This is a genomic window from Streptomyces sp. NRRL F-5755, assembly GCF_001279365.1.
GTDB lineage: Bacteria > Actinomycetota > Actinomycetes > Streptomycetales > Streptomycetaceae > Streptomyces > Streptomyces rimosus.
The window spans coordinates 112,270-168,884 of record NZ_LGCW01000114.1; the positions used below are offsets into that span (position 1 = coordinate 112,270).

The window sequence follows — 56,615 nt, forward strand, 5'->3', positions numbered from 1 at the left end:
GCCCACCACGGCCGCTCCGGCAACCCCGACACCGCGTTCGTGCCGGACGAGATCGTGGACCGCTTCTGCCTGCTCGGGCCGCCCGCGGCCCAGCTGGAGAAGCTGCACCGGCTGCGGGAGCTGGGCGTCGACCAGTTCGCGCTGTACGCGATGCACGATGCGCGGGACGCCACCATCGACGCGTACGGCGAGCGGATCATCGCGGAGTTCGCGGGCTGAGAACCCGCGCGGGGGAGGGGAGACGGGCATGCGCGTAGCCGTGATCGGTGCGGGCATCGTGGGCGCGAGCACCGCCTGGCACGCGGCCGGGCTGGGCGCGGACGTCGTGCTGGCCGGCCGGGACCAGCCCGGCGAGGCGACCGCGGCCGGCGCGGGCATCGTCTGCCCCTGGGCCTCCGAGAACGACGACCCGGACTGGTTCCGCGCCGCCGCGGAAGGGGCGCGGTACTACCCCGACCTGGTCGCCGAACTGTCCGGGGCGGGCGAGCGCAACCTCGGTCACCGCACCGTCGGCGCGCTCGCCCTGGCCGCCGATGACGCGGACCTGCACCGCATCCGGCAGCGCGTGCTGGAACGGCGGCGCGGCGCCGCGGACACCGGCGAGGTGGATCTGCTCGACGCGTCCGCGGCCCGCTCGCTGTTCCCGCCGCTCGCGCCCGGCCTGCGCGCCGTACGGATAGCCGCCGGCGCCCGCGTCGACGGCGGCCGGCTGCGCGACGCGCTGCTGCGCCAGGCGCGGTGGCGGGGCGCGGACGTGCGCTCCGGGCGCGCGGCACTGGTCCGTACGGGCGATCGCGTCACCGGCGTCGAGGTGGACGGCGAGCGCATCACAGCGGACGCGGTCGTCGTCGCGGCCGGGGCCTGGGCGCCGGAGCTGCTGGCGCCGGTGGGGATCACCGTACGGATCGCGCCGCAGCGCGGGCAGATCGCGCACCTGTCGCTGCCCGGCGCCGACACCGGGCGCTGGCCCGTCGTCATACCCCGCGCCACCGGGCACTACCTCGTCCCGTTCGACGGCTCGCGGGTCGTGGCGGGCGCCACGCGCGAGTCCGGCACCGGCTTCGACCACCGGGTGACGGCCGGGGGACTGGCCGAGGTGCTGACCGAGGCCCTGGCGGTCGCGCCCGGCCTGGCGGACGCCACCCACCTGGAGACGCGCGTCGGCTTCCGCCCCGTCGGCCCGGACATCCGCCCGCTGCTCGGCCGGGTCCCCGGCCTGGACGGCCTGATCGTCGCCGACGGCCTCGGCCCGACCGGGCTGACCATCGGGCCCTGGGCGGGACGGGTGGCCGCGCTGCTGGCCACGGGCGCGAACCCGGGGCTCGATCTGGGGGCGTACGATCCGGTGCGCTGACCGGCGCACGGTTCCGGCGGGGGCGCACAGGACGCGCGAAGGCGCGCGGGGGCGCGCACCGACTCACCCGCCTCTCCCAACTCTTTGCCCACTCCTGATGCTCCCCATACGAGGCGGCCTTGGAGCCGGGTGGCCGATACGGGGACCATGGACGTATGAGGCGCCCACCCTTGGAGACCCATCCTGGTACCACCATCCGTACGGCGACCGCTGCGGCCGGCCGGCTCTCCCACGTGCGGTGGATCGCCGGCGGCACCGGAGCGGGCAAGAGCACCCTGGCGATAATCCTGGCGCGGCGCCACGGCGCCGTCATCTACCGCGGTGACCTGGCCCAGCACACCTGGCTGCCGCGCTGCACCCCACGCCGGCACCCGCACTTCCACGCGGCCCGCGACGAGCCGCCCGGCTCCCTGTGGGACAGCCGCGACCCCGACGAGGCGTGCGGGTTCGCGCAGCGCGTGGTTGCCGAAACCTTTGCCTTCGAGGTCGAGGACCTGCTCGCGATGCCCACCGACCGGCCCGTCCTGGTGGACTGGTTCGGCAACCTGCCGAGCCAGATCGCGCCCCTGCTCACCCGCCCCGACCAGGCAGTCTTCCTGCTCCCCACCCCGGAATTCCGCCTGGCCGCACTGCGCTCCCGGCGCAGCGTCCCGGTGCGCTCCCTGGTCAGCTGGGGCAGCCGGATCCCGGAAGCCACGCTGGCCCAGCGCCTGGCCCGGGACGAACTGTGGGACGCGGAGGTCCGCCGCCAGGCGGCCGCCCACGGGAACACGGTCATCACCATGGACGGCGGCCGACCGGCCACCGACCTCGCGGACGAGGTGGCGGAACGGTTCCGGCTGGGGACGGCGGCTTAGGGCGGCGCTGCGGCGGCTGCCTCAGTTCCGCTCGGCCGAAGGCGACCGTGCCGTCCAGCCCGCCAGCGCACTCAACAGGACCACCGCAGGCACCCACGCCAGCGCCGTCCGGCTCCCCTCGGCGGCGGCCAGGTGGGCGAAGACCGCCGCACCGATCGCGCCGCCCGCCATATCGAGACTGGTGAGCCAGGACATCGTCTTGGTGACCTCGCCCTCCTTCGCGAGGTCGCTGCCCACCGTACGCAGCGTGCCGAAAACCGAACCGAGGACCAGGCCGGCCACTGGGCTGAGGATGAGGACGGCGACCGGGGAGAGCCCGGCGCCCAGGGCGAGCGCGCCGCCTCCGGCCGCGAAGACGAGGAGCAGGACGGAGAGTTTGGGGCCGCGGGCCAAGAAGCGGGGCATGGTGCCCAGGACGAGGCTGCCCAGCACGCTGCCGATGGACAGGGCGCTCAGGTAGGCGCCGGTGAACACCGCCGCGTCGTGTTCCTTCGCGTAGATCGGCAGCAGTACGTCGGTGGCGGTCACCGCCAGGACGAAGAGGCCGTCCGCGATCAGCAGGCGCCGCAGGGGCGCGGAGGTGAGCGGCCCGAGCCAGTGCCGCCGCCCGGCCGGCCGCGCCGGGACCTCGGTGTCGAGCAGCAGGCACACGACGAAGGCGGTCAGCACCGCGATGACGACCAGGGGGACGACGGCGGAGAACGAGAGGCTGAGCCAACTGGCCAGTACCGGGCCGGTCACCAGGGCGGTGCCCATCATGGCCGAGTCGAGGGCCATGGCGGTGGTGAACATGCCCTGTGCGGCGGCGTTGTGCCAGACGGTGCGCATCAGGACGGCGATTGGCGGCGAGGTGGCCCCGAGGGCAGCCGACATCACCAGGACCGCGGTGGCCGACCCGGACCCGGACGCCGTCACGATCACCAGCACGGTCGCCGCCGTATAGCTCGCGAGACAGCCGAGCAGCACCGTACGGGGTGAGTGCCGGTCGATGAGCCGGCCCCGCAGCGGGGCGGTCACGCACTGGCCGACCGCAAGGCAGGCCACGGCCAGCCCCGCCGTCCCGTACGAATACGTCCGGCTCACCAGGAGCAGCAGGCTCAGCTCGACCATGCTGGACGGCAGCTTCGACGCCATGCCGACCGCGACGATCCGCCAGAACCCGGGCATCTGTCTCAGCTCCCGGTAACTGTGCAGCGGACCGCGCCGCGCGGCCTTCGGTAACGCTTCCGTCACCGCTGGGGATTCGGGGGACATCGTCGGGACTCCTCGCTTTGCTGTGCGGGCCGCAATGACCGGAAACTGTACGGTGGTTCGAGCGGGCGCCCGCATCCGGATCGGCGAAGACGGGGATGCACAGGGGCTGTTACGGCTTCCGCGCCTCGTGGAGCGGGCTGTTCGGCATCGGCGGCTTTCTGACGGTCCAGCGGGACGCCCGGGCCACCTGTAGAAGGAGTACGACGAGATCGCCGGCGTGGGGCTCCGACGGCCGGCATTGCTTGACGGGGGCACGGGGGCGAACCGCGTATTAGGGCAGCCGCCCCCTGCTACCTGCTACGGCACCCGCGCCGTCCACTCCGCCGAGCTGAACTTGCCGCCCGCCAGTTCCTGGGCGCGCTCCATCTCCTCCGGGGTGACCGCCCCGTCGCTGCCGCCGTACCGCGCGCGGAACGAACCGATCATCCGCTCGATGACCTCGGCGCGCGGCAGTCCGGTCTGGCGGCGCAGGGGGTCCACCCGCTTCTTCGCGCTGCGGGTGCCCTTGTCCGACAGCTTTTCCTTGCCGATGCGCAGGACCTCGACCATCTTGTCCGCGTCGATGTCGTACGACATGGTCACGTGGTGCAGCACGGCCCCGTCACCGGCCACCATGCGCTTCTGCGCGGCGCCGGCGATCTTTCCGGCGTCCGTCGCGATGTCGTTGAGGGGCTTGTACCAGGCGTTGATGCCCATGTCGCCGAGGGCGGTCAGCACCCAGTCGTCCAGGTAGGCGTAGCTCTCGGCGAAGGTCAGTCCCTGTACGAGGGAGGCGGGGACGCACAGGGAGTAGGTGATGGTGTTGCCGGGCTCGACGAACATCGCGCCCCCACCGCTGATCCGCCGCACCACCGTCACGTCGTGCCGCGCGGCGCCCTCCGGGTCGACCTCGTTGGCGAGGGACTGGAAGCTGCCGATGATGACCGCCGGGCGGTCCCACTCCCACACCCGCAGTGTCGGCGGACGCCGCCCGGCGGCCACCTCGGCGGTCAGCACCTCGTCCAACGCCATGTGCAGCGCGGGCGGTTGGGGGGCCTCGTGGATGATCTGCCAGTCGAAGTCCGTCCAGTCGGTGGCCTGCGCGACCGCGCGGCGCACCGCGATACCGACGGCCTCCGAGGTGAAGCCGAACAGCACCGCGCCGGGCGGCAGCGCCGCGTCGATCCGGGCCGCCAGTCCGCGCGCGTCGGTGTCCGCCGGCGCGCCCTCCAGCGCCGCGTCGATGGCGCCCAGCGCCTCGTCCGGCTCCAGGAAGAAGTCTCCCGCGACATGGACGTCGCGCAGCGCCCCGCCCGTCACGTCGAGATCGACGACCACCAGCTTGCCGCCCGGCACCTTGTACTCACCGTGGTGCTTGCCCTGCACGGCGCATCCTCCCGCTGTCTGTTCCCGGCGCGCGGCCCGGTGGCCGGCAGCCGGGTCAACCGTAGCGCCGCCGGTTTCATTTCCGGCAAAGGGGGCGGTTCGGGGGCGGGCCGGTCAGGGGGCCAGCGTGGCGAGCAGCTCCGGGAGGGCGGTGCCGATGGGGGTGCGGATCGTCTCGGCGGCGAGTGCGTCGTACGGGGTGGGCTCGGCGTTGACGATGATCAGCCGGGCGCCGTGCTCGGCGGCCAGCCCCGCGAGCGAGGCGGCGGGCTGCACCTGGAGGCTGGTGCCCACCGCGATGAAGACATCGGCGGCCTTGGCGACGCTCATGGCCGTACCGAGCACCTCCGGGTCGAGGCGTTCGCCGAACATGACGGTGGCCGACTTCAGGATGCCGCCGCAGCCGGTGCACGCCGGGTCGGGGTCGCCCGCGGCCACCCGCTCCAGGGCCTCGGACATCGGCGACCGGGCGTCGCAGCCGGTGCAGAGGACGGTGCGGGCCGTGCCGTGCAGTTCGAGCACCTTGCGGTCGGGCACGCCCGCGAGCTGGTGCAGCCCGTCGACGTTCTGCGTGATGACGCGGACCGGCACGCCCGAGCGCTCCAGCCGGGCGATCGCCTCATGGGCGGCGTTCGGCCGGGCGCGCAGGGCGGGACTGTCCTGCCGCATCCGCCAGGAACGGCGCCGGATCTCCGGATCGTTCATGTAGTACTCGTACGTCACCAGCTTCTCGGCCTCCGGGTCCTGCCGCCACAGCCCGTTCGGGCCGCGGTAGTCCGGGATGCCGGAGTCGGTGGAGATGCCGGCGCCGCTGAGGATCGCCACCAAGGGGCGTCGCGCGGCGTCGTGGGGCGCGGGGCTGGTGGGGGCCGTACCGGTCATGGTGCGAGCGTATGCGGAGGGTGGCCGGGGCGGCGAACGGATTTGCGACGGGCCGGCGGACCGGCCGATGCGACCAGGACGCGGCCCGCTCACCGGCATTGCCGGCGCTTCAACGGGGGAGAGGGCGGACAGAAGACCCCCGACCGCCCGTACGCACGTGAGGAGCCCCGTGTTCACCACCCGCCCCACCCTTCAGGGAACCTTCGGCATGGCCGCGACCACGCACTGGCTGGCCTCGCAGTCCGCGATGGGCGTGCTGGAGGACGGTGGCAATGCCTTCGACGCGGCGGTGGCCGCCGGGTTCGTGCTGCATGTCGTCGAGCCGCATCTGAACGGGCCGGCGGGTGAGGTGCCCGTGATCATCGCGCCCGCGGACGGGGCGGTGCGGGTGCTGTGCGGGCAGGGGCCGGCGCCCGCCGGGGCGAGCGTGGCGCACTACACCTCGCTGGGGCTCGGGCTGGTGCCCGGCACCGGGCCGCTCGCCGCCGCTGTCCCCGGTGCGTTCGACGCATGGATGCTGCTGCTCCGTGATTACGGCACCAGAACGCTGGGGGAGGTGCTGAAGTACGCCATCGGGTACGCGGAGCACGGGCACCCGGCGGTCGAGCGGGTGGGCCAAACGGTGGCGACGGTCCGGGAGCTGTTCGAAACGGAGTGGATATCGTCCGCCGAGATCTATCTGCCGGACGGGCGGCCGGTGGCGCCCGGCGGGCTGCTCGGGAACCGGCCGCTGGCGGCCACCTGGCGCCGTCTGATCAGCGAGTCCGAGGCCGCGGCGGCGGGCCGGGAGGCGCAGATCGACGCCGCCCGGCGGATCTGGCGCGAGGGTTTCATCGGTGAGGCGCTGGCCGCGTTCGCCGCCCGTCCCGCCATGGACACCTCCGGCGAGCGGCACGCGGGCACGCTGACGGGCGATGACCTGGCGGCCTTCTCCGCGACGTACGAGGACCCGGTGACATACGACTGGAACGGGTGGACGGTGGCGAAGGCGGGGCCCTGGTCGCAGGGGCCCGCCCTGCTCCAGCAGCTCGCTCTGCTGCCATCGGAACTGCCCGAGTACGGGAGTCCCGAGTATGTGCACCTGCTGGTCGAGGGGTGCAAGCTCGCCATGGCCGACCGTGAGGCGTGGTACGGCGACGCGGCCGAGGTGCCGGTCGCGGCGCTGCTGAGCGATGACTACAACGCGGCGCGGCGGGCGCTGATCGGCGAGCACGCCTCGTACGAGCTGCGGCCCGGCAGCCCGGACGGCCGTATGCCGCGGCTGAGCAAGCACGCCCTGGCTGTCGCGGCGGGCGAGGACGCCGCCGGGGCGCCGGGCGCCGCCGGTGCGGGCGAGCCGACGGTGGCGACGGCCGACAGTCCCGGCGCGGCCCCTGCCATCGCGCCCGAGGTCGACCGGAGCGGCGCCACGCGCGGCGACACCTGCCACATCGACATCGTGGACCGCTGGGGCAACATGGTCTCGGCGACGCCCTCCGGCGGCTGGCTCCAGTCCAACCCGGTGGTCCCGGCGCTCGGGTTCCCGCTCGGTACGCGCCTTCAGATGGCCTGGCTGGAGGAGGGACTGCCCAACTCGCTCACCCCGGGGCGCCGCCCGCGCACCACTCTCACGCCCTCGCTGGCTTTGCGCGACGGGGTCGCGGTGATGGCGTTCGGTACGCCCGGCGGCGACCAGCAGGACCAGTGGCAGCTGCACTTCCTGCTCGCCGCCGCCCTGCGCGCGCCGGTACGCGGCGGCCTCGACCTCCAGGGCGCCATCGACGCGCCGAACTGGCACAACGATTCCTTCCCCGGCTCGTTCTTCCCGCGCGCCATGGTGCCGGGCAGCGTCACGGTCGAGTCCCGTATCGGTACGGACGTGATCGGGGAGCTGCGGCGGCGCGGGCACCGGGTGACGGTGGGCGACGCCTGGTCGGAGGGGCGGCTGTCGGCGGTGGCGCGGGACCCGGAGACGGGGGTGCTGTCGGCGGCGGCGAACCCGCGCGGGATGCAGGGGTACGCGGTCGGGCGGTAGACGGGGCGCATCCCTCGGTGCCCGGGCGCCCGGCATCCGGAGTTCACCTCCTGTCCAGGCCGTGTGTCAGTGGGGCGTGGTTCGATGGAGTCATGATCGAAGCAATGCGTACGGATACGGGAGACGCAACGGAAGAGACGGGCGGCGCCTCCCTACACACGGCGGACGAGGTGCTGCGCGCGCTGGACGCAGCCGCCGTCGAGGACGCCGTCCGCAAGGCGGCGGCGGCCGAGATCATGCCGAGGTTCCGGCAGCTCGCCGCCCATGAGGTGCTGGAGAAGAACGGCCCGCACGACCTCGTCACGGTCGCCGACCGGCTCGCCGAGGAGCAGCTGACCGCCGCCCTGACGAGCCTGCTGCCCGGCTCGCTGGTCGTCGGCGAGGAGGCGGTGCACGCCGACCCGGCCGTGCTCGACGCGCTGCGCGGCGACGCGCCCGTGTGGATCGTCGACCCGGTCGACGGCACCCGCCAGTTCGTGCACGGCGACCCGGGCTTCGCCACACTCGTCACCCTGGCGCTGCGCGGCGAACTGCTCGCCTCCTGGACGTACGCCCCCGCCCTGGACCTGATGGCGGTCGCCCGCCGCGGCGCGGGCGCCGAGCTGAACGGCCAGCCGCTGCGCCCCGGCTCCCCGGCGCCCGGCGCGGTGCTGGAGGTGGCGATCTCGCACTACGACTTCACCGACGACGAGCAGAAGCGGGTCCTGGCCCTGCTGGAGACCGACGGCGTCGCCCCGCGCCCCTGCGGCTCGGCGGGCCTGGAGTATCTGCACATCGCGCGCGGCGAGCTGGACGCGGTGGCCTTCAGCTGGGAGAACGCCTGGGACCATGCGGCCGGGCTGCTGCTCGTCCACGAGACGGGCGGCGCGAGCGGCACGGTCGCCGGCGAGCCGTTCCGCATAGCCGGCGGCAACGCGCTGCCGTTCACCGCGGCCCGGGACGCGGCGACGGCCCGGCGTATCCTCGGACTGCTGGCGGCCGCCGACTGATCCTCAAGGGCGAGGGTCGCAGACGAGGGGAGTGGCGCAGGTGCCGACGATGCTCGATGCCGTGGTGATCGGGGCGGGCCCCAACGGGCTGACCGCGGCCGTCGAACTGGCCCGCCGCGGCATGGCCGTCGAGGTCTTCGAGGCGCACGCCACCATCGGGGGCGGCGCCCGTACCGAAGAGCTGACGCTGCCCGGTTTCCGGCACGACCCCTGTTCGGCGGTGCACCCGCTCGCCGCGGGCTCGCCCGCCTTCACCGCCATGGGCCTGGAGCGGTACGGCCTGGAGTGGCTGCACCCCGACATCCCGATGGCGCACCCCTTTCCCGACGGCACGGCCGCGGTGCTCGCCCGCTCCGTCGGCGAGACGGCGATGTCCCTCGGCGCGCACGACGCCGGCACGTACCGCAGACTCCTCGCGCCGTTCCTCGGCAAGTGGGACACCCTGGCCGCCGACTTCCTGCGTACGCAGTGGCTCGGCCTGCCGCGCGACCCGGTGACGTACGCCAGGTTCGGTCTGGCCGCGGCCCAGCCGGTCGCGCTCCTCAACCGGCGCTTTCGGGACCAGAAGGCGCGCGGCCTGTTCGCCGGGCTCGCCGCCCATGTCATCGCCCCGCTCACCAGCCCCGGCACGGCCGGAGCCGCCATCATGTTCGCCCTCGCCGCGCACGCGGGCGGCTGGCCGGTCCCGCGCGGCGGCTCGCAGGCCATTCCCGACGCCCTGGCCGCGCTGCTGCGCCTGCACGGCGGTGTGGTGCACACGGGCTTCGAGGTCAAGCGGCTGGACGACCTGCCCCCGGCCCGCGCGTACATCTTCGACACCTCGCCGACCGCCCTCGCCCGGATCGCCGGGCTCGGCAACGCCTACCGCGGCGTACGGTACGGCCCCGGCGTCTTCAAGATCGACTACGCGCTCTCCGGCCCGGTGCCGTGGACCTCCGCCGAGGCCCGCCGGGCGGGCACCGTGCACCTCGGCCCCACCAGCGGCGAGATCGGCACCGCGCTGCGCGCCGCCGCCGACGGCCGCGCCCCGTCCGTACCGTTCCTGATCACCTCGCAGCCGAGCCTGATCGATTCCACCCGCGCCCCCGAGGGCAGGCACACCTTCTGGGTGTACGGCCATGTCCCGCACGGCTGGGAGGGCGACGCCACGGACGCCGTGGAACGCCAACTGGAGCGCTTCGCGCCCGGGTTCCGCGATCTGGTGCTGGCCCGCGCCGTCGCCGGACCGCCCCAGCTGGCCGCCCGCAACGCGAACTACGTCGGCGGCGACATCTGCGCCGGCTCCGCCGCGGGCCTCGGCCTGGTCATCCGCCCCAAGCTCGCCCGCAACCCGTACACCACCGCCCATCCGGCGGTCTTCCTCTGCTCCCAGTCCGCCCCGCCCGGCCCCGGCGTGCACGGCATGGCGGGGCACCACGCCGCCAGGGCGGTCTGGCAGCGCCTGCGCCCCGTTCGCTGACCGGGGCGGGCTCTCCCACCTGCTGAAACACCTCCGATGCCACTCCCGGCTTGACGTGCAACCAAACGGTTGCCAATCTGAAGGTGAGGGGGTTGGCAATGGACGAGGTGTTCAAGGCGCTCGCCGACGCGAGCCGCAGGCGGCTGCTGGACCGGCTGAACGAGCGGAACGGTCAGAGCCTGCGCGAGCTGTGCGCGGGACTGGAGATGAGCAGGCAGGCGGTGTCCAAGCACCTGGCGGTGCTGGAGGGCGCGGGCCTGGTCACGATGGTCCGGCACGGCCGGGAGAGGCTGCACTACCTCAATCCCGTACCCATCCACGATCTTGCCGACCGCTGGATCGGCCGGTACGAGCGGGGCCGGATGGCCGCGCTCGGCAATCTGAAACACGCCCTGGAAGGAACGGCGATGAGCAAGCCCGAGTTCGTCTACACGATCTACATCCACACCACGCCCGAGAAGCTCTGGGAGGGCCTGACCAGCCCGGAGTTCCTGAAGCAGTACCACGGCGGCTGGGCGCCCTCCTCCGACTGGAAGGCCGGCTCGAAGGTGCTGTGGCCCGTCGAGGACGGCGGTGAGCCGCAGGACCTCGGCCAGGTCGTCACCGAGTCGGAGCCCGGCAAGCGGCTCGCCTACACCTGGCACACGCTGCAGCCGATGCACCAGGAGATGTTCGGCATGAGCGACGCGGAGTTCGCCGAGGCGGTCAAGGAGCGCTCGAAGGTCGCCTTCGACATCGAACCGGCCGAGGAGCCGGAGCTGGGCGTGAAGCTGACCATCACCCACGACGGCTTCGACTCGGCCGACTCCAAGATGCTGGAGGGCGTCAGCGGCGGCTGGATCATGATGCTGTCGGAGCTGAAGACCATCCTCGAAAGGGACTGACCGCTGTTCGGCGGACCGCTGCTCAGAGGTCCAGCACCAGCCGCGGCCCCAGCGCCCGCGACACGCAGGCGTACATCCGGCCCTCGGGGGCGCCGATGTCGTCCCGGTGCTCGGGCTCCCCGTCCAGGACGAGGAGTTCGCAACTGCCGCAGACGCCCTCGCGGCACCCGGACGGTATCGGAAACCCGGCGTGGTTCAGGGCGTCCAGCAGCGATTCGTCGGCCGGCACCGGGACGGTACGCGCCGATCGCGCGCACACCGCGTCGAACGCCGTGTTGGGTGCGAACACCCTGGGCTGCGGCTGGAACCGCTCGGCGTGCAGCTGCCCGGCGGGGAAGGCGGCCTCCGCCGCCGCGAGCATGGAGGCCGGGCCGCAGCAGTAGACCAGGGTGCCGGGTTCCAGGGCCGCCGCCAGCGCGCCGAAGTCCGGCCTGCCGTGCTCGCGGGTGGCGACGATACGTACGGCGTCCCCGTAGGCGGCGCGCAGTTCACCGGCGAAGGGCATGGCGTCGGCCGAGGGCCCCGCGTACACGAGCGAGGCCGGTATGCCTGCCGCGGTCGCCGCGCGCAGCATCGGCAGGACGGGCGTGATGCCGATCCCGCCCGCGAGGAAGAGGTAGCGCGGCGCGGGCACGAGGGGGAAGTGGTTGCGCGGCAGGGACACGTCCAGCGTGCGGCCCGGGCGCAGAAAACGGTGGATGTATTCGGAGCCGCCCCGGCTGAGCGGGTCGTACCGTACGGCGACGCGGTAGGTCTCGCGGTCCGCGGGGTCGCCGCACAGGGAGTACTGCCGGGTCAGCCAGTTCGGCAGGGCCACGTCGACATGGGCGCCCGGCTCCCAGGGAGCCAGCGGGCCGTCGGCGCCGCGCAGGACGAGCGAGACGACGTCGTCGGTGACCGGGTCGAGGCGTTCGAGGAGGGTCCGCTGCATCGGTGATTCCCTTTCCGGCAGGGTCAGAAGAGCTTGCGGTACGACTCTTCGAGGACGGCTTCGAAGCGCTGCGGGTCGATGTCGCCCCCGAACTGCGCGGCGGCGATCTCACCGACCGACGGCAGCTCGTCGGCGAGGGCCTGGCTCGCCGGGTCCCACAGCCGGGACCGCAGCAGCGCGCGGCCGCAGTGGAAGAACGCCTCGGCCACCTCGACGACGATCGCCAGCACCGGCGCCTTGGCCTCGGTGCGCATCCGGGCCAGCACATCGGGCTCGTCGGTGGGGTAGGCCCGGCCGTTGACCCGCAGCGTCTCCGACATCCCGGGCACCAGGAAGAGCAGCCCCACCTCGGGGTTCTCCGCGATGTTGCGGAAGGAGTCGGCGATCCGGTTGCCCGGCCGGTCGGGTATCGCGAGGGTGTGCTCGTCGAGGACCTTCACGAACCCCGGGTAGTCGCCGCGCGGCGAGCAGTCGGCGCGTCCGGCCGCGTCCGCCGTGGCCAGCGAAGCGAAGGGCGAGTGCGCGATGAAGCGGCGGGCGAACGCGTCGATGTGGTCGATCTTCTTGTTCTCCAGCATGGACTCGGGCTCACCGAGCAGGGCGCGGACCGCGTCCGGGGGCAGCCGGCGGGGGCGGGTGCGTAGCTGCGTCATGAAGGCTCCTTCCAGGAGGGCGGCACGGCGGGGGCGCGGCGCGCCGGCACGCTCGGCCGACAGCGGCAACGGCCGCTCCGCCGCAGCTCATGACACTATTGTGAGTAATTGCTCAGGTCTCTGCCACTCGCATTCGAGGGGCCGCCCAGGAGGTGTCATGGCGCCGGACCACCGGGGACTAACGCCACGTAAACAGCCACGCCAGGCCCGCGCCGAAGCCACCCGGCAGCGCATCCTCACCGCGGCTGCTCACGTTTTCGCCGAGTACGGCTACGCCGCGGGGACCACCAACCGCATCGCCGCACGGGCGCGGGTCTCGATCGGATCGCTGTACCAGTACTACCCGAACAAGGACGCGATCCTGGCGGAGCTGCTGATCCGGCACCTCGACGCCGGGGCCGCCGCCGTCGGGGAGCGGCTGGACGGGCAGCTGCCCGACTCCCTCGAAGAGACCATCCGGCTCTTCGTCCGCACCTCGGTCGACAGCCACCTGGACGACCCCCAGCTGCTGCGCGTGATGGCCGAGCAGGGCCCCCGCACCCCGGAACTCCTCGACAAGGTCGCCCGGCACCACCGGGCGCGGGTCGCCTCCGTCCAGGCGCTGTTCGAGCGCCATCCGCAGGTCCGGGTGGCGGACACCTACGTCGCCGCCCGGCTCGCCGTGGCCACGATCGAACTCCTCACCCACCAGCTCCTGGCGGCACCCGACCCCGTGGACGCCACCCGGTTCGAGAACGAGCTGGTGGCCATGCTCACCGGCTATCTCACGACGGAACGCTGACGGTACGGGCGTCCGCGGCGCCGGCGGGCGCCGCGGCCGGAAATGCCGGTGCGGCCCGCTCGCCGCGCGTGGTAATCCCCTTGCCATGAGCGATCTCCAGACGGCACGGCTGGTGCTCCACCCGCTCACCGTCGCCGAGGCGGAGCGGGTGGCGGCGCGCACTCCGGCGGGCGGGGACCGGTGGGCGCCCGGCTATCCGACGGACGGCGACGTGGAGTCCGCCACCGACTTCCTGCGGCGCTGCGCGGCCACCGGCAACCCGCAGCCCTTCGGCGACTACGAGATACGCCGCCGGGCGGACGGGCTGGTCATCGGCAGCCTGGGCTACAACCGGCCGCCCGCAGCGGACGGCAGCGTGACCGTCGGCTACGGCCTGGTCCCCGCGGCACGCGGCCACGGATACGCGACGGAAGCCCTGTGCGAGCTGCTGCGCCTCGCCAGGGAACGCGGCGTCACCTGCGTCAAGGGCGACGCCGACCACGACAATGTCGCCTCCCAGCGGGTCATGGCCGCCGCCGGAATGCGGCCGGCGGGCGAGGACGAGCGGGTGAAGTACTTCGAGATCACCTGGCCCGCCCCGGCAGCGAGTCCGGCCGGGCCCCCGGACCCCTCCGCCGCCGGCGACCGGGACGGCGGGCCATGATGGACGCATGACCGCATCCGCCCCCGCCCTCACCCTCGTCGCCGGTGACATCACCGAGCAGCCGGTCGACGCCGTCGTGAACGCCGCCAACTCCTCGCTGCTGGGCGGCGGGGGAGTGGACGGCGCGATCCACCGGCGCGGCGGCCCGGAGATCCTGGCCGAGTGCCGCGCGCTCCGCGCCTCCCACTACGGCAAGGGCCTGCCCACCGGACAGGCCGTGGCGACCACGGCGGGCCGGCTGCCGGCCCGCTGGGTGATCCACACGGTCGGCCCGGTCTGGGCGGAGTCCGAGGACCGCTCGGACCTGCTCGCCTCCTGCTACCGCGAGGCGCTGCGGGTCGCCGACGAGCTCGGCGCCCGCACCGTCGCCTTCCCGGCGATCTCCGCCGGGATCTACCGCTGGCCGCTGGACGACGCGGCCCGTATCGCGGTCGGGACGGTACGGGCCGCGAAGACGTCCGTGGCGGAGGTGCGCTTCGTCCTGTTCGACGAGCGGGCGTACCAGGCGTTCGCGGCGCAGGTGGGCTGACCGGCCGCGCGGCGGGTCCGCCGGGCGCGGCTCAGTGCCAGGCGAACCGCGCCGACACGCACGGGTCCTCGTTGCGGTACCCGAGCCGGTCGTAGAGCCGCTCGGCGGGCGCGTTGTCGGCCAGCTGCCACAGCGTGCAGAAGCCGTGCTGCCGTACGGTGTGCCGGGTCAGCCACGAGGTCAGCGCGGCCCCGAGGCCCTGGCCGCGCTGGGCGGCGTCGGTGGCGACCGACGCCATCAGCGGCGCGCCGCTGTCCCGCAGGCTGCTCATCGCGCCGCACGCCACCAGCCGCCCGTCCGCGCCGCGGATACCGGCCCACAGGCTCACGTCCGACGAGCCGGGGCCCGTCGAATGGGCCGGACTGTGCTCGTTGAGGAAGGCGAGCAGTTCCCCGTGGTGGCTCTCGTCGAGCGCGACCACGCGGTCCTCCGCCGGGTGGACGGCCGGTTCCTCCAGCGTCCAGCGGAAGACCCACTCGACCACGTCCGTCACCGCGAGATGGCGGCCGACCAGCGTCTCGGTGCCGCGCGGCCCGGTGAACTCCCGTACGCCGTCGGGAAAGCCCTGCGCCGCACGCAGCACGAGACCGGCGGCGGCGTCCGCCTCGCCGACGCTCCACACGTGCCCGCGGACGGCGTCGAGCCAGGCGACGGCGCCGGTGTTGCACCAACTGGTCCGGTCGGCGGGCCGCTGCCGCGCGGCGCCGAAACGCAGGAGGGCGGCGCCCTCCTGGAGCTGAAGGCCCTGGGTGAACAGGTCCTCGGTCCGGGGGAGAAGAGTCGTTGCCTGCATCACTCTCTGAGAAGGACGTAGGGGAGGGAGCGACCCCGGACACGCTGGAGGCGCGGCCGGAACCGTTCGTCTGAAGGAGGGGGTCCCGGCAGCGGCAGCGCACGCGTGCGCGCCCGGCCAACCGGGTCGCCCACTCTCGCATACCGCCCCCGGACCGGCGCAAATTCGCGGCGAGTGCCGTATGCCACGTCGGGTTGGACCGCCATTTCCGCCCACTTACCTCCGGGCTGCCGCAGGTCACCGAACACTGATGTCGGAAAACCGCCAGCCCGGCGCCCGCGGCTGCCCGATCCTGGACCCATGCACACCGACTTCGAGCGCTGTCTGCGCGCCGTCCGGTCCAAGGACGCCCGCTTCGACGGGTGGTTCTACACGGCGGTGCGCACCACGCGCATCTACTGCCGCCCCAGCTGCCCGGTCGTGCCGCCCAAACCCGAGAACATGACCTTCTACCCGAGCGCCGCCGCCGCGCAGCAGGCCGGCTACCGCGCCTGCAAACGGTGCCGCCCGGACGCCAGCCCCGGATCGCCGCAGTGGGACGAGCGCGCCGACTGCGTCGCGCGCGCCATGCGGCTGATCGCCGACGGCGTCGTGGACCGCGAGGGCGTGCCGGGGCTGGCCGCCCGCCTCGGCTACAGCACCCGCCAGGTCGAGCGGCAACTGCTCGCCGAGCTCGGCGCCGGGCCGCTCGCACTGGCCCGCGCGCAGCGCGCCCAGACCGCGCGGCTGCTCGTCGAGACCACCGAACTGCCCATGGCCGACGTGGCGTTCGCCGCCGGATTCGCCAGCATCCGCACCTTCAACGACACGGTGCGCGAGGTGTTCGCGCTCGCGCCCACCGAACTGCGGCGGCGCGCCCGGCCGGGCACCGGCACGGCGGCCCCGCCCGGCACACTCGCCCTGCGGCTGCCCTTCCGGCAGCCGCTGTGCCCGGACAACCTCTTCGGACACCTGGCCGCGACCGCCGTACCGGGCGTGGAGGAATGGCGGGACGGCGCGTACCGGCGCACGCTCGCCCTCCCGTACGGGCACGGGATCGTCGCCCTCACCCCGCGCGCCGACCACATCGACTGCCGGCTCTCCCTGACCGACCTGCGCGACCTGGCGGGGGCCATCGCCCGCTGCCGCCGGATGCTCGACCTGGACGCCGACCCGGAGGCGGTGGACGGGCTGCTGGGCGAGGACCCCGTACTGGCCCCGCTGGTCCGCAAGGCGCCGGGGCGGCGGGTGCCGCGCACGGTGGACGCGGACGAGTTCGCGGTACGGGCCGTCCTGGGCCAGCAGGTGTCCACCGCGGCGGCGCGTACGCACGCGGGGCGGCTGGTCACCGCGTACGGCCGGAAGATCGACGACCCGGCGGGCGGCCTCACCCACCTCTTCCCGGCCCCCGCCGAGCTGGCCGCACTGGACCCCGAGACGCTCGCCATGCCGCGCACCCGGCGCGCCACCCTCACCACCATGATCACCGCCCTCGCCGACGGCACCGTCCAGCTCGGCGTCGGCAGCGACCGCGACCGGGCCCGCGCCCAGCTGGCGGCGCTGCCCGGCGTGGGCCCCTGGACCGTCGAATGCATCGCCATGCGCGCGCTCGGCGACCCCGACGCGTTCACCCCGACCGACCTGGGCCTGCGCCGCGCCGCCGCCGGCCTCGGCCTGCCGGCCACCCCGGCGGCGCTGATACGGCACTCGGCGCGCTGGCGCCCATGGCGCGCGTACGCCGTCCAGTACCTCTGGGCCACCGACGACCACCCCATCAACCACCTCCCCACCGACTGAGGCCGCCATGCCCACACCCGATTCCGCACCCTCTCCCGCGCCCGGCAGCGGCACACGTCGCCACGCCCTGCTGCCCGACACGCCGTACGGCCCGCTGACCCTCGTGGCCGAGGGCGACGCGCTCGTCGGCCTCTACATGACCGGCCAGCGCCACCGCCCGCCCCAGGAGTCCTTCGGTCTGCCGGAGGGCATCACGGAGCCACCCTTCGCGGCGGCCGTCCAGCAGCTGCGCGCCTACTTCGACGGCACGCTCACCGACTTCGACCTGCCCCTCGCCCCACGGGGCACGCCCTTCCAGCGCCGCGTCTGGGACGCCCTGCGCGAGATCCCGTACGGCGCGACACTCTCGTACGGACAGCTCGCCGAACGCCTCGGCAAGCCCTCGGCCGCCCGCGCGGTCGGCCTGGCCAACGGCAAGAACCCGATCGGCATCATCATCCCGTGCCACCGCGTCATCGGGGCGAGCGGCAGCCTCACGGGCTATGGCGGCGGGCTGGACCGCAAGCGTCGGCTGCTGTCCTTCGAGCGGGGCGGTGCCGAGCGGGGAGACGGCGCGCAGGGGCAGGTGCCGCTGTTCGAGTGAGACGAGCGGCCGGCCGCCGCCCGCACCCTCAGCCCGCGCTCTCCACCACCGCCCGTACATCCGCCACCAACTCCTCCGCCGCCTTCAGCGAACGCGTCAACTCCGGCCCCGTACGCCCCAGTCCGCCCAGCAGCGCGCTCGCCCGCTCCTCGAAGCCGGGCGGCGCGTCGGGCAGGGCAGCGGCGGCGGCGAGCGCGCCCTTCTCGTTGATCAGCCAGGTCCGGTGGTGAGCGTGCAGGGCCTGGGTCAGATCGCCCACCGCGCGCGCCAGGCACAGCGCCGCGTGCAACGTGTCCGCGGACGCATGCGACTTGCCCGCCATGGCCACGGAAAACCCGGCATCCCAGACCGCCGTCCCGGCCAGCGCACCCCGCAGCGGCTCCGGATACTCCCGCATCTCCGCCTTCAACCGCCCCAGTTCACCGGACGGATCGGCCAGGACACGCGCCAACGCCAGCTCACCCGCGTACGCCGGAGACCAGAACCCCATCGGATGCCCCACCTGGGCCCCGATCTCGAACCGCCCCGCCCGGCACTCCCGCCACACCTTCCCCACCCGGTCCACATCCCGCAACAACCAGTCCACATGCCGCCCATCCGGCATCACCAGCCACGCCCCACCATTCACCCAGTCCCCCCAGGCCCCCGGCCCGTGAATCTCCACCGGCACACCCGTGACCTCGGCGGCCAGCTCCGCAAGAGCGGCGAGATCAGGCTCCCCGCGGTAGTAGACGCCGAGATCCCAGTCGGAGTCGGGCCGGTGGGTGCCCCGGGCCCGGCTGCCGCCGAGGGTTACGCCGATGACGCCGGGGACTTCGGTGAGGGCGGGGGCTCCGTGGTGGGGCCAGTAGTCGTCGTGCGCTGCCTGTGCCCCGCTGCCGTCGGCCTCCATGTTCTCCTGCATACCGGCAGCCTAGGACGCCCGCCGCACCCCTGGGGCAGGCACCTGACGGCCGAGCGTCCGTTCAGCGGCTGAGTGCGTCGAGATCGACGGTGGCCGCCATGGCCCGGGCACCGGCGTCGTTGAGGTGCATTCCGTCGCCGCTGTCGAACTCGGCGCGGATGTGGTCCGGCCGGTCGGGGTCGGCCACGGCGTGGGCGACGTCGAAGACGGAGTCGAAGGTGCCGCAGGTACGGATCCACTCGTTGATCCGGCGCCGGGCGGCGAGGCCCTCGGGAGTGTTGTGCCCCGGGTAGACCGCACCGGCGAACGGGCCGATGGTCGCCGCGTGGACCGTCAGGCCGGCGGCGTGTGCGCGGCGGGCGAGTTCGGTGAACCCGGCGATCAGATCGTCGGCGGTGGCGGGAGGCAGGCCGAGCATGCCGGGCAGGGCCAGGTCGTTGATGCCCAAGTGGATCAGAACGTGGGCCGCGCCGGGTACGGACAGCACGTCTCGCTCGAAGCGCGCGAGGGCGTGTTCGCCGATCTCGTCGGTGAGCAGCCGGTTGCCGGCGATGCCCTGGTTGACGGCCCAGCCGCGCTCCAGGCGCCGGTTGAGCGCGTCGACGGAGCGCTGGTTGGCGCCGTGGGTGGTGCCGACGCCTTCGAACCAGGAGTCCCCGAACGCGACGGTGACCGCGGTGTCCTCGGCCGTCAGGACGTCGACGCCGGTCACGTAGAACCGGCCGTGGACCTGCTTTGCTCCGGGAAGGGCCGCAGCGCCGGCCCGGCTGCCGCTGGTGACGTAGGCGTTCTCGGCGGGCATGTGCGCGTAGGTGGCCGGGCCGGTCTCGTCCGGCAGGTGGAGGCTGAGCATCAGGTCGGAGCCGGCCTGTACCGGCAGGTCGACCGGATCGCTGACGACCTCGCCACCGGCCGGGATCGTCACGGGCCCGGTCCCGGCGAAGCGCAGTCCGGTGTCGGTCTCCGTGACGATCTCGTCCGCGTTCTTGCGTATGGCCACCCGGGCGTCGGCGACGGTCAGGGCGGCGCGGCCGTAGCGGTGGGAGAGGTGCACCCGTATCGCCTCGCCGCCACCGGCCATGTGCAGTACCTGGCGCACGGTCTGGTCGTCGAAGCCGTGTGGCTGGCTGAGCCGGACCTTTTCGTACGGGCTGATCACCGCGCTGCGGAAGCCGGCCACCCACTGCTTGGTCATGTTGCGTTCTTCTCCTGGGGGCTGAGAGTTGTTTCCTGTTGTCGCGCGACCGCTGTGGCGGAGGCCGCGGGCTCGTTCTGGGACGCCGCTGTAAGGGTTTCGGTGCGGGCGGGCGGGCGGGACGGTGACGGAGCGGAGCATCGCCGCGGCGATGACGTAGGCCCAGGGCGCGAGGCCGGGGCCGGGCGTCATCGGAGGTCCTTGTCCGTGGGTGCGAGAGCGGTCAGGAAGGTGGTGACGTGCGCGGCCGCGGCCTCCCGTGCGGCCTGCACGTCGCCGTCGCGGATCGCCCGCAGGATGCGGGTGTGCCCGGGGCCGCGTAGTGCTCCTGGGGGCGGCGCACCCCGCCGAGCCGGACCGAGTCCCGCACCGAGCCGAGCATGGTGGTGTACAGACGCTCCAGTACCGGATTGCCCGCCGCCTCCACGACGGCCGAATGGAACTCCACCGCGGCCCGGTTGAACTCACCGCCCCTGCCGTCGCGGTGAGCGGCCGTCTGGCGCTCGTGTGCGGCGGCCATGCGGTCCAGGTCGGCCTGACCGCGGCGCTCCGCGGCGAGCCCGGCGGCCTCCACCTCCAGGCCACGCCGCGTCTCCAGTACGGAGCGCAGCTCGGCGTCGGCGAGGTAGCGGTGCAGCACCGTGTCGACCTCGTGCGTACCGCGTACGAACGTCCCCCGCCCCTGAGCGGTCTCCAGCAGCCCCACATGGACCAGAGCCTGTACGGCCTGCCGCAGCGTGCCGCGGCTGACCTGAAGCTCCGCCACGAGGTCGTCCTCGACGGGGATCTTGCTGTCCAGGGGCCACCGGCCGCTGACGATCTGCGTCTTCAGCCGTTCGATGGTGCCCTCGATCAGTGCCGACCGCGGTACTGCGCGCATGTGCTCCCACCCCGAAAGAACGAATCATCAGCTCTTGGTTAGGTGAGCCTAACAATGTGGGGATGGTCGGTGCACGGCGGTTTACCGCAACAGCTCCCGCACCTCCGCCAACAACTCCACCTGATGGCGCCAGTCCCCGCCCGCGAACGTCATCAGTACGCGGGAGACGCCCGCGCCGCAGTAGTTGTGCAGGTGTTCGGCGGCTTCCCGGGTGCTGCCGGTCACGGGGACCTCTGCGCAGCGTTCGGGGGTGGTGCCGTGGGTTGTGGCCAGGGCCGCTGCGAGTTCGGTGCGGGTGGGGAGGTCCGGGGACGTGCCCAGGGCGCCCAGGGTGCCGACTGTGACGGTCGGGGTCGGGCGGGTGAAGGCGGCGGCCAGTTCGGCCAGGTGGACGGTGCCTGCGGCTACTTCGGCGGGTGGGGTGAGGGTGGGGTACCAGCCGTCGCCGAGGCGGGCGGCGCGTCGTATCGCGGTGCGTGTGTTGCCGTTGATCCAGATGGGTGGCATCGGTGTGGTGGGGATCAACTCGGGTGCATGGTTGGTTGGTTCGGGTAGTGGTGGTTCCCGGTCGCCTGCGAGCAGGCGTGGCAGCAGTCGTAGTGCCGCGTCGGTGCGGCGGCCCCGTTCCTCGTACGGCACGCCCGCCGCCGCCCACCGCGCGCGTCCGCCGCCCGTCCCCACGCCGAGCACCAGCCGGCCGTCCGCGACGTACTGGAGGCTCGCGATCTGCTCGGCGGCCCGGGGCGGTGGCAGGAGTGCCGGTGCGTACGCCCCGCTGACGACGGTGATGTGGTCGGTCGCCGCGGCCACCGCCGCCACCGCCACCGCGGGGTCCAGTGACGGTTCACCGGCCGGGGCGTCCCGGTGGGCGACGAGGTCGAGTCCGGCCCGTTCCGCGTGCCGGGCCGCCTCGGCGAGGGGGAGTTTCTGCTCGCGCCGCACGGCGGGCGACGGCAGTACCACGCCCACCGCCAGGCGGCCCGGCGGGATCGCCGCATCCGGGAAGAACGTCATGCGGTGACGATGCAACCTCAAGGGGACTTGAAGTCAAGGGGAGGCGGGTGCCGGCCGGGCGTCAGGAGGCGGCCGGTGCGATTCCGTCCTCCAGTTCCACCGGTCCGCTCCCGCCCGCCAGCGCGTCCAGCGCGGCCCGCATGCGCAGGGCCATCGGGGGAGACAGCCGGGGGTGTGCCTCTTCCCAGGTCAGCAGGGACCAGGACAGCAGCTCGGTCTCCTGGAGGCGGATGGCCGCCAGTTGGTCCGCGTTCAGTACGCCGCCGTCGTACAGGTACGACACCAGCGGCGGGCGGCCGGGGCCGCGTACCCAGTCGACGGCCAGCAGCCGGCCCGGCTCGACGTCCAGGCCGATTTCCTCGGCGGTCTCCCGCCGCGCGGCCTGGCGGGGCGACTCGCCCGCGTCCGACTCGACGGTGCCGCCGGGCAGGATCCAGGTGTCGCGGTAGTTCGGTTCGACGTACAGCACCCGGTCGTCGGCGTCGCGGAAGATGACACCGGCGCCCGCGAGTACACGGGGAAGACCGGCGATATAGGTGGCGTAGTCCGTGGTCATACGGCGAGCGTAGTGGGGACGGACGGGGCGCTTGCCGGGGCCGGGCGGCCGCTCACGTGTCGTAGTGGTAGAAGCGGGTGTGGTCCAGGAGGTCGGCGGGGGTCATCGTGTGCCAGGGGGCCAGTGGTGTGTGGAGGCCGGGGACGCCGCCGGCGGGCTCCAGGGGGAGGTAGTGGGGGACGTCGGGGTGCCGGCGCTGCCAGTCGGCCCAGATCTTGTCCACGAAGCAGTGGTGGAGGTAGAAGACCGGGTCGTTGGGCGAGGCGAGGAACTCCATGTGGCCGCCGACGAAGACATGGGCGGAGCCGTGCAGCTTGCCCCAGTCCCGCTCCCACGGGAACTTCGCGTAGCCCTCCAGGTGGTTGCGGAAGCTGCGGTACGGAGCCTCCGCACCGCTTTCGTGGTTCCACGGCGGGCAGTCGTAGACGGGGAGGGCGAGGGTCGCGTCCAGCTGCCGGGCCGTCGAGAGGGTGCCGGGCGGGCGCAGCGCGCGGGTCAGGAAGTCCCGGTCGTCCTGGGTGTAGTAGCCGTTGGCCCACGCCACGTCATGGCCGGTGGGCCGGATGTTGACGCCCAGTCGCCAGCCGTTGCGCCGGGCGAAGGGCCCCGTCGTCACCTGCCGGTCGCCGGGCCGCCCGTCACCGCCCAGGAAGTCGTCGGCCCACAGCGGCGAGCGCGGGTCGCGGTCGCTGGTCCAGTCCCAGTACGGCAGGGTGACGCCGGGGTCGACCGCGCGCAGGGCCTGCTCGAAGTAGAGGAGGAACTGCCGGTGCCAGGGCAGGAGGGAAGGCGTCAGGTGCGCGGTGCGCCGCCCATGGTCCCGGTGGATGTAGTCGTGGGAGTTCACCATGACGTGGACGGCGACCATCGCGTCGTACAGGCCCCGCCGCTTGGTCTCCAGGACGGCGTGGACGAAGCGCCGCCGCTCCTGGGCGGTCATCGCCAGGTGGTTCTTGCGGATGTACGGGCGCGCGGGCGATGTGAGGCCGGGCGGGACCACGGGGCCTTTCCACGCGCGGACCGGCGGGGTCGGCAGCAGCCGGGCGCCGTGCAGCCGCCGTACGGCGCGGCGCGCGGCCTCCAGCGGGGTGCGGTCGAAGCCGTAATGGCACAGGGGGGACAGATAGGCGTTCCGCCCCATGCGCATCAGCTGGAGTTCCCGGTCGTCGATCGTGACACGGGGGACGCCGTGGGCGGCGCCGGTGCCGATGCGGATGGTCCGGCCGAGGTAGCGCTCGGTGTACGGGTGCGGGCCGTACGAGCCGGCCGCCGCGGGCAGCAGGGCCGCGGCACCGGCTGCCGTGGCGCCCAGGAACACATCACGTCGTCGCACCAGGCACTCCCTCGTCCGGCGGTGTCCGCCCGGCCGTCGGCGGCCGGCCCTGTCCGGAGCTTCACCCGTCCCGGGGGCCCGGACGCCTGGACCTCCCGAATGCATTCGAACAGGTGATGGGCTGAACGCAGTCCCGCCCCGGCTCACCGGCCTCCGAGGAGCAGCGCCGCCAGCCGCAGATACGCCCGGTACGTCTCCGGGACGCAGGCGCCCGCCGACGCGGTCCGCGCGGCCCAGCGCGCCGCGTCCGCCCGCCGCTCGTCCAGCGCCGAGGGGTGGTCGCCCAGCCGCTGGGCGACCCGGGCGCTCCACTCCCGCAGCGCCTCGCCCGCCAGCCCGCCGACCTCCGCCGCGACGTACTCCACCACCCGCAGCAGCGCGGGCAGCCGCGGCGTCTCGTGCGGTACGGACGAGCAGTCGCCGGTCCACGTCTCCAGCGCCTTGAGGACGGCGGGCACGGCGGACGCGGACAGCCGCGCGCCGTGCAGCACGGCCCGCAGCGCGTCGGACGCCGGCACGGTGACCCGGTCACCGCTGCCCACCGGTGTGCCCCCGCCGATCCCCCCGGGCAGATCCGCCCCGCCCGCGCCCCCGGCCGGCTCACCGACGGGCGCCGGCGCGACCCGGACCGTGGCCTCGCCGAGCGGGAACTCCGCATGGTCGTCATGCGGCACAGCCTCATTGTGCTGATCAAGTCGCCCTGGGAGAAGGTGCGTTCAGTGGTCGGTACGTTCCGGTATGCGGGCGTGCGCCGCGGTGCGCGCCGGTCCGCCGGGTGCGGCGCCTACGGTCCCGGCGTCTCCGGGTCGTCGCCCGACCGCTTCGCGTCGGCCGCGCGGCGCAGCCGTGGGTGGCGGGTGCGGCCGCGGTCGGTGATCTCCTCGCCGACGATGGTGCGTACGGCGTCCCGTAGACCGTGCATCGCGGGGTGCCGGGCGGGGCCGGCGCCCGGGTCCTCGCGCAGTTCTTTGAGCAGCGCCCAGCACAGCGCCAGCATCACGAACACGAAGGGCAGCGCGACCAGGATCGTCGCCGTCTGGAGCGCGCCGAGCCCGCCCGCCACCAGCAGCACCGCGGCGACCGCGGCCATGAGGATGCCCCAGGTGACCACCAGCCAGGTGCGCGGGTGCAGCGCGCCGCGGCTGGTCAGCGAGCCCATCACCAGGGAGGCGGAGTCGGCGCTGGTGATGAAGTACGTCATCACCAGGATCATCGCCACCCACGAGGTCACCGCCCCGGCCGGCAGCGCGTCCAGCATGCCGAACAGCGACGCCTCCGCGTCCTTGGCGTGCTTCGCCAGGTCGGCCACCCCGCCGGCGTCCAGCCGGATCGCGCTGCCGCCCAGCACGCAGAACCAGATCATGGTCGCGCCGCTGGGCACCAGCAGGACGCCGATCAGGAACTCCCGTACGGTCCGCCCGTGCGAGATCCGGGCGATGAACGTGCCGACGAACGGGGCCCAGGACAGCCACCACGCCCAGTAGAAGACGGTCCAGACGCCCAGCCAGTCGGCGTCGGTGAACGCACCGGTCCGCGACGCCATCGGCAGCAGGTCGGCGAGGTAGCCGCCGACGCTCGCCGGGATGCTGTCCAGGACGTACACGGTCGGGCCGAGCACGAAGACGAACAGCATCAGCAGTGCCGCCAGCACGATGTTCATGGTGGACAGCCACTTGACGCCCTTGTGCAGGCCGGAGAACGCCGAGGCCACGAACGCGGCGGAGAGCGCCACGATGATCACCAGCTGCACCGTCGTGCTGTCCGCCGTGCCCGTGGTGATGTTGAGCCCCTTGCTGACCTGGAGGGCGCCCAGGCCCAGGCTGGTGGCCGTGCCGAAGACGGTCGCGAAGACGGCCAGCAGGTCGATCAGGTGCCCCAGCCGCCCGCCGGCCCGCCGCTCGCCGATCAGCGGGACGAAGGCGGAGCTGAGCCGGTTGCTGCGGCCCTTGCGGAAGCCCGCGTACGCCAGGGCCAGGCCCGCGATGCCGTAGATGGCCCATGGCGTCAGGGTCCAGTGGAAGAACGAGTACTCCAGCGCGGTACGGGCCGCGGCGCCGGTGTGCGGCGCGACACCGCTGGCGGGCGGCGGGGAGACGTAGTGCTGCAGCGGCTCGCCCACGCCGTAGAACATCAGGCCGATTCCCATTCCGGCGCTGAACATCATCGCGATCCACGCCAGATTGCTGAATTCCGGCTCCGCGTCGTCCGTGCCGAGCCGGACCCGGCCGAATCGGCTGAAGGCGATGAGGACGCACAGCACGAGAAAGACATCCGCCGCCACCACGAACAGCCAGCCGAAATTCCCCAGAACCCAGTTCAGCGCGGAATCGGTGACCGATTCGAAATTCTTTCTGCCCAGCGCCGCCCAGGCGACCACCGCGAGGACCGCGGCCACTCCGACGCCGACCAGAACGAGGTCGGGCGGTGGATCGTGCTCCGCGCCGCCGGGCCCGGAATGCGGCGTCGGTTCCTCGGACGTCTGCACGCTCATGACGTCCCACTATGACCGGAAAAAAGTGTTCCGCCGGAATGGCGCGCCGTCCGGCGCCGCCGCTCCCTGTTCGCCGGGGCCCGCGCCGGATAAGGTCGCAGCGGCGCGACTGCCAGTTCGAAAGCAAGGGGAAACAGTGGCGGACGCAGCAAGGACACCGGCGGCAGACCGGGACCGGGCACCGCGGGTGCTGGTCGCCGCGGACAAATTCAAGGGTTCGCTCACCGCCGTCGAGGTCGCCGGGCATGTCACGGCCGGGCTCCGCCGGGCCGTACCGGGCCTCGCGGTGGAGTCCGTCCCGGTCGCGGACGGCGGCGACGGCACGGTCGCGGCCGCCCTGGCGGCGGGCTTCGCACGGCACGAGGCCCGGGTCACCGGCCCCGTCGGCGACCCGGTGACGGCCACCTTCGCGCTCCACGAGGACGGCACGGCCGTGGTCGAGATGGCGGAGGCGTCCGGCCTCCAGCACCTGCTCGGGGGGCGCTTCGCACCGCTCACGGCTACTACGTACGGCACCGGCGAGCTGCTGCGCGCGGCGCTGGACGCGGGCGCCGGCCGGATCGTCTTCGGCGTCGGCGGCAGCGCCACGACCGACGGCGGCGCCGGCATGCTCGCGGCCCTCGGCGCCCGCTTCCTGGACGCCGCGGGCGACCCGCTCCCACCGGGCGGCGGCCCGCTGCGCGATCTGGCCACCGCCGATCTGACGGGCCTCGATCCCCGGCTCGCCGGTACGGACGTGGTCCTCGCCAGCGACGTGGACAACCCGCTCACCGGGCCGAAGGGCGCGCCCGCGGTCTACGGGCCGCAGAAGGGCGCGAGCGAGCAGGACGTCGCGGCGCTGGACGCGGCCCTCGCCCACTACGCCAAGGTGCTGGAGACCGCGGTGGGGCCCCGCGCCGCGGAATGCGCCCTCGCTCCCGGCGCGGGCGCGGCGGGCGGCATCGGGTACGGCGCCCTGGTTGGCCTGGGCGCCGCCTTCCGGCCTGGCATCGACGTGATGCTGGAGGTGCTGGGCTTCGGCCCGGCCCTGGCCCGCGCGACCTTCGTCGTCACCGGGGAGGGCTCGCTGGACGAGCAGACCCTGCACGGCAAGGCGCCCGCCGGCGTCGCGGCGGCGGCCCGTGCCGCGGGCCTGGACGTGGTGGCGGTGTGCGGGCGCCTGGCCCTGCCGCCCGAGGCACTGGGCCGGGCCGGCATCCGCCGCGCCTATCCGCTGACCGACCTGGAGCCGGACCCGGCGCGCTGCATGGCCGAGGCGGGGCCGCTCCTGGAGCGCGCGGCGGAGGCCCTGGCCCGGGACTTCCTGCGGTGACGGCGCCGACCGCGGTGACGGCTTCGACCGCGGTTACGGCGCCGACCGCAGCGGTGGTACGGCGCTGACCCGAGGCGCCGAGGGGCGCGCACGCCACGCGAGCGCGCCCCCTGCACCTCCGCGCTTCCGGATACGACAAAAGGCCCCCGCCGAGCTGCTGCGCCCGGCGGGGGCCTCTGTCGTCCGAAGGCCGGTGGCCGCTACTGGATCTGCTGCACCTGCGCGCTGCGCGCCTCGCGGCGGTTGTCGCGGAAGGTGTTGACCCGGCGGGCCGTCGCGAAGACCGGGATCATCGCGCCCAGCACGATCTGCAGGGAGCAGCCGGTCTGCAGGAGGGTCTGGCCGCCGGGGGCGTCCAGCGCCCAGGCCGCCAGCATGCCCATGCTCAGCACGATCCAGCTGAGCATCGCCACCGCGAGCCGTCCCCGCGGCTTCGGGTACTCGACCCGGCTCACCATCAGCCAGGCCACGCCGATGATCGCCAGCAGCGTCGGTACGAAGGGCAGCTCCAGCAGCACGATCGCGACGACGGTCAGGGCGCCGAACGGGCTCGGCATGCCCTGGAAGATGCCGTCGCGCAGCGTCACGCAGGAGAACCGGGCCAGCCGCAGCACCACCGCCAGCAGCACCACCACCGCCGCGACCACCGAGACCCGCTGGTGCGAGTCCGGGGCGACCATGCCCCAGGTGACGACGAAGTACGCCGGCGCCAGCCCGAAGCTGATCAGGTCGGAGAGGTTGTCGAGCTCGGCCCCCATCGCCGAGGCGCGCAGCTTGCGCGCGACGAGCCCGTCGAACAGGTCGAAGATGGAGGCCAGCAGCATCAGGATCACCGCCATGGCGGCGCTGTGCCGGGCCATCCCGCCGTCCTCGGTGCCCTTCAGGTGCGGGATCAGCACGCCGGTGGTGGTGAAGTAGACGGCCATGAAGCCGCAGATGGCATTGCCCAGAGTGAGGGTGTCCGCGATCGACAGCCGCGTGGACAGCGGCATGTCGTCGGCCACGTCCTCCTCGTCGACGTCCGCGACCCAGCCGGGCTGTGTGTCGGGATCAATCACGGTCAAGGCGTGTCACCCCCGCGGTGGTGGCCTGGCCGACCTCGACCGCGGCCTCGACACCCGCCGGGAGGTAGACGTCGACGCGCGACCCGAAGCGGATCAGGCCGATGCGCTCGCCCTGCTCCACCTTCGTGCCCTGGGGCACGTACGGGACGATGCGGCGGGCCACGGCACCGGCGATCTGCACCATCTCGATGTCGCCGAGCTCGGTGTCGAAGTGCCAGACGACCCGCTCGTTGTTCTCGCTCTCCTTGTTGAACGCCGGGACGAACCCGCCGGGGATGTGCTCCACGGACGTCACCGTGCCGGCCAGCGGCGCGCGGTTGACGTGGACGTTCAGCGGGCTCATGAAGATCGCGACGCGGGTGCGTCCGTCCTTCCACGGCATGATGCTCTGCACCACGCCGTCGGCCGGGGAGATGACCCGGCCCTGAGCGATCTCGCGCTCAGGGTCGCGGAAAAACCACAGCATGCCCGCCGCCAGGGCGGTGGCGGGCACGGCGGCGGCAGCCCAGCGTCCCGAGCGACGGGAACGGGCCAGGCTGACCGCTGCCGTCGCGACGGTCGGCAGAAGCCACGGCGACGCTCCGCGCGCGAGGCGGACGCGACCGCGTTGTGCAGAGGATTGGCTGTGGGGCATGGATGACCTTCGTAGCGGAGGATGCCGCATATGCAATGGGGGACGGCGGCTTTCCCGGGATGGTATCGGTTGCGGGCGGCAACTGGCCAAGAGCCAGAGCCAATCCGTGGCCGAACAACGATGACCGGGTGTGATCTTCGTCCTGAAGAAATCACCCCAAATCGGGCGTTCACCCCTGGATTCGGTACTCCTCCAGTAGCCGTCGACCGATGATCATTTTCTGGATCTCTGCGGTTCCCTCACCGATGAGGAGCATCGGTGCCTCCCGGTAGAGGCGCTCGATCTCGTACTCCTTGGAGAAGCCGTAGCCGCCGTGGATGCGGAACGCGTCCTCCACCACCTCCTTGCAGTACTCGGAGGCCAGGTACTTGGCCATGCCCGCTTCAAGGTCGTTTCGCTGCCCGGAGTCCTTTTTGCGTGCGGCGTTGACCATCATCGCATGAGCGGCTTCCACCTTTGTCGCCATTTCGGCAAGTTTGAACTGGATCGCCTGGTGCTGCGCGATCGGCTTGCCGAAGGTGTGCCGCTGCTGCGCGTACGAAACGCCCAGCTCGAAGGCGCGCTGCGCGACGCCGCAGCCCCGCGCGGCCACGTTCACCCGGCCGACCTCGACGCCGTCCATCATGTGATAGAAGCCACGTCCGGTCGCGCCGCCGAGCACCCGGTCGGCGGGCACCCGCAGCCCGTCCATGATCAGCTCGGTGGTGTCCACCCCCTTGTAGCCCATCTTGTCGATCTTGCCGGGGATGGTCAGGCCCGGCCGCACCTCACCGAAACCGGCCTCCTTCTCCACGAGGAAGGTGGTCATCGACTTGTGCGGCGCGGTGCCCTCGGGGTGGCCCTCGTCCGTACGGCACAGCACCGCGACCAGAGTTGACGAACCGCCGTTGGTCAGCCACATCTTCTGACCGGTCAGTACATAGGAGTCGCCGTCCCGCACGCCCTTGGACGTGATGGCCGAGACATCCGAACCGAGCGCCGGCTCCGACATCGAGAAGGCGCCACGGATCTCCCCGGCCGCCATCTTCGGCAGGAAATACTCCTTCTGCTCCTGCGTGCCGTGCTGCTTGAGCATGTACGCCACGATGAAGTGGGTGTTGATGATGCCCGACACGCTCATCCAGCCGCGGGCGATCTCCTCCACCGTCAGCGCGTACGTCAGCAGCGACTCGCCGAGCCCGCCGTACTCCTCCGGAATCATCAGCCCGAAGACGCCGAGTTCCTTCAGGCCCTCGACTATCTGCGTCGGGTACTCGTCGCGGTGCTCCAGCTCGGTGGCGACCGGCAGGATCTCTTTGTCGACGAAGTCACGGACCGTCGAGAGGATTTCCCGCTGGATGTCCGTCAGGCCCTCGGTCTGCGCGAGGCGTCCGCTCATCTCACTTCTCCTTACGGGCCGGTTCCCGCAGCTCCGGGCGGCCCGGCTGCTCCCCGCCGCGCTCCTTGACGTAGGTGGCCGTGGGCACCATGACCTTGCGCCGGAAGACGCACACCAGGGTGCCGTCCTGCTTGTAGCCCTTGGTCTCCACGTACACGATTCCGCGGTCGCTCTTGGACTTCGACGGTGTCTTGTCCAGCACCGTCGTCTCGCCGTACAGCGTGTCCCCGTGGAAAGTCGGCGCCACATGCTTCAGCGACTCGATTTCGAGATTCGCGATCGCCTTGCCCGACACATCCGGAACCGACATGCCCAGCAGCAGCGAGTAGATGTAGTTCCCGACGACGACATTCTTCCCGAAGTCGGTGGTCTGCTCCGCATAGTTGCTGTCCATGTGCAGCGGATGGTGATTCATGGTCAGCAGACAGAAGAGGTGGTCGTCGTATTCCGTGACCGTCTTTCCCGGCCAGTGCTTGTAGACGTCCCCGACGGTGAATTCCTCATAGGTACGGCCGAACTGCATCGCGCTCACGCCTCCGGGGCTTCGAACTTCGAGGTACGGGTCATGCCGGCCGCGCGGCCCTTTCCGGCGATGACGAGTGCCATCTTCCGGCTGGCCTCGTCGATCATCTCGTCACCGAGCATCGCGGAGCCCTTCTTCCCGCCGGCCTCGGAGGTGTGCCACGCGTACGCGTCCAGGATCAGCTCCGCGTGGTCGTAGTCCTCCTGCGTGGGCGAGAACACCTCGTTGGCGGCCTCGACCTGGCCCGGGTGCAGCACCCACTTGCCGTCGAAGCCCAGCGCCGCGGCCCGCCCGGCGACCTCCTTGTAGCCCTCCACGTTCTTGATCTGGAGGTAGGGCCCGTCGATCGCCTGGAGGTCGTGGGTGCGCGCCGCCATCAGGATGCGCATGAGGATGTAGTGGTACGCGTCCGCGCCGTACCCGGGCGGCTGCTCGCCCACCACCAGCGACTTCATGTTGATCGAGGCCATGAAGTCGGCCGGGCCGAAGATGATGGTCTCCAGGCGCGGCGACGCGGCGGCGATGGCGTCCACGTTCACCAGGCCCTTGGCGTTCTCGATCTGCGCCTCGATGCCGATCCGGCCCACCTCGAAGCCCATGGTCTTCTCGATCTGGCTCAGCAGCAGGTCCAGCGCGACGACCTGCTGGGCGTCCTGCACCTTCGGCAGCATGATGCAGTCCAGGTTCTGGCCCGCGCCCTCGACGACGGTGATGACGTCCCGGTAGGTCCACTCCGTGGTCCAGTCGTTGACCCGCACGACACGCGTCTTGCCGGTCCAGTCGCCGGTGTTCAGCGCGTCGACGATGTTGTGCCGCGCGCCCGGCTTGGCCAGCGGCGCGCAGGCGTCCTCCAGGTCCAGGAAGACCTGGTCGGCGGGCAGGCCCTGGGCCTTCTCCAGGAAGCGCGGGTTGCTGCCGGGCACGGCGAGGCAGGAGCGGCGCGGGCGCAGACGGTTGCCTTCGGACGGGGCGGTGGCGGGGGACGGGCGGGTCATGCGGGGACCTCCAGAGGGTCGAGCTTGTTCGCGGTACGGATCTCGTCGACGATACGGCCGATGATCTCCGTGATACCGAAGTCCTTCGGGGTGAAGACGGCCGCCACTCCGGCTTCCCGGAGGGCCGCCGCGTCGGCGGCGGGGATGATGCCGCCCACGATGACGGGAATGTCCGGAGCGCCGCTGCGGCGCATCCGCTCCAGCACGTCCGGCACCAGCTCGGCGTGCGAGCCGGACAGGATCGACAGGCCCACACAGTGCACGTCCTCGGCGACGGCCGCCGTGACGATCTGCTCGGGGGTCAGCCGGATGCCCTGGTAGACCACCTCGAAGCCGGCGTCCCTGGCCCGTACGGCGATCTGCTCGGCACCGTTGCTGTGCCCGTCCAGGCCGGGCTTGCCGACCAGCAGGCGCAGCCGGCCGCCGCCCAGGTCGGCGGCGGTGCGCTCGACCTTGGCGCGGACCTCGGCGAGCGGGGTGCCCGCCTCGGCGGTGACCGCGAGCGGCGCGCCGGAGACGCCGGTCGGCGCCCGGAACTCGCCGAAGACGTCGCGCAGGGCCCAGGCCCACTCGCCGGTCGTGACCCCCGCGCGGGCGCATTCGAGGGTCGCGGCGAACAGGTTCGTGTCGCCCGCCGCGGCCTTCTTCAGCTCCGACAGCGCCTCCTGCGCGCGGCCCTCGTCGCGGTTGTCCCGCCAGGCGTGCAGCGCCCGCACCACGCCCGCCTCGTTGTCCGGGTCGACGGTCATGATGGCGGTGTCCAGGTCGGCGGTGAGCGGGTTCGGCTCGGTCGACTGGTAGCAGTTGACGCCGACGATCTTCTCCTCGCCCGCCTCGATCCGGGCCCGCCGCTCCGCGTGCGAGGAGACCAGCTGCGACTTCAGATAGCCGGACTCGACGGCCGCCATCACCCCGCCCATCTCGGCGATCCGGTCCATCTCCGCCAGGCTGCCCTGTACCAGTTCCTCGACCTTGGCCTCGACGACGTGCGACCCGGCGAAGATGTCCTCGTACTCCAGCAGGTCCGACTCGTGGGCCAGCACCTGCTGGATGCGCAGCGACCACTGCTGGTCCCACGGCCGCGGCAGCCCCAGCGCCTCGTTCCAGGCCGGGAGCTGTACGGCGCGGGCGCGGGCGTCCTTGGACAGGGTGACGGCCAGCATCTCCAGCACGATCCGCTGGACGTTGTTCTCCGGCTGCGCCTCGGTCAGGCCGAGCGAGTTGACCTGGACGCCGTACCGGAAGCGGCGCTGCTTGGGGTTCTCGACGCCGTACCGCTCCCGGGTGACCTGCTCCCAGATGCGGCCGAAGGCGCGCATCTTGCACATCTCCTCGATGAACCGGACCCCGGCGTTGACGAAGAACGAGATCCGCGCGACCACGTCGCCGAACTTCTCCGGCGGCACCTGCCCCGAGTCCCGTACCGCGTCGAGCACGGCGATCGCGGTGCTCATCGCGTACGCGATCTCCTGTACCGGCGTGGCCCCGGCCTCCTGCAAGTGGTAGCTGCAGATGTTGATCGGGTTCCACTTGGGGATGTGCGCCACCGTGTACGCGATCATGTCGGTGGTCAGCCGCAGGCTCGGCCCCGGCGGGAAGACGTGCGTCCCGCGCGAGAGGTACTCCTTGACGATGTCGTTCTGCGTGGTGCCCGACAGCTTGGCGATGTCGGCGCCCTGCTCCTCGGCGACGACCTCGTACAGCGCCAGCAGCCACATGGCCGTGGCGTTGATGGTCATCGAGGTGTTCATCTGCTCCAAGGGGATGTCCTGGAACAGCCGCCGCATGTCACCGAGGTGGGAGACGGGGACCCCGACCCGGCCGACCTCGCCGCGGGCGAGGACGTGGTCCGGGTCGTAACCGGTCTGCGTCGGCAGGTCGAAGGCGACCGACAGGCCCGTCTGGCCCTTGGCGAGGTTGCGCCGGTAGAGCGCGTTGGACGCCTCGGCGGTGGAGTGCCCGGCGTACGTCCGCATCAGCCACGGACGATCCTTGTGACGTTCGGTCATGTGGGGTCCCGTACTCTCGCGTCCGTCCCGGTCAGACGTTCCGGAAGCGGTTGATGGCGTCGATGTGCCTGGCCCGCATCTCCGCGTCGCGTACGCCCATGCCTTCCTCGGGGGCCAGCGCGAGCACGCCGACCTTGCCCTGGTGGAGGTTGCGGTGCACGTCGTACGCCGCCTGCCCGGTCTCCTCCAGGGAGTACGTCTTGGACAGCGTCGGGTGGATCTTGCCCTTGGCGATCAGGCGGTTGGCCTCCCACGCCTCGCGGTAGTTGGCGAAGTGCGAGCCCACGATGCGCTTCAGCGACATCCACAGGTAGCGGTTGTCGTACTCGTGGGTGTACCCGGAGGTGGAGGCGCAGGTGACGATCGTGCCGCCCTTGCGCGTGACGTACACGCTGGCGCCGAACGTCTCACGCCCCGGGTGCTCGAAGACGATGTCGACATCCTCCCCGCCGGTCAGCTCGCGGATGCGCTTGCCGAACCGCTTCCACTCGCGCGGGTCCTGGTGGTGCTCGTCCTTCCAGAACTTGTACCCCTCGGCGTTCCGGTCGATGATCGCCTCGGCGCCCATCTTCCGGCAGATCTCCGCCTTCTGGTCGCTGGAGACCACACAGATCGGGTTGGCGCCGCCGGCCAGCGCGAACTGCGTGGCATACGAGCCGAGTCCGCCGCTGGCGCCCCAGATCAGCACGTTGTCGCCCTGCTTCATCCCGGCGCCGTTGCGGGAGACCAGCTGGCGGTACGCGGTGGAGTTGACCAGACCGGGCGCCGCCGCCTCCTCCCAGCTCAGGTGATTAGGCTTGGGCATCAGCTGGTTGGACTTGACGAGCGCGATCTCGGCCAGGCCGCCGAAGTTGGTCTCGAAGCCCCAGATGCGCTGCTCGGGGTCGAGCATCGTGTCGTTGTGCCCGTCGGCGGACTCCAGCTCGACGGACAGGCAGTGCGCGACGACCTCGTCGCCGGGCTTCCAGGAGTTCACGCCGGGCCCGGTGCGCAGCACGACGCCCGCCAGGTCGGAGCCGATGACGTGGTACGGCAGGTCGTGGCGCTTGGCCAGCGGCGACAGCTTTCCGTAGCGCTCCAGGAACCCGAAGGTGGACATCGGCTCGAAGATCGAGGTCCAGACGCTGTTGTAGTTCACCGAGGAGGCCATGACGGCCACCAGGGCCTCGCCGGGGCCCAGTTCGGGCACCGGCACCTCCTCCACGTGCAGCGACTTGCGGGGGTCCTTCTCCTTGGCGGGCAGGCCGTCGAACATGTCGGCCTCGTCCTTGTGCACGGTCACCGCGCGGTAGGAGTCGGGCAGGGGCAGAGCGGCGAAGTCTTCGCTGGTGCTCTCTGGCGCGAGGATCGCGTCAAGTATCTGGTTCACGGTGTGCCTCCGGCGAAGCCAGTCGAAAGCGGCTTGAGGGTACGTCGGGGGTGGTGCGGAAGGGGCCGTCGGTCCGGCTGAGGGGTGTTCCGGCTGCGCGGGTGAGCGCGGTGCGGGTGCCTGTGACGCAGGCGTCCGGGCGGGCAGGCGCGAAGGGCTTGCTGGGACAGCCGGCGCGCGGGGGTTCTCCGCGTGCCGGCCGCCCGGACAACATCAACGTATGACACCGCGTGCCAGCCGACAAGACACTGAGTGCCAACAATTTCTCTCAGATGTCATCTGGGGGGCACGCATGAGCGGCCTTGTGGCCAGCTGAAATGGTGAAATGTCGCCCTTTGAGAGGCGGAATGGTCGGCTTGGTGCCCGCCCGGGGGTGGTGCACGCCACCCCCGGCGTCAGGGCGCTGTGTACCTCAGGAGCGCTGCTTCAGCGCCTTCTCGATCGTGCGCATGACCTCGTCCAGCGGCGCGTCCGTGCGGGCCACGGTCACCAGGACCTCGCCCTGCCGCGCCGCCCGCGCCGGGGGCTCCCGGCGCGCCTCGCCGCCCCGGCCGCGGCCCGCGCCGATGCCCGTGCCGAAGGTCGCGCGGACGATCGCGAAGGCATGGTCGAGCTGCGCCTCCACGTCCCCCTCGGCGCCCGCCCGCAGCCAGCGCCGCAGCACGTGGTTGTGCGCGGTGACGACGGCGGACGCGGCGACCTCGGCGAGCAGCGGGTCGTCGTCGCCCTCGTGGTGGGCGCCCTCGTCGAAGTGGCCGAGGAGGTAGCGGGTGAAGAGCCGTTCGTAGCGGGCCACCGAGGCGATCTCGGCCTCGCGGAGGGTGGGCACCTCGCGGGTCAGCCGGTAGCGGGCCACGGAGACGGCGGGGGAGGCCGCGTACATCCGCATGACCTCCTTGATGCCGCGGCAGACCGTGTCGAGCGGGTGCTCGTGCGGCGGCGCCGCGTCCAGGACGGCCTCGGCCCGTACGAGGGTGTCGTCGTGGTCGGGAAAGATCGCCTCTTCCTTGGAGCGGAAGTGGCGGAAGAACGTGCGGCGGGCGACGCCGGCCGCGGCAGCGATCTCGTCGACCGTCGTCGCCTCGTAGCCCTTGGCAGCGAACAGTTCCATCGCGGCGGCCGCCAGTTCGCGGCGCATCTTCAGGCGTTGGGCGGCGGCCCGGCGGGTGCCGGGGGTGGTCGGTTCGGTTCCGTCGGACGGCTGCGTACGGGCGGGCTGGGACATGTGGGGACGGTACTGCATATTCCCGCTGCCTGCGGCATCAGCCGTCGCTCGGGCCCCTCCCGGGTGCGGGCCGCCGGAGGGGTCCAGCAGCCCGCCCCACCCGCCGCCGGCCGGCGGCCGGGCCGTCCGCCACGCGTCAGCGCCGGGCGTACTCACGGAAGCCGCGGCCGGTCTTGCGGCCCAGGCAGCCCGCGGCGACGAGGTGTTCCAGCAGCGGGGCCGGTGCCAGGCCCGGGTCGCGGAACTCGGCGTGCAGCACCTTCTCGATGGCCAGCGACACGTCCAGGCCCACCACGTCGAGCAGTTCGAACGGGCCCATCGGGTAGCCGCCGCCGAGCTTCATCGCGGCGTCGATGTCGTCCGGGGTCGCGTAGTGCTCCTGCACCATCTTGACCGCGTTGTTCAGGTACGGGAACAGCAGGGCGTTCACGATGAACCCGGCCCGGTCGCCGCAGTCCACCGGGTGCTTGCGGACCCGGGCGCACACCGCGCGCACTGTCGCGTGCACATCGTCCGCGGTCAGGACCGTCCGCACGACCTCGACCAGCTTCATGGCCGGCGCCGGGTTGAAGAAGTGCATCCCGATCACGTCCTGCGGGCGCGAGGTGGCCCGCGCGCAGGCCACCACGGGCAGCGAGGAGGTCGTGGTGGCCAGGACGGCGCCCGGCTTGCACACCTTGTCCAGCGTGGCGAACAGCTGCCGCTTGACCTCCAGGTCCTCGGCGACCGCCTCGATCGCCAGGTCCACGTCGGCGAGCGCGTCCAGCGTCCCGGCAGGGGTGATCGCGGCGAGGGCGGCCTGCCGCGCCTCGGCGGTCAGCCGCCCCTTCTTGACGGAGCGGTCCAGCGACTTGGCGATGCGGGCCTTGGCCGCCTCGGCCTTCTCCAGGCTGCGGGCCGCCAGCACGACCGGGAAGCCGGCCTTGGCGAAGACCTCGGCGATCCCGCTCGCCATCGTGCCCGACCCGGCCACACCGACGCCGCGCACCGTGCGCCCGGCGGCCGGTTCGTGGGTCTCGGCGGGCGACTGGACGTCCGGCACGACGGCCGCGCTGCCCGGCGCCTCGTACGTGTAGAAGCCGCGGCCCGCCTTGCGGCCGGTCAGCCCCGCCTCGGCGAGCTGGCCGAGGATCGGCGCGGGCGCGTGCAGCCGGTCGCGGGAGGCGGCGTACATGGCCTCCAGGACCGTACGGGCGGTGTCCACGCCGATCAGGTCGAGCAGCGCCAGCGGGCCCATCGGCAGGCCGCAGCCCAGCTTCATCGCGGCGTCGATGTCCTCGCGGGTCGCGTACCGGGACTCGTACATCGCGGCGGCCTGGTTCAGGTAGCCGAACAGCAGCCCGTCGGCGACGAAACCGGGCCGGTCGCCGACCGCGATCGGGTCCTTGCCCAGCTCGCGCGCCAGCTCGGTGACGGCCGTGACGGCGGCCGGCGCGGTCAGCACCGAGGAGACCACCTCGACCAGCTTCATGGCCGGCGCCGGGTTGAAGAAGTGCAGGCCCAGGACGCGTTCCGGGTGGCGGGAGTCGGCCGCCAGGCGGGTCACGGACAGCGCGTTGGTGCCGGTGGCGAGGATGGCGACGGGCCGCACGATGCCGTCCAGCTCGGCGAAGACCTGCCGCTTGAGTTCGTAGTCCTCCGGCACGACCTCGATGACGAGGTCCGCTTCGGCGGCGGCCTGGAGGTCGCGGAACGTACGGAAGCGGGCCAGGGCGTCCTGCCGCTCGCGCTCGGTGACGCGCTCCCGGCGCACCGCCCGCGCGGTGGACGCCTCCAGGGTCGCGACGGCGCGGCGGGCGGCGGTGTCGTCGATGTCGATGCCGATCACCTCGTGGCCGGCGCGGGTGAGCACCTCGGCTATGCCGGTGCCCATCGTGCCGAGGCCGACGACGGCCACGGTGGCGGGCGTCCGGGGGGCGGCGGGAGGCGAAGAGGTGGGGGAGGCCTGGGAAACGGTTGCGGCGTCGGCCGTGCGGCCGGGTGTGGACTGAGGGTCCATCGCGAGACTCCAGGGAGTGGATCCCGTGCGGACAGAGGTTCCCGAGGCAGGAGGGCCCATGTGCGCAGGGGAGAGTGACGACTGAGGAGGGGCCGGGCACATGCAGAACATGCATGACCCTAGCGGATGTTGATCGACGGGCCCTGTCCCGAGGTCCCGTCGTGAAGACGTGCTGAACGCCGAACCGACTGCACGTTGTGGCGGCTGCGTCACCAGGCCGCCGGGGCAGGGGTGCTGCCCGTGCTCAGTACCTTAACTCGTCGGTAACCAGCAGCGCCAGGGGGTGGCACGGGGATTTAGGCTGTGGCTCTGGCCACGTCGCACGTACCGTGGGAATTCCGCGGGAGGGAGCGGCAAATGGAAGATGAATTCCACGAGTTGACGGACCGGGTGCGCGCCGAACTCCGCTCCCCGCAGGACCTCGTCGCCTACGAGCGGCTCCTCGGGCTGGCGCGCAAGAACACCCCGGCGGGGCGCGAGGAACTGGCCCGGGTGCTCACCGCGGTCGAGCGCCCGCTGTGGGCGCGGGAGATCGCGGCGTTCATCCTGGGGAGCGCGGGCGACCGCCGGGCCTTCGAGACCCTCGTCCTGCTCCTCAACTACCGCGACCCGGTGCGCTGCGCCACCGCCGCGCACGCCCTCGGCCGCCTCGGCGACCCGCGCACCGCCCGCGCCGCCGCCGCCCTCGCCACCAACCCCCTGCGCACCGCCTACGCCCTGCACCCGGTCCGTCTCCTGGCCGAACTCCGCGCCCCCGAATCCGTCCCCGCCCTGATAGCGACTCTGGAACGTCTCCTCACCCCGCACAACCCGTACTGGCGCGTCGCCCTGGCCTGCGTGGAGGGCCTGGGCGCCCTGGGCGACCGGCGCGCGGTCCCGGTCCTCACCGCGGCCCGCGACCACCCACGGCTGGCCGCGGCGGCAGCGGCTTCGCTGGCGCGGCTGGGGGTGCAGGAGGAGCCGGGGGAGAGGGCGGGGTCCTGAGGGCGGGGTCAGCCCGCGGGTGTGAGGGGCCGCTGGTAGCGCACCTCGGGTACGGGGGTGCCGTCCACCTCGTACGTGTCCTCCGCGCCGTCCGCCAGGAAACCGGCCCGCTCGTAGAAGCGGCGGGCGCGGACGTTGCCCTTGAGGACCCACAGGCACAGGGAGCGGAACCCCTGCTGCGCGGCCCGCAGCAGACAGGCGTCCATCAGCGCGTGTCCGATCCCCGTACCGATGTGCTCCGGAGGCAGATAGAGGGCGTACAGCTCGCCCCCGGGCGGTCTTTGCGGGCCTCCGTCCTGGCCGCGGGCCGGTCCGAAGGCGGCCCAGCCGACGAGGCCGCCGTCCCGCTCCGCCACGAGATTGACCACCTCGGGCGGTGCCGCGGCGAAGAGCGCGCGCCGCTGTTCCGCGTCCTCGGCCGGGTCCAGCCCGTCCAGGTACGTCTGCGGCATCAGCCCCGCGTAGGCGGCCTGCCAGCCGCGTGTCCGGATGGCCGCCACCGCGTCCACGTCGTCCGCTGTCATGTCCCGTATGCGCAAGTGCTCCACCATGAGCGCGACGCTATGCGTTTGACCTTGACGCTGGCGACAACGTTTCAGGCTGTGGCTCATGAGGACGCAACAGCCGCGTGGGCGGCAGCAGGAGCGGAGCCGTGTCGTCGTGGTGACGGGCGCGGGAACCGGGATCGGGCGGGCCACGGCGCGGCGGTTCGCGGCGGGCGGGGACCGGGTGGTCGCGGTGGGGCGGCGGTCCGGGCCGCTGGCCGAGGCCGCGGAGGGGTACGGGGCGATCGAGCCGTTCGTCGCCGACATCACCGCCGACGGGGCCGCCGAGGAGATCGTCGGGCACGCGGTACGGCGCCACGGGCGGGTGGATGTGCTGGTCAACAACGCCGGGATCGTGGGGAGCGGGGGCCTGGGGACGCTGACGCGGGAGCGGATCGAGCCGCAGCTCGCGACGAACCTGGTGGCGCCGGTGCTGCTGACGCAGGCGGCGCTGCCGTACCTGGAGGAGACCGGCGGTGTGGTGGTGAACATCAGCACCTCGGTCGGGCAGCGGGCGTGGCCAGGGAACGCGGTCTACGGCGCCACCAAGGCCGGGCTCGAACTGCTCACCCGCAGCTGGGCGGTGGAACTGGCGCCGCGCGGTATCCGCGTCGTGGGCGTGGCGCCCGGAGCGGTCGACACCCCCATCGGGGAGCACCAGGGGCTGACCGCCGAGCAGCGGGCGGCGGTGCGGGAGTGGCAGGTCGGGCACACGCCGCTGGGGCGGGTGGGGCGGCCGGAGGAGGTCGCGTGGGCCGTGGTGCAGCTCGCCTCGCCGAAGGCGTCGTTCGTGACCGGAGTGATCCTTCCGGTGGACGGCGGGGCGGTGGTGGCCTGACGCCGGCCGGGCTCCGCGGTCCGGTCGGCTTACCAGGGGATTCCCTGGGATCCGCCCTCCGGCGCCCTTGTCAGTGCCTCCTGCTACAACAATGGCGGGAGGTGGAGCCGGTGCGGATCGGCGAACTGGCCGCGGTGACGGGGGTGTCCTCGCGGGCCTTGCGGCATTACGAAGGAGCGGGACTGATCGCATCGGTCCGCGCGGACAACGGCTATCGGGTGTACGACGCGGGCACCGCCGTCCGCGTGCGCAACATCCGCCATCTGCTGGACGCGGGACTGACCCTGACCGACGTGAGCTGCTTCACGGCCTGTCTGGACGGGGACATGACGACGGCGCCGCCGTCGGCGGAAGGGCTGCGCATAGCCCGCGAGCGGCTGGCCGTCATCGACGAGCGAATAGCCGCCCAGACCCGGGCCCGGGACCGGCTCGCCCAGGCCCTCGCGACGGCGGAAGCGTAGGTCACGGCAGCGTGCACAGCAGCTTTCACAGCAGTGCGAGCTGTGTGTGCTCGGGGGCGGGGCCGGGGGCCGGCCGGTCGATGCGCCGGGCCTCCCCGGCGCGGGCCGGGCCGATGCCGTACTCGTCCGCCAGCTCGTGCACCTGGCGGGTGATCCGGCGCTGGTACCACTTGGGGGCGTACGCGCCGTCCGCGTACATCCGCTCGTAGCGGCGTACGAGATGCGGGTGGTGCCGGGCCAGCCAGGCCATGAACCACTCGCGGGCGCCGGGGCGCAGGTGCAGCACGAGGGGGGTCACGGAGGTGGCGCCGGCGGCGGCGATGGCCCGTACGGTCGCGCGCAGTTGGCCGGGGGAGTCGCCGAGGAAGGGGATCACCGGTGCCATCAGCACGCCGGCCGGGATGCCGTGGCGGGCCAGGGTGCGCACGACGTCCAGGCGGCGTTCCGGTGCGGGCGTGCCCGGCTCGACGGTGCGCCACAGTTCCCGGTCGACGAAGCCGACCGAGACCGAGACGCCGACGTCGGTGACCGCGGCGGCCTGCCGCAGCAGGTCGAGGTCGCGCAGGATCAGCGTGCCCTTGGTCAGGATGGAGAAGGGGTTGGCGCGGTCGCGCAGGGCCGTGAGGATGCCGGGCATGAGCTGGTAGCGGCCCTCGGCGCGCTGGTAGCAGTCGACGTTCGTGCCCATGGCTATGTGCTCGCCGCGCCAGCGGGGCGCGGCCAGCTCGCGCCGCAGCAGCTCGGGCGCGTTGACCTTCACCACGATCTGCGAGTCGAAGCCCAGCCCGGTGTCGAGGTCGAGATAGCCGTGGGTCTTGCGCGCGAAACAGTAGACACAGGCATGGGAGCAGCCCCGGTACGGGTTCACCGTCCGTTCGAACGGCATGCGGGAGGCGCCGGGCACCTGGTTGATGATCGAGCGGGCGCGTACCTCGTGGAAGGTGATGCCCCGGAATTCGGGGGTGTCGACCGTACGGCTGACGACCTCCGTGCCGAAGAGGGCGGCGGACTGCTCGCCCAGATTCTCCCAGCGCATCGCGCTTCCTCCTGAGTCCCTCGGCCCCCCGGCGGTGTTCCCTCGGCTGTGTCCCCGGGGCCCTCGGCGGCCCCGTTGTTCGGGATAATAGAACAACTGTTCCCATGGAGTCTGTCAAACCGTGCCCGGGCGCGTCGCGGGGCCGCACCCGTGCGTACGGCGGCCGGGCATCCGCGGGTCCGGGCCACGCCTAAGGTGGTGTTCCCGCGGCGCGGCACGGCGCCGGTACGGCCCGCGGGCCGCGGGAACAGCAGACGAGCACCGGAGGAAGAGACACATGGGCCAGGTCGAGGCCACCACGCAGCGCGAGATCGCGGCGGACCCGGAGGACGTGTTCGACGCACTCGCCGACTACAGCGGTACCCGCCGCAAGCTGCTGCCCGAGCACTTCAGCGAGTACGAGGTGCGCGAGGGCGGCGACGGCAAGGGCACCCTCGTCCACTGGAAGCTCCAGGCCACGAGCAAGCGGGTGCGCGACTGCCTGCTGGAGGTCGACGAGCCGACCGACGGGCAGCTGGTGGAGAAGGACCGCAACTCCTCCATGGTGACGACCTGGGTGGTCACCCCGGCGGGCGAGGGCCGCGCCAAGGTCGTCGTCACCACGACCTGGCAGGGTGCGAGCGGCATCGGCGGCTTCTTCGAGCGGACCTTCGCGCCGAAGGGGCTGGGCCGCATCTACGACCTGGTGCTCGCCAACCTCGCCGCGGAGACGGAGAAGAAGTAGCCGCACTCCCGCGGAGCCGGCACCCCGCGGAGCCGGTGTCCCCGCGCAGCCGGTCGCTCCGGCTGCCGCCCCGCCGGCCGGCCCGACGCCGCCGCGGCTCCTCCGGGGGCCGCGGCATGCTCACCGGTTCGAGTGGTTTCCGTAGGCCCGCCGTCCGTGCCGGAACGTACCGCCACCTCCGGGAAACCCCTGATGGGCGCCCGACGGACGCGCCCGGAACCGTAGTTGGGGCCGGTATCGCCCCCGGTGGCCCCGTCTGCCGCGCTTGAACGCCCTCGTCGCCCGGTGCAAGAAAAGGAGCGGCGGCGCAGGCGTGACGAGGGGAGCAGTACGTGGGCGGTACCACCCTGATCGAACAGGGGCGGCGGGAGGGGGCACCGGACCCGCGTCCGGTCTGGCCGGGCGGTGACGGCCCGCCCCCGGACACCCGCCGGACGCCGGGGCTCCCCGTCGCCCTGCCGCTGGCGCTGCTGCCCGCGGCCCTCGGCCCGACGGTCGCCGTCACCGCGCTCCCGGAGATCGCCGGCGAGCTGCGCGGCCCGGAGCCCGCGTCCTGGCTGCTGACCGCGTTCCTCTTCGCCGCCGCGGCCGGCCTGCCCCTGCACGGCAAGCTCGGCGACGTCATCGGCCGCCGGGCCGCCCTCGTCCTCGCGGCCCTCCTGTTCACGGCGGGCTCGGTACTGGCCGGCCGCGCGCACGCGATGGGCGAACTGACGGCCTTCCGCGCCCTCCAGGGCGCCGGGGCCGGGGGACTGGTGGTCGGCGTCCAGGCGGTCCTCGCGGGGCTGGTTCCGCCGGGAGTACGGGGCCGGACCCTGGGGGTGACGGGCGCCGTCTGCGGACTCGTCGGCGCGGCGGGGCCGTTGCTCGGCGGCTACCTCACCGACCACGCCTCCTGGCGCTGGTGCTTCTTCTCGGGCGTGCCGTTCGGCGTCCTCGCGCTGCTGGTGACCGCGTTCGTACCGAGGCTGCCGCGGCCCGCCGTACGGCGCACGGCGGACCTGACGGGTGTGCTGCTGCTGGCCGCGTGCGCCACCTGCCTCGTGCTGCTGGTCAGCTGGGGCGGCACGGAACACGCCTGGACCTCGCGGACGGTCCTCGGGCTCGGGCTGGGCGCGCTCGGCACCGCCCTGCTCTTCGTCGCCGTCGAGTACTTCGCCGCAGACCCGCTGCTGCCGCTGCACCTCTTCCGGGACGCGGTGTTCGCCGTCACGGGGCTGGTCGGCGCGGCCCTGGGCGCCGCGCTCTACGGGATCGCGGGCTATCTGCCGACCTTCCTGCCGGTGACCGAAGGCGCGTCGCCCACCCGGTCCGGGCTGCTGATGCTGCCGCTGACGGCGGGGCTGGTGCTCGGCGCGGCCCTGAGCGGACACCTTGCCCGCCGTACCGGCCGCCACCGCCTGTTCCCCGTCCTGGGCTGTGCGCTGGCGGGCGGGGCGATGGGGCTGCTGTGCCGGGTGCCGCAGGACGCCGGACGGCCGGTGCACAGCCTCGGGACGGGCGTGCTGGGCCTGGGCATCGGCTGCGTGCTGCCGGTGCTCGTGCTGGCCGTACGCGGCTCCGTACGGCGTGCCGGGCCCGCACCCGCCCCGGGCGCCACGCCACGGCGGCTCGGCGGCAGTGTCGCCGCGGGCCTGTTCGTGACCTTTCTCGCCGACCGGCTGGCCGCGCACCTCGCCCACCGCCCGGCCGGCCCCGGCCGGCACGCCGAGCCGGAGGCGCTGGTCCCGGGGCTGATGAGCGCGGTGCCCGCGGCGCTGCACGGCAGTCCGGCCGCGGCTTACGCGCACACCGTGCCGCGGGTCTTCCTCTACCTCCTGCCGGTGCTCCTCCTGGGCCTGCTGCTCGCCGTCTTCCGGAAAGAGAACCCCCTGGTGTCCCACACCTCGCACGTCCCACCCGTCCCGCACGCCCCGCTTCCGCCGCCCGCCGGGCCGCGGGAGGTGGCCCCGATCCCGCAGGCACGTACGGAGGCGGCCGTCCCCCGCGCGCCGGAGCGCCCGGACCCGGCCCCGGCGTCGTACGCACCGGCCGCCGCACCGGACGTACCCGACGACCCGTCCGTCCCCGGCGTCCCGGTGTGCGGCACGGTCCGGCACCGCGACGGCAGCACGGTGCCCAGCGCCGCCCTCACGCTCATCGACACCGGCGGACGCCAGGTGGGGCGCGGCGCGACCGGCGACGACGGCCGGTACGCGCTCAGCACACCGGGCTCCGGCGCGTACGTGCTGATCGCGTCGGCGGGCGGGCACCGGCCGCAGGCGGTCGCGGTCACGGTCGGCGAGCGGCCGGTCGGCCTGGACGTGGTGCTCGGCGGGGCCGGGCGGCTGGCCGGCGCGGTCACCACCGCCGACGGTATTCCCGTACGCGATGCCACGGTCACGCTGACGGACGTGCGCGGCGAGGTCGTCGCGACCGCCCGCAGCGGACGCGAGGGCGGCTACGTCCTGACGGAACTGGTGGCCGGCGACTACACCCTCGCCGCCAGCGCCCCCGGCTACCGCCCCGTCGCCCTGCCGGTCACCGCCCAGGCGGCCCGCGAGACCCGGCAGGACATCGAGCTGTCGGGCGGCGCGGTGCTGCGCGGCACCGTACGGGCCGGTGACGGGCGCCCCGTCGGGGACGCCCGGGTCACACTGCTGGACGCGGCCGGCAACGTGGTGGACACCGCGACCACCGGCCCGGACGGGCTGTTCCGCTTCGTCGATCTGTCGGCGGGCGAGTACACCGTCATCGCGGCGGGCTATCCGCCGGTGGCGACCGTACTCCAGGTCACGGGCGGCGGCCGTACCGAGCGCGATCTCCAGCTCGGCCACGGGGACTGACCGCGCGCCCGCGCGGCCGGTGCCGGTCACGCGAAACCGGCACCGGCCCGACCGGTCCCGGTATGCGGGCCGGTCACCGGACGCCCCGGCTCAGGTGCGGCGCCACAGCGCCGGGACGGCCGGCGGCTCCCATCCGTCGCGCGCGGTGTGCGGCTGCACGCACGTGTACGCGGCGCCGTCGTACGTGACCTGGTCACCGGTGCGGTAGTCGGTCCCGGCGGCCCAGGTGCCGCCGGGCGCGGTCGGCTGATCCGTGGGGGACGGGCCGGACCCGCCCCGCACCCGCAGCACGAAGTCGAACGACGCTTCCTTGGCCGGCCCGTTCTGCCGCACGTTCATCAGCAGCGCGGGGTTGAAGAGCGGGTCGGTGTTGTTGCGCGGCTCGCCGGGGAAGTAGAGCTGCGTGGTGAGGATCGGCTGGTTCGGTGCCTGCACCTTCACGTGCAGGTGGCGGGTGCGGCCCGGGTAGAGGCCCGGCACGATCGTGGTGAGCTTGAACGCGCCGCGCTGGTCGGTGAACTGGTGCCCGCGGAAGCGGAAGCCGACGTTGTCGTAGTTGCCGTTGACGTCCGCCTGCCACCAGTCCAGCAGGACGTGCGACAGCGGCCGGCAGGTCAGCCCGAAGACGTAGCCGCTCACGGTGAGCCGGGTCCCCTGCGTGCCGGGCTGGACCAGCGAGTCGCGCAGCGGCGAGTTCGGCTTGAAGTACGGGCCCTCGATCTGCGGCGGCGTCGGGTCGTCGCCGTCGTCGCAGTACGGGGTGGGGGTGAGCGGACCGTCGGAGGACTTGCTGTCCCGGGCCAGTGCGACACCGCCGAGCAACAGGGGTATCGGCACGGCCGCGACGGCGGCCCTGAGCACCTTCTTGCGGGTGATGCCTCTTCGCGCGCCGTCTTCCTGCGCGGTCTCCGTGTTTTCCGTGCGTCCGTCTTCCATCGCAGTCGCTCCTGTGTGCAGGGGGGAAGGGGGGACAGGGCAGGGCGGAGCCCGGGTGCGGGGGTGGCAGGAGCCGGGCATCCGCGCCGCCGGTACCGGCTGAGCGGCCGCGACAGACGCTATTCGGGCCGCGCGGGCCCTTCGATGGACTCGGCGCGGAGGTCATGGTGAATTCCTCCGGCGCCGCCCGCCGCGCGGCGGAAGTCCCCGGGGCTCAGTCCCGTCTCCCGGCGGAAGAAGCGGCAGAAGTACGCGGGGTCGGCGAACCCCACCCTGCGGGCCACCTGAGCGACCGTCAGCCGGGAACCGGACAGCAGCCGCTTGGCCTCCACGGTCTGCGCGTGCCGGATCAGACGGCCCGGAGTACGGCCGGTGCTGCGCTTGACCAGCTCGGTCAGATGCCCTACGGATACGCCGAGTTCGTCGGCGTAGGACCGGACGGAACGGCCCACGGAACCCGGTTGGGCCAGTAACCGGGTGAATTCCCGGGACACCAGGGCGGCCCGGCCCGACACGGGGTCCGTGCGCCGCACGCCGGACCGGCCCGCCGCGCCGCCCGCGTCGTACGGGCCCGGCGCGCCGTACGGGGCGGACAGCCGCAGCGCGCGGGCGATCAGGATGTGCAACTGCGCCTGGAGCACCGACCGGAACGACGGGGCCCGCTCGCCGTACTCCCGCAGCATCTCCCGCACCAGGCCGGCCATCCGCGCCGCGTCCTCCGGTCCCGGCCGCATCCACGGACGCTCGCCCAGCTCCGTCAGCGCGTCCCGGTCGCCGGGGTGCGCCAGCAGGAAGTCGTCGGTGAACAGGATCACCCAGCCGCGCAGGCCGGCGACGCGGTCCCAGTAGTGCACCTGGCCCGGGGTGATGAAGCACAGGTGGGGCGGGCGCAGCGGCCACCGTTCCTCGTCGAGGACGTGGCTGCCGGTGCCGCCCGTCACGTACACGATCTCGTGGAAGGAGTGCCGGTGCGGGAAACCGGCCCGCGACAGGGGCCCGATGGTGTCGAACGAGCCGATGGCGAAGGGCAGGAGGTGCGGTGCGGGGACGTCCAGGCGGTGCAGCGGCACCGGCCCTTCGGCCTGGTCGTTGCCGCCGCGCGGGGCGAAGACGTCCGGTGCGGGGCCGGCCTGCCGCCCGGCCCGGGGGGCGGCGGCCCGGCGGGCCCCCGCGGTCACCTGTTCGGTCCGTCTGGGCACGCCCTCACCATACGGGCGCCCGCAAGACCCCAACCGGGGCCGTTCGTTCCGCTTCCGGCGGGCCGGCGCCGTGGTGCCGGCGGGACGGTGGCGCCGCGCGGGACGACCGATCGGCTTGCGCCATGGTCGTTCGCGCGGGGCGCACCACCTATTCGGTGAATGCGGCCCCCGCCGTCACCCCACGGTCGTACCGTGGTAGCGGTGGTGCAAGATCGGTGTACGAAGGAGCAACCGCCCATGGAGCGTGGCCCGTCGCACGGCGACGACAGGGTGGGCGCGGTGCCTCAGGTGCCGGCGCCACGGGACCCCGTGCCCGGCCGGATACCGCTCGCCGTCGTGGTGGTGGACGCCGACGGACTGGTCTCCCACTGGAGCACGGGCGCACGCAGGCTCTTCGGACCCACCCGGGAGGAAGCGGTGGGCACGCCCGCCGTCGATCTGATGCCGGTCTCCGGCGCGCTCGGGCAGGAGTGGTCGGCGCGCGACTGGGACGAGGAGGACGGCGAGCGGCTCGACGGGCCCGACCTGGAGGCATCGCTCGGCGGCCGGGCCGCCTACCCCACCGCGGGCCGCGCCCGCATGGCGGATGTGCAGCGCGGCACGGTCGACATCCTGTGGTGGGCGTATCCCCTGGTGGGGCCCGGCGAGGAGCGGCTGCTCGTGCTCGCGGCGGACGCCGACCAACTGCACCACCACGGTGGCACGGACGACACCACCGAGGAGAGCGAGCGCTTCGCGCCCGGATTCGCCCTGCACACCGACTTCCCCGGCTCGGAGGTGCTGGCCGCCCAACTGCCCCAGATACTGCCGAGCATGAGCCCGCAGGAGAGCGCCCGGATCGTCTCCCAGGTCCTGGAACTGGGCTATCCGGTGCTGGAGATCAGCCAGCAGGAGCGCTTCCCGGTCACCCCCGACTGGGGCGTGCCGCGCCGGGTGGAGCGCCGGGCCCGGCTGCTGCGCACCGCCGACACCGCCCAGGACGCGCAGTCCGCCGCCGAGGCCGCGGCGGAGCTGGAGTCCGACCTCGAATACGCCGCCGTCCGCGAGCGGTTGGAGTTCCTGAACGAGGTCAGCGGCCGGATCGGCTCCTCCCTCGACCTGGCCCACACGATCCAGGAGGTCAGCGAGGCCGTCGTACCGCGCTTCACCGACGTCGCCGGCACCTATCTGCGCGAACAGGTCGTCGCGGGCGAGGGCTTCCCCGACGGCCCGCCGGACGCCACGACCCTGTGGCACCGCGTCGCGGTGGAGCACAACGACGAGCCGGGCCGGTGGGACGACGTGGTGCCGGTCGGCGAGTCGATGCCGTTCCCCGTGCACACCCCGTTCTTCCAGTGCATGACCACCGGCGAGCCGGTGCTGATCCCGCGCATCAGCGAGGAGCTGGGCAACGCCATCGCCGCGCAGTTCGAGAAGCGGGACATCAGCCCGCTGATCAACCGCCGCTCGCTGCTGGTGGTGCCGCTCAAGGCGCGCAACGTGGTCCTGGGCTTCATGATCCTGCTGCGCCACCCGGAGCGCATGGAGTTCAACGACATGGACCGGGTCACCGGCGCCGAACTGGCCGCCCGCGCCGGCCTCGTCCTGGACAACGCCCGCATGTACACCTACCAGGAGAACGTCGCCGAGACGCTCCAGGACAGCATGCTGCCGCACATCGAACCCCGCATGGCGGGCTGCGACACGGCCACCCGCTATCTGCCCGGCACCCGCCTCGGCCGGGTCGGCGGCGACTGGTTCGACACCATCAAGCTGCCCGGCTCCCGCACCGCCCTCGTCGTCGGCGACGTGATGGGCCACGGCCTGAACTCCGCCGCGATGATGGGCCAGCTGCGTACGGCCGTGCAGACCATGGCCGCCATCGACATGCACCCCGCGCAGCTGCTGCGCAGCCTGGACGACCTCGCGCAGCGCCTCGGCGACAACTACCTCGCCACCTGCCTGTACGCGGTCTACGACCCGATCGGCCAGCAGCTGACGATCGCCAACGCCGGGCACATCCCGCCCGTTCTGGTGCGGGCCGTGGACGGCCGCAGCGAGCTGCTGGACCTGCCGACCGGCGCGCCCATCGGCGTCGGCGGAGTGCCGTTCGAGGCGGTCACGCTCCCGGTCGCGGCCGGGGACCGGCTGGTGCTGTGCACCGACGGCCTGGTGGAGGTACGCGGCGAGGACATAGGCGTCGGCCTGGCGGCGCTCGCCGAGTCCGCCGCCCACCCGGCCGCCTCCATGGACGACGCCTGCGACGCCATCATCCGTGCGCTGAACGTCCGCGGCGGCCGCAAGGACGACGTGGCCCTGCTGATGGCGCGGCTCAACGGCATCGCCCAGGAGGACGTGGCCGAATGGCGCCTGGCCATCGACGCGCGCGAGGCGGGCCGCGCCCGCCGCCTGGTCCGCGCCCAGCTGGCGCGGTGGGGGCTGCGGGCGGCGTCGGAGACCGCCGAGCTGCTGGTCAGCGAGGTCGTCACCAACGCGGTACGCCACGCCCACACCCAGCACGTGCTGCTGCGCCTGGTCCGTACGGAAGCCCTGCTGTGCGAGGTGTCCGACGACGACCACGCCCTGCCGCAGATGCTGAGCGCGGCGGACGACGACGAGTTCGGGCGCGGGCTGCGGGTGGTCAGCAGGCTCGCGCGGGAGTGGGGCACGAGCCGGACGGCGACCGGCAAGACGGTGTGGTTCGAGCAGAATCTGCCCCGTCAGGACACCACCTGGTCGCGCGACGGACAGGAACCGGACTCGAACACCGCGTGAAACAACGGTCGGCGGCCTTGCGGGGGACCGGGTACGGCAGTAGCAATTGGCCATGAGCGGTTCGAGCCAGTATCTGCGTGCATGGGAAGGCTTCTGGCGCGACGCGCCGGCGGGCGAGGGCGAGGTGTTCTGGGACTCCGACCCGTCCCTGACGGCCGAGCTGCACCTGCCGCTGTTCGCCGGCCACTTCGACGCCGCGCTGCCCGTCGTCGACCTGGGCTGCGGCAACGGCACCCAGACCCGTTTCCTGGCCGGCCGCTACCCGCGCGCGATCGGCGTCGACCTCTCGGCCGCCGCCGTCGCGCACGCCCGCGCCGACGATCCCTCCGGGGTGGCCGAATACCGGTGCCTGGACGCGTCCGACCCGGCGGCCGTACGGGCGCTGCACGGCGAACTGGGCGAGGTGAACGTGTATCTGCGCGGCGTCCTGCACCAGTGCGCGCCGGAGGACCGGCCCCGGATCGTGGCGAACATCGCGACGCTGCTGGGCCGGCGCGGCCGGATCTTCGCCGTCGAACCGGCCGAGGCGTCCCGGGACGTCTTCGCGTCGCTGGCGCAGGGCCCCGGGGGCCCGCCCGGCAAGCTGCGGGCCGTCCTCGCGCACGGCATCGCGCCCGGCGAGATGGCGGACTCGGTCGTCCCCGAACTGCTGGCGGCCTACGGGCTGCGGGTGCTCGGCACCGGCCGGCTGCCGCTGCTGACGACCGAGTACCGCGCGGACGGCTCCCGTATCGAGATCCCGACGAACTGGCTGGTCGCGGGGGTGGCGGGCTGACCGCCGCGGGCACGCGTCCCGGGGCCGCCCGCGCATCGGCCCCGGGTACCGCCGCGCTTCCCCCGTACGGCGGAGGCGCCCCGGCCTGAAGGGCGATGCCGGGCACGAGCGGCGGACGGCACGGTGGTGCACGGCCGGGAGAACCGGCCGCCGGTGGCAAGCCACCGGGCACCGCGTCCTCAGGAGAAGACATGCCGCGCGTCCGCCGTCCTTCCGCCGCCGTCGCCACGGCCCTCGCCCTCTGCGCCGGAAGTGTGCTGACACTCGGCGCGGCGGCCCCGGGCGGGGCGGCCCCGGCCGATGCCCGGGCTGCCGGGCGTACGGCGGAGCCGTCGCTCACCGGCGCGGGCAAGCTCCAGCGGCGCCCGGGCGACGACGTGCACTTCGCCTTCGACGCGCACGGCTTCGCCGACAAGGCGAACGGCACGTTCTACGTCAGCCACCACATGGACAAGAAGTGGGGCGGGCACTTCAAGGGCCGTATCGACTGCCTGCTGACGGGCGGCCCGGTCGCGGTGGCCACCGGCGTGGTCACCGAGGTGGACTTCACCGGCGCTCCCGGCTATCCCGAACTCGGCGACATCAAGGGCAAGCGGTTCGGCTTCACCGTGCTGGACGACGGCAGGAAGGACCGGCTCGGCTACAGCTGGGCCATGGACGGCCTGCCCCGGAACAGCGTCGGGAAGTGCCAGAGCAGCGCGCCCTTCGAGACCTTGGAGAAGGGCGATTTCCGGGTCCGGCACTGGCTGCCGCCCCGCCCGGCGGCCCGGGGCTGACCCGCGGCCGGGTGCCGGGCCGTCACGGGGGTGTGGCCCGGCACCCGGCAGGACACCCCGGCCGTCCCCGCCTGGACACGCCCCGGCCGCCCGGCGTCGCCCCTGGTTATGGTGGGAATCCTGCCCGGTGACGCGCGCGACGGCGTGGCCCCGGGCCGGTGCCGGAGCGGTCCGCCTCCTAGCTGCGATGGGACGGGTGCATGGTGAAGATCCTCATTTCCGCCGACATGGAGGGCGCCACCGGAGTGACCTGGCCGGACGACGTCCTGCCGGGCCACGCCCAGTGGCAGCGGTTCCGGCCGGTGTTCACCGGCGACGTCAACGCGGCGGTCGCCGGGTTCTTCGCCGGCGGCGCCGACGAGGTCCTGGTCAACGAGGCCCACTGGTCGATGCGCAACCTGCTGCTGGAGGAGCTGGACGAGCGCGCGCAGCTGCTCACCGGCAAGCACAAGGCGCTGAGCATGGTGGAGGGCGTCCAGTACGGCGACGTGGACGGCGTCGCGTTCATCGGCTACCACGCGGGCGCCGGTACGGAAGGCGTGCTGGCCCACACCTACCTGGCCAACTCCCTGACCGGCGTGTGGGTGAACGGCACGCGGGCCAGCGAGGGCTACCTCAACTCCCTGGTGGTGGCCGAATACGGTGTGCCGGTGGTGCTGGTGACCGGCGACGACCGGACCTGCGACGACGCCGCCGGGTACGCGCCCGACGCGCGGGCCGTGGCGGTCAAGGACTACGTCTCGCGCTACGCCGCCGTATGCCGCCCGCCGGCCCGTACGGCGGCCGACATCCGGGCGGCCGCGCGGGAGGCCGCGGCGCTCGCGGTGCGCACCGAGCCGGTACGCGGCGGCCCGTACACCGTGGAGGTGGAGTTCGACGCCGAGCACCTGGTGGGCCAGGCGACCTGCGTGCCGGGTGTCGAGCGGACCGGCGAGCGGCGCGTCGCGTATACCAGCGAGAACATGTACGAAGCGATCCGCTGCTTCAAGACGGTCACCACCGTCGTGTCGTCGGCGGTGGAGGAGCAATATGGCTGACAGCGCCGACGACATGGCGGACCGCGCCGGCGACGCGGTGGACGGACAGGCCCTCGACGAGGTCGTACGGTTCACCTCCGACCTGATCCGTATCGACACCACCAACCGCGGCGGCGGCGACTGCCGGGAGCGCCCGGCCGCCGAGTACGTCGCGGAGCGGCTCGCGGAGGCCGGTCTGGAGCCGGTGCTGCTGGAGCGCACCCCGGGCCGTACGAACGTGGTCGCGCGCGTCGAGGGCACCGACCCGGGCGCCGCGGCCCTGCTCGTGCACGGGCACCTGGACGTGGTGCCCGCCGAGCCCGCCGACTGGACCCGGCACCCGTTCTCCGGCGAGGTCGAGAACGGCGTCGTATGGGGCCGGGGTGCCGTGGACATGAAGAACATGGACGCGATGGTGCTCGCGGCCGTACGGCAGTGGGCGCGCAGCGGCGTGCGGCCCCGGCGCGACCTGGTGCTGGCCTTCACGGCCGACGAGGAGGCCAGCGCCATCGACGGCGCGGGCTTCCTCGCCGACCACCACCCCGGTCTGTTCGAGGGCTGCACGGAGGGCATCAGCGAGTCCGGCGCCTTCACCTTCCACGCGGGCGGCGGGATGCGGGTCTACCCGGTCGCGGCGGGCGAGCGCGGCACGGCCTGGCTGAAACTGACCGCCGAGGGCCGGGCCGGGCACGGCTCCAAGGTCAACCGCGCCAACGCGGTCAGCCGGCTCGCCGCGGCCGTGGCCCGCATCGGCGAGCACCGCTGGCCGGTGCGGCTCACCGACACCGTGCGCGCCGCGCTCACCGAACTGGCCGCCCTGCACGGCATCGAGGCCCGCCTGGACGCCCCGGACTTCGACGTGGACACGCTGCTCAGCAAGCTCGGCCCGTCGGCCGCACTCGTCGAGCCGACGGTCCGCAACAGCGCCAACCCGACGATGCTGGAGGCCGGTTACAAGGTCAACGTCATCCCGGGCAACGCCGTCGCCCACGTGGACGGGCGGGTGGTCCCCGGCGGCGAGGCGGAGTTCCGCACCACCATGGACCGCCTCACCGGACCCGACGTCACCTGGGCGTACGACCACGGCGAGGTCGCCCTCCAGGCCCCGGTCGACTCGCCCGCGTACGCGGCGATGCGGGCCGCGATCGAGCGCTTCGACCCGGGCGGCCATGTGGTGCCGTACTGCATGTCGGGCGGCACGGACGCCAAGCAGTTCTCCCGCCTGGGCATCACCGGATACGGCTTCTCGCCGCTCAAGCTGCCGGAAGGTTTCGACTACCAGGCGCTCTTCCACGGGGTGGACGAACGCGTTCCGGTCGAGGCGCTGCACTTCGGCGTCCGGGTCCTCGACCACTTCCTGAGGTCGGTCGAAGGGTGATACGTACGGGTTGATGCCCGGCCGCGCGTACGACAGGCTTGGCGGCTCCAGCGACTGAGGAGGAACGCCACGATGGTGACCACGGCCCCCTACGGAGCCTGGCCGTCCCCGATCGACGCCCGGCTGGTCGCCGAGCACGACGGCCGCCCCGAGTACGTCGGCGTGGTAGGGGCCGAGGTGTGGTGGACCGAGGCCCGCCCCGCGGAGGGCGGCCGGCGCGCGCTGGTGCGCAGGGGGCTCGACGGCACGGAGGAGACCGTGCTGCCCGCGCCGTGGAACGTGCGCAGCCGGGTCATCGAGTACGGCGGCCAGCCCTGGGCCGGCGCGGTGGACGCGGACGGCCGCACGGTCGTGGTCTTCTGCGACTTCGCCGACCAGCGGCTGTACGCGTACACCCCGGACGACGGCGCCGCGCCCCGCCCGCTGACCCCGGTCTCGGCCGTCGGCGGCGGACTGCGCTGGGCCGACCCGGTGCTGCGCCTGGACCGCGGCGAGGTGTGGTGCGTCCTGGAGGAGTTCACCGGGCCCCGGCCGACCGATGTGCGCCGGGTGATCGCCGCGGTGCCGCTGGACGGTTCGGCGGCCGAGGACCGTACGGCGGTGCGCGAACTGAGCGACGACCGGCACCGCTTCGTGACGGGACCGCGGATCTCCCCGGACGGGCGGCACGCGGCGTGGATCGCCTGGGACCACCCGCGGATGCCGTGGGACGGCACGCTCGTGCTGCTCGCCGGCATCACCGACGGCGGCGTGTTCACCGGCGTACGGGAGTTCGCCGGCGGCCCCGAGGAGTCCATCGCGCAGGTCGAGTGGGACGCGGACGGCACGCTGCTCTACGTCTCCGACGCCGACGGCTGGTGGGAGCTGCGCCGCGCCGACCCGGCGGACCTGGACGGCACGCCCGGCAGGCGCCTGTGCCCGCCCCGGCAGGAGGAGTTCGGTGGCCCGCTGTGGAAGATCGGGATGCGCTGGTTCCTGCCGCTGGACGGCGGCACGATCGCCGTCGTGCACGGCCGCGGCGCCACCTCGCTCGGCATCCTCGACCCGGTCGGCGGCGACCTGGTGGACGCGGCCGGGCCGTGGACGCAGTGGGCGCCGTCGCTGGCCGTGCACGGCAGCCGGGTGATCGGCATCGCCGCCGGCCCGCGCAGCGCGCACGAGATCGTGGAGCTGGACACCTGCACCGGCCGGGCCCGGGTGATCGCGGCGCGGCACACCGACGCCGTGGACCCGGCGTACTACCCCGAGCCGCAGAGCCGCACCTTCACCGGCCCGGACGGCCGCGACGTCCACGCCCACATCCACCCGCCGCACAGCCCCGGCCACCGCGCCCCCGACGGCGAACTGCCGCCCTACGTGGTGTGGGCGCACGGCGGCCCCACCGGCCACGCCCCGCTCGTCCTGGACCTGGAGGTGGCCTACTTCACCTCTCGCGGCATCGGTGTCGCCGTGGTCAATTACGGCGGTTCGACCGGCTACGGACGGGCCTACCGCGAGCGGCTGCGGGAGCAGTGGGGCGTGGTGGACGTCGAGGACTGCGCGGCCGTCGCCGAGGCGCTGGCCGACGAGGGCACCGCCGACCGCCGCCGGCTGGCCGTGCGCGGCGGCAGCGCGGGCGGCTGGACCGCGGCGGCCTCGCTGGTGACGACGGACCTGTACGCCTGCGCCACCATCAGCTACCCGGTCCTCGACCTGGTGGGCTGGTCCGAGGACGGCACCCACGACTTCGAGTCGCAGTAC

The 56,615-nt window shown here is 73.2% G+C and carries 51 protein-coding genes (2 of these 51 only partly in view); 24 read left to right on the top strand and 27 right to left on the bottom strand.

Annotation, left to right across the window (positions count from 1 at the left end; translation table 11 throughout):
• From ADK86_RS13600 to ADK86_RS13610, 3 genes are all read left to right on the top strand, one after another.
• Positions 1-219, top strand: the 3' end of a protein-coding gene (locus tag ADK86_RS13600) for a TIGR03842 family LLM class F420-dependent oxidoreductase (RefSeq protein WP_053696821.1). It extends 783 nt beyond the left edge of the window; only the last 219 of its 1,002 coding nucleotides appear in the window; the start codon falls outside the window, past its left edge; its stop codon occupies positions 217-219.
• A 28-nt stretch (positions 220-247) separates the two neighbouring features.
• Positions 248-1,354: an NAD(P)/FAD-dependent oxidoreductase gene (locus ADK86_RS13605; protein WP_053696822.1), complete on the top strand. Its 1,107-nt coding sequence runs from the start codon at positions 248-250 to the stop codon at positions 1,352-1,354.
• A 155-nt stretch (positions 1,355-1,509) separates the two neighbouring features.
• Positions 1,510-2,211, top strand: a complete 702-nt coding sequence (locus tag ADK86_RS13610; protein WP_159393853.1) for a hypothetical protein — start codon at positions 1,510-1,512, stop codon at positions 2,209-2,211.
• 21 nt (positions 2,212-2,232) lie between these two features.
• Here the strand turns inward: ADK86_RS13610 and ADK86_RS13615 are convergent, their stop codons facing one another.
• The 3 genes from ADK86_RS13615 to ADK86_RS13625 all read right to left on the bottom strand — a co-directional run bounded on the left by ADK86_RS13615 (position 2,233) and on the right by ADK86_RS13625 (position 5,712).
• Complete coding sequence (locus ADK86_RS13615) at positions 2,233-3,465, bottom strand: MFS transporter (protein WP_234345841.1); 1,233 nt, start codon at positions 3,463-3,465, stop codon at positions 2,233-2,235.
• Positions 3,466-3,762: 297 nt separating this feature from the next.
• The gene (locus ADK86_RS13620) at positions 3,763-4,830 is read right to left on the bottom strand and encodes a lipoate--protein ligase family protein (protein WP_053696824.1); all 1,068 of its coding nucleotides are present in this window, start codon (positions 4,828-4,830) and stop codon (positions 3,763-3,765) included.
• Between the two features lie 114 nt (positions 4,831-4,944).
• Positions 4,945-5,712, bottom strand: a complete 768-nt coding sequence (locus tag ADK86_RS13625; RefSeq protein ID WP_053696825.1) for an SIR2 family NAD-dependent protein deacylase — start codon at positions 5,710-5,712, stop codon at positions 4,945-4,947.
• A 169-nt stretch (positions 5,713-5,881) separates the two neighbouring features.
• On the opposite strand from ADK86_RS13625, the gene ADK86_RS13630 reads away from it, so the two are divergent.
• The 4 genes from ADK86_RS13630 (at position 5,882) to ADK86_RS13645 (ending at position 11,058) form a co-directional block, all read left to right on the top strand.
• Positions 5,882-7,726 carry a gamma-glutamyltransferase family protein gene (locus ADK86_RS13630; protein WP_053696826.1) on the top strand — a complete coding sequence of 615 codons (1,845 nt, stop codon included), beginning with the start codon at positions 5,882-5,884 and terminating at the stop codon, positions 7,724-7,726.
• Positions 7,727-7,818: 92 nt separating this feature from the next.
• A complete protein-coding gene (locus ADK86_RS13635) occupies positions 7,819-8,715 on the top strand; it encodes an inositol monophosphatase family protein (RefSeq protein WP_234345842.1) in 897 nt (298 codons plus the stop codon).
• A 40-nt stretch (positions 8,716-8,755) separates the two neighbouring features.
• On the top strand, positions 8,756-10,174 hold the full coding sequence (locus tag ADK86_RS13640) for a phytoene desaturase family protein (RefSeq protein WP_053696868.1): 1,419 nt from the start codon (positions 8,756-8,758) through the stop codon (positions 10,172-10,174).
• A 98-nt stretch (positions 10,175-10,272) separates the two neighbouring features.
• Complete coding sequence (locus ADK86_RS13645) at positions 10,273-11,058, top strand: ArsR/SmtB family transcription factor (protein WP_053696828.1); 786 nt, start codon at positions 10,273-10,275, stop codon at positions 11,056-11,058.
• Between the two features lie 22 nt (positions 11,059-11,080).
• Here ADK86_RS13645 and ADK86_RS13650 read toward each other — a convergent pair whose 3' ends face one another.
• Positions 11,081-11,989: a PDR/VanB family oxidoreductase gene (locus ADK86_RS13650; protein ID WP_053696829.1), complete on the bottom strand. Its 909-nt coding sequence runs from the start codon at positions 11,987-11,989 to the stop codon at positions 11,081-11,083.
• A 23-nt stretch (positions 11,990-12,012) separates the two neighbouring features.
• Positions 12,013-12,642 carry an MSMEG_1061 family FMN-dependent PPOX-type flavoprotein gene (locus tag ADK86_RS13655; RefSeq protein WP_053696869.1) on the bottom strand — a complete coding sequence of 210 codons (630 nt, stop codon included), beginning with the start codon at positions 12,640-12,642 and terminating at the stop codon, positions 12,013-12,015.
• A 157-nt stretch (positions 12,643-12,799) separates the two neighbouring features.
• Between ADK86_RS13655 and ADK86_RS13660 the strand changes: the two genes are divergently transcribed.
• The 3 genes from ADK86_RS13660 (at position 12,800) to ADK86_RS13670 (ending at position 14,595) form a co-directional block, all read left to right on the top strand.
• Positions 12,800-13,423 carry a TetR/AcrR family transcriptional regulator gene (locus tag ADK86_RS13660; RefSeq protein WP_053696830.1) on the top strand — a complete coding sequence of 208 codons (624 nt, stop codon included), beginning with the start codon at positions 12,800-12,802 and terminating at the stop codon, positions 13,421-13,423.
• A gap of 85 nt (positions 13,424-13,508) precedes the next feature.
• On the top strand, positions 13,509-14,066 hold the full coding sequence (locus ADK86_RS13665; protein WP_053696831.1) for a GNAT family N-acetyltransferase: 558 nt from the start codon (positions 13,509-13,511) through the stop codon (positions 14,064-14,066).
• Positions 14,067-14,073: 7 nt separating this feature from the next.
• Positions 14,074-14,595 (top strand): O-acetyl-ADP-ribose deacetylase, encoded by a 522-nt coding sequence (locus ADK86_RS13670; RefSeq protein ID WP_053696832.1) that lies wholly within the window; start codon positions 14,074-14,076, stop codon positions 14,593-14,595.
• A gap of 31 nt (positions 14,596-14,626) precedes the next feature.
• Here ADK86_RS13670 and ADK86_RS13675 read toward each other — a convergent pair whose 3' ends face one another.
• Positions 14,627-15,388: a GNAT family N-acetyltransferase gene (locus ADK86_RS13675; protein WP_053696833.1), complete on the bottom strand. Its 762-nt coding sequence runs from the start codon at positions 15,386-15,388 to the stop codon at positions 14,627-14,629.
• A 300-nt stretch (positions 15,389-15,688) separates the two neighbouring features.
• Here ADK86_RS13675 and ADK86_RS13680 point away from each other — a divergent pair, with 300 nt between their 5' ends.
• Both ADK86_RS13680 and ADK86_RS13685 read left to right on the top strand, forming a co-directional pair.
• Positions 15,689-17,164, top strand: a complete 1,476-nt coding sequence (locus ADK86_RS13680; RefSeq protein ID WP_053696834.1) for a DNA-3-methyladenine glycosylase 2 — start codon at positions 15,689-15,691, stop codon at positions 17,162-17,164.
• Between the two features lie 7 nt (positions 17,165-17,171).
• Entirely contained in the window at positions 17,172-17,747 is a 576-nt protein-coding gene (locus ADK86_RS13685) for a methylated-DNA--[protein]-cysteine S-methyltransferase (RefSeq protein ID WP_053696835.1), read from the top strand.
• A gap of 28 nt (positions 17,748-17,775) precedes the next feature.
• Here the strand turns inward: ADK86_RS13685 and ADK86_RS13690 are convergent, their stop codons facing one another.
• The 8 genes from ADK86_RS13690 to ADK86_RS13725 form a co-directional block, all read right to left on the bottom strand.
• Positions 17,776-18,639, bottom strand: a complete 864-nt coding sequence (locus ADK86_RS13690; RefSeq protein ID WP_420718846.1) for a nucleotidyltransferase domain-containing protein — start codon at positions 18,637-18,639, stop codon at positions 17,776-17,778.
• Positions 18,640-18,712: 73 nt separating this feature from the next.
• Complete coding sequence (locus ADK86_RS13695; RefSeq protein ID WP_053696836.1) at positions 18,713-19,846, bottom strand: GDSL-type esterase/lipase family protein; 1,134 nt, start codon at positions 19,844-19,846, stop codon at positions 18,713-18,715.
• A gap of 223 nt (positions 19,847-20,069) precedes the next feature.
• Positions 20,070-20,726, bottom strand: coding sequence for a FadR/GntR family transcriptional regulator (locus ADK86_RS13700; protein WP_053696837.1), 657 nt, complete (start codon positions 20,724-20,726; stop codon positions 20,070-20,072).
• An 81-nt stretch (positions 20,727-20,807) separates the two neighbouring features.
• On the bottom strand, positions 20,808-21,740 hold the full coding sequence (locus ADK86_RS13705; protein WP_053696838.1) for an LLM class flavin-dependent oxidoreductase: 933 nt from the start codon (positions 21,738-21,740) through the stop codon (positions 20,808-20,810).
• Positions 21,741-21,801: 61 nt separating this feature from the next.
• The gene (locus tag ADK86_RS13710; RefSeq protein ID WP_053696839.1) at positions 21,802-22,296 is read right to left on the bottom strand and encodes an NUDIX domain-containing protein; all 495 of its coding nucleotides are present in this window, start codon (positions 22,294-22,296) and stop codon (positions 21,802-21,804) included.
• A 52-nt stretch (positions 22,297-22,348) separates the two neighbouring features.
• A complete protein-coding gene (locus tag ADK86_RS13715) occupies positions 22,349-23,629 on the bottom strand; it encodes a tyrosinase family oxidase copper chaperone (protein ID WP_324611390.1) in 1,281 nt (426 codons plus the stop codon).
• A gap of 143 nt (positions 23,630-23,772) precedes the next feature.
• Positions 23,773-24,303, bottom strand: a complete 531-nt coding sequence (locus ADK86_RS43790) for a hypothetical protein (RefSeq protein ID WP_199834399.1) — start codon at positions 24,301-24,303, stop codon at positions 23,773-23,775.
• Between the two features lie 110 nt (positions 24,304-24,413).
• Positions 24,414-26,120: a BCCT family transporter gene (locus tag ADK86_RS13725; protein ID WP_053696840.1), complete on the bottom strand. Its 1,707-nt coding sequence runs from the start codon at positions 26,118-26,120 to the stop codon at positions 24,414-24,416.
• Between the two features lie 187 nt (positions 26,121-26,307).
• On the opposite strand from ADK86_RS13725, the gene ADK86_RS13730 reads away from it, so the two are divergent.
• Positions 26,308-27,432, top strand: coding sequence for a glycerate kinase (locus ADK86_RS13730; RefSeq protein WP_053696841.1), 1,125 nt, complete (start codon positions 26,308-26,310; stop codon positions 27,430-27,432).
• A gap of 200 nt (positions 27,433-27,632) precedes the next feature.
• Here ADK86_RS13730 and pssA read toward each other — a convergent pair whose 3' ends face one another.
• The 9 genes from pssA to ADK86_RS13775 all read right to left on the bottom strand — a co-directional run bounded on the left by pssA (position 27,633) and on the right by ADK86_RS13775 (position 38,628).
• Entirely contained in the window at positions 27,633-28,496 is an 864-nt protein-coding gene (pssA, locus tag ADK86_RS13735; RefSeq protein WP_199834400.1) for a CDP-diacylglycerol--serine O-phosphatidyltransferase, read from the bottom strand.
• Positions 28,483-29,130 (bottom strand): phosphatidylserine decarboxylase, encoded by a 648-nt coding sequence (locus ADK86_RS13740; RefSeq protein ID WP_003981813.1) that lies wholly within the window; start codon positions 29,128-29,130, stop codon positions 28,483-28,485. Before ADK86_RS13740 ends, pssA begins: the two co-directional genes overlap by 14 nt.
• 169 nt (positions 29,131-29,299) lie before the next feature.
• The gene (locus tag ADK86_RS13745; protein WP_030591689.1) at positions 29,300-30,508 is read right to left on the bottom strand and encodes an acyl-CoA dehydrogenase family protein; all 1,209 of its coding nucleotides are present in this window, start codon (positions 30,506-30,508) and stop codon (positions 29,300-29,302) included.
• Between the two features lies 1 nt (position 30,509).
• Positions 30,510-31,031, bottom strand: a complete 522-nt coding sequence (locus ADK86_RS13750; RefSeq protein WP_030591691.1) for a MaoC family dehydratase — start codon at positions 31,029-31,031, stop codon at positions 30,510-30,512.
• A gap of 5 nt (positions 31,032-31,036) precedes the next feature.
• A complete protein-coding gene (locus ADK86_RS13755; RefSeq protein ID WP_030591694.1) occupies positions 31,037-32,026 on the bottom strand; it encodes an HpcH/HpaI aldolase/citrate lyase family protein in 990 nt (329 codons plus the stop codon).
• Positions 32,023-34,035 (bottom strand): protein meaA, encoded by a 2,013-nt coding sequence (locus ADK86_RS13760; protein WP_053696842.1) that lies wholly within the window; start codon positions 34,033-34,035, stop codon positions 32,023-32,025. Before ADK86_RS13760 ends, ADK86_RS13755 begins: the two co-directional genes overlap by 4 nt.
• Before the next feature lie 31 nt (positions 34,036-34,066).
• Positions 34,067-35,404, bottom strand: a complete 1,338-nt coding sequence (ccrA, locus tag ADK86_RS13765) for a crotonyl-CoA carboxylase/reductase (protein WP_053696843.1) — start codon at positions 35,402-35,404, stop codon at positions 34,067-34,069.
• Between the two features lie 412 nt (positions 35,405-35,816).
• Positions 35,817-36,629 (bottom strand): TetR family transcriptional regulator, encoded by an 813-nt coding sequence (locus ADK86_RS13770; RefSeq protein ID WP_030591703.1) that lies wholly within the window; start codon positions 36,627-36,629, stop codon positions 35,817-35,819.
• 136 nt (positions 36,630-36,765) lie between these two features.
• The gene (locus ADK86_RS13775; RefSeq protein ID WP_078952029.1) at positions 36,766-38,628 is read right to left on the bottom strand and encodes a 3-hydroxyacyl-CoA dehydrogenase family protein; all 1,863 of its coding nucleotides are present in this window, start codon (positions 38,626-38,628) and stop codon (positions 36,766-36,768) included.
• 357 nt (positions 38,629-38,985) lie between these two features.
• Here ADK86_RS13775 and ADK86_RS13780 point away from each other — a divergent pair, with 357 nt between their 5' ends.
• Positions 38,986-39,612: a HEAT repeat domain-containing protein gene (locus tag ADK86_RS13780; protein ID WP_030591709.1), complete on the top strand. Its 627-nt coding sequence runs from the start codon at positions 38,986-38,988 to the stop codon at positions 39,610-39,612.
• Positions 39,613-39,620: 8 nt separating this feature from the next.
• Here the strand turns inward: ADK86_RS13780 and ADK86_RS13785 are convergent, their stop codons facing one another.
• Complete coding sequence (locus ADK86_RS13785) at positions 39,621-40,163, bottom strand: GNAT family N-acetyltransferase (protein WP_053696844.1); 543 nt, start codon at positions 40,161-40,163, stop codon at positions 39,621-39,623.
• 58 nt (positions 40,164-40,221) lie between these two features.
• Here ADK86_RS13785 and ADK86_RS13790 point away from each other — a divergent pair, with 58 nt between their 5' ends.
• Both ADK86_RS13790 and ADK86_RS13795 read left to right on the top strand, forming a co-directional pair.
• The gene (locus ADK86_RS13790) at positions 40,222-40,995 is read left to right on the top strand and encodes an SDR family NAD(P)-dependent oxidoreductase (protein ID WP_053696845.1); all 774 of its coding nucleotides are present in this window, start codon (positions 40,222-40,224) and stop codon (positions 40,993-40,995) included.
• A gap of 110 nt (positions 40,996-41,105) precedes the next feature.
• Positions 41,106-41,456, top strand: a complete 351-nt coding sequence (locus ADK86_RS13795) for a MerR family transcriptional regulator (protein ID WP_053696874.1) — start codon at positions 41,106-41,108, stop codon at positions 41,454-41,456.
• A 25-nt stretch (positions 41,457-41,481) separates the two neighbouring features.
• Here the strand turns inward: ADK86_RS13795 and ADK86_RS13800 are convergent, their stop codons facing one another.
• Positions 41,482-42,492, bottom strand: a complete 1,011-nt coding sequence (locus tag ADK86_RS13800) for an Rv2578c family radical SAM protein (protein ID WP_053696846.1) — start codon at positions 42,490-42,492, stop codon at positions 41,482-41,484.
• 277 nt (positions 42,493-42,769) lie between these two features.
• Between ADK86_RS13800 and ADK86_RS13805 the strand changes: the two genes are divergently transcribed.
• Both ADK86_RS13805 and ADK86_RS13810 read left to right on the top strand, forming a co-directional pair.
• A complete protein-coding gene (locus ADK86_RS13805) occupies positions 42,770-43,216 on the top strand; it encodes an SRPBCC family protein (protein WP_053696847.1) in 447 nt (148 codons plus the stop codon).
• A gap of 332 nt (positions 43,217-43,548) precedes the next feature.
• Positions 43,549-46,041: an MFS transporter gene (locus tag ADK86_RS13810; RefSeq protein ID WP_053696848.1), complete on the top strand. Its 2,493-nt coding sequence runs from the start codon at positions 43,549-43,551 to the stop codon at positions 46,039-46,041.
• A 90-nt stretch (positions 46,042-46,131) separates the two neighbouring features.
• Here ADK86_RS13810 and ADK86_RS13815 read toward each other — a convergent pair whose 3' ends face one another.
• Positions 46,132-46,977 (bottom strand): carbohydrate-binding protein, encoded by an 846-nt coding sequence (locus ADK86_RS13815; RefSeq protein WP_053696849.1) that lies wholly within the window; start codon positions 46,975-46,977, stop codon positions 46,132-46,134.
• A 119-nt stretch (positions 46,978-47,096) separates the two neighbouring features.
• Positions 47,097-48,041 carry a helix-turn-helix domain-containing protein gene (locus tag ADK86_RS13820; protein ID WP_053696875.1) on the bottom strand — a complete coding sequence of 315 codons (945 nt, stop codon included), beginning with the start codon at positions 48,039-48,041 and terminating at the stop codon, positions 47,097-47,099.
• A gap of 372 nt (positions 48,042-48,413) precedes the next feature.
• On the opposite strand from ADK86_RS13820, the gene ADK86_RS13825 reads away from it, so the two are divergent.
• The 6 genes from ADK86_RS13825 to ADK86_RS13850 form a co-directional block, all read left to right on the top strand.
• A complete protein-coding gene (locus ADK86_RS13825; RefSeq protein WP_053696850.1) occupies positions 48,414-50,930 on the top strand; it encodes a SpoIIE family protein phosphatase in 2,517 nt (838 codons plus the stop codon).
• A 52-nt stretch (positions 50,931-50,982) separates the two neighbouring features.
• Positions 50,983-51,705 carry a class I SAM-dependent methyltransferase gene (locus tag ADK86_RS13830; protein WP_053696851.1) on the top strand — a complete coding sequence of 241 codons (723 nt, stop codon included), beginning with the start codon at positions 50,983-50,985 and terminating at the stop codon, positions 51,703-51,705.
• Between the two features lie 191 nt (positions 51,706-51,896).
• Positions 51,897-52,481, top strand: a complete 585-nt coding sequence (locus tag ADK86_RS13835; RefSeq protein ID WP_053696852.1) for a hypothetical protein — start codon at positions 51,897-51,899, stop codon at positions 52,479-52,481.
• Between the two features lie 203 nt (positions 52,482-52,684).
• A complete protein-coding gene (locus ADK86_RS13840; RefSeq protein WP_053696876.1) occupies positions 52,685-53,518 on the top strand; it encodes a M55 family metallopeptidase in 834 nt (277 codons plus the stop codon).
• A 13-nt stretch (positions 53,519-53,531) separates the two neighbouring features.
• Complete coding sequence (locus tag ADK86_RS13845) at positions 53,532-54,875, top strand: M20/M25/M40 family metallo-hydrolase (protein ID WP_053696877.1); 1,344 nt, start codon at positions 53,532-53,534, stop codon at positions 54,873-54,875.
• Between the two features lie 72 nt (positions 54,876-54,947).
• Positions 54,948-56,615, top strand: the 5' portion of a protein-coding gene (locus tag ADK86_RS13850; RefSeq protein ID WP_053696853.1) for a prolyl oligopeptidase family serine peptidase. Its footprint extends 327 nt past the window's final position; 1,668 of the gene's 1,995 nt are visible here — the first part of the coding sequence; its start codon is at positions 54,948-54,950; the stop codon falls past the right edge of the window.

Excerpts from the sequence above, each read along its gene's own strand:
- ADK86_RS13605 (WP_053696822.1), top strand. The coding sequence starts at position 248 with ATGCGCGTAGCCGTGATCGGTGCGGGCATCGTGGGCGCGAGCACCGCC.
- ADK86_RS13610 (WP_159393853.1), top strand. The coding sequence starts at position 1,510 with ATGAGGCGCCCACCCTTGGAGACCCATCCTGGTACCACCATCCGTACG.
- ADK86_RS13615 (WP_234345841.1), bottom strand. The coding sequence starts at position 3,465 with ATGTCCCCCGAATCCCCAGCGGTGACGGAAGCGTTACCGAAGGCCGCG.
- ADK86_RS13625 (WP_053696825.1), bottom strand. The coding sequence starts at position 5,712 with ATGACCGGTACGGCCCCCACCAGCCCCGCGCCCCACGACGCCGCGCGA.
- ADK86_RS13635 (WP_234345842.1), top strand. The coding sequence starts at position 7,819 with ATGATCGAAGCAATGCGTACGGATACGGGAGACGCAACGGAAGAGACG.
- ADK86_RS13645 (WP_053696828.1), top strand. The coding sequence starts at position 10,273 with ATGGACGAGGTGTTCAAGGCGCTCGCCGACGCGAGCCGCAGGCGGCTG.
- ADK86_RS13650 (WP_053696829.1), bottom strand. The coding sequence starts at position 11,989 with ATGCAGCGGACCCTCCTCGAACGCCTCGACCCGGTCACCGACGACGTC.
- ADK86_RS13655 (WP_053696869.1), bottom strand. The coding sequence starts at position 12,642 with ATGACGCAGCTACGCACCCGCCCCCGCCGGCTGCCCCCGGACGCGGTC.
- ADK86_RS13660 (WP_053696830.1), top strand. The coding sequence starts at position 12,800 with ATGGCGCCGGACCACCGGGGACTAACGCCACGTAAACAGCCACGCCAG.
- ADK86_RS13665 (WP_053696831.1), top strand. The coding sequence starts at position 13,509 with ATGAGCGATCTCCAGACGGCACGGCTGGTGCTCCACCCGCTCACCGTC.
- ADK86_RS13670 (WP_053696832.1), top strand. The coding sequence starts at position 14,074 with ATGACCGCATCCGCCCCCGCCCTCACCCTCGTCGCCGGTGACATCACC.
- ADK86_RS13675 (WP_053696833.1), bottom strand. The coding sequence starts at position 15,388 with ATGCAGGCAACGACTCTTCTCCCCCGGACCGAGGACCTGTTCACCCAG.
- ADK86_RS13680 (WP_053696834.1), top strand. The coding sequence starts at position 15,689 with ATGCACACCGACTTCGAGCGCTGTCTGCGCGCCGTCCGGTCCAAGGAC.
- ADK86_RS13685 (WP_053696835.1), top strand. The coding sequence starts at position 17,172 with ATGCCCACACCCGATTCCGCACCCTCTCCCGCGCCCGGCAGCGGCACA.
- ADK86_RS13690 (WP_420718846.1), bottom strand. The coding sequence starts at position 18,639 with ATGGAGGCCGACGGCAGCGGGGCACAGGCAGCGCACGACGACTACTGG.
- ADK86_RS13695 (WP_053696836.1), bottom strand. The coding sequence starts at position 19,846 with ATGACCAAGCAGTGGGTGGCCGGCTTCCGCAGCGCGGTGATCAGCCCG.
- ADK86_RS13700 (WP_053696837.1), bottom strand. The coding sequence starts at position 20,726 with ATGCGCGCAGTACCGCGGTCGGCACTGATCGAGGGCACCATCGAACGG.
- ADK86_RS13705 (WP_053696838.1), bottom strand. The coding sequence starts at position 21,740 with ATGACGTTCTTCCCGGATGCGGCGATCCCGCCGGGCCGCCTGGCGGTG.
- ADK86_RS13710 (WP_053696839.1), bottom strand. The coding sequence starts at position 22,296 with ATGACCACGGACTACGCCACCTATATCGCCGGTCTTCCCCGTGTACTC.
- ADK86_RS13725 (WP_053696840.1), bottom strand. The coding sequence starts at position 26,120 with ATGAGCGTGCAGACGTCCGAGGAACCGACGCCGCATTCCGGGCCCGGC.
- ADK86_RS13740 (WP_003981813.1), bottom strand. The coding sequence starts at position 29,130 with ATGCCCCACAGCCAATCCTCTGCACAACGCGGTCGCGTCCGCCTCGCG.
- ADK86_RS13745 (WP_030591689.1), bottom strand. The coding sequence starts at position 30,508 with ATGAGCGGACGCCTCGCGCAGACCGAGGGCCTGACGGACATCCAGCGG.
- ADK86_RS13750 (WP_030591691.1), bottom strand. The coding sequence starts at position 31,031 with ATGCAGTTCGGCCGTACCTATGAGGAATTCACCGTCGGGGACGTCTAC.
- ADK86_RS13755 (WP_030591694.1), bottom strand. The coding sequence starts at position 32,026 with ATGACCCGCCCGTCCCCCGCCACCGCCCCGTCCGAAGGCAACCGTCTG.
- ADK86_RS13760 (WP_053696842.1), bottom strand. The coding sequence starts at position 34,035 with ATGACCGAACGTCACAAGGATCGTCCGTGGCTGATGCGGACGTACGCC.
- ADK86_RS13770 (WP_030591703.1), bottom strand. The coding sequence starts at position 36,629 with ATGTCCCAGCCCGCCCGTACGCAGCCGTCCGACGGAACCGAACCGACC.
- ADK86_RS13775 (WP_078952029.1), bottom strand. The coding sequence starts at position 38,628 with ATGGACCCTCAGTCCACACCCGGCCGCACGGCCGACGCCGCAACCGTT.
- ADK86_RS13780 (WP_030591709.1), top strand. The coding sequence starts at position 38,986 with ATGGAAGATGAATTCCACGAGTTGACGGACCGGGTGCGCGCCGAACTC.
- ADK86_RS13785 (WP_053696844.1), bottom strand. The coding sequence starts at position 40,163 with ATGGTGGAGCACTTGCGCATACGGGACATGACAGCGGACGACGTGGAC.
- ADK86_RS13790 (WP_053696845.1), top strand. The coding sequence starts at position 40,222 with ATGAGGACGCAACAGCCGCGTGGGCGGCAGCAGGAGCGGAGCCGTGTC.
- ADK86_RS13800 (WP_053696846.1), bottom strand. The coding sequence starts at position 42,492 with ATGCGCTGGGAGAATCTGGGCGAGCAGTCCGCCGCCCTCTTCGGCACG.
- ADK86_RS13805 (WP_053696847.1), top strand. The coding sequence starts at position 42,770 with ATGGGCCAGGTCGAGGCCACCACGCAGCGCGAGATCGCGGCGGACCCG.
- ADK86_RS13815 (WP_053696849.1), bottom strand. The coding sequence starts at position 46,977 with ATGGAAGACGGACGCACGGAAAACACGGAGACCGCGCAGGAAGACGGC.
- ADK86_RS13825 (WP_053696850.1), top strand. The coding sequence starts at position 48,414 with ATGGAGCGTGGCCCGTCGCACGGCGACGACAGGGTGGGCGCGGTGCCT.
- ADK86_RS13830 (WP_053696851.1), top strand. The coding sequence starts at position 50,983 with ATGAGCGGTTCGAGCCAGTATCTGCGTGCATGGGAAGGCTTCTGGCGC.
- ADK86_RS13835 (WP_053696852.1), top strand. The coding sequence starts at position 51,897 with ATGCCGCGCGTCCGCCGTCCTTCCGCCGCCGTCGCCACGGCCCTCGCC.
- ADK86_RS13845 (WP_053696877.1), top strand. The coding sequence starts at position 53,532 with ATGGCGGACCGCGCCGGCGACGCGGTGGACGGACAGGCCCTCGACGAG.